This window comes from Lishizhenia sp. (genome assembly GCF_057456495.1).
Genome location: NZ_JBVCPV010000002.1, coordinates 1 through 54,172 on the forward strand (window position 1 = coordinate 1; position 54,172 = coordinate 54,172).

38 protein-coding genes and 1 tRNA gene are annotated in these 54,172 nt (G+C 36.4%); 20 read left to right on the top strand and 19 right to left on the bottom strand.

Going from position 1 to position 54,172, the window contains the following annotated elements:
- Together AC22ZQ_RS00260 and ispG are read left to right on the top strand one after the other, a co-directional pair.
- Positions 1–394: hypothetical protein (locus AC22ZQ_RS00260; protein WP_318956566.1), on the top strand; the 394-nt coding region annotated here is incomplete at its 5' end.
- 58 nt (positions 395–452) lie between these two features.
- A complete protein-coding gene (gene ispG / locus AC22ZQ_RS00265; protein ID WP_318956567.1) occupies positions 453–2,363 on the top strand; it encodes a (E)-4-hydroxy-3-methylbut-2-enyl-diphosphate synthase in 1,911 nt (636 codons plus the stop codon).
- 144 nt (positions 2,364–2,507) lie between these two features.
- On the opposite strand, the gene AC22ZQ_RS00270 is transcribed toward ispG, so the two are convergent.
- From AC22ZQ_RS00270 to AC22ZQ_RS00290, 5 genes are read right to left on the bottom strand one after another with little or no spacing between them, the layout of a single operon-like run.
- A complete protein-coding gene (locus AC22ZQ_RS00270; protein WP_318956568.1) occupies positions 2,508–3,380 on the bottom strand; it encodes a class I SAM-dependent methyltransferase in 873 nt (290 codons plus the stop codon).
- A gap of 21 nt (positions 3,381–3,401) precedes the next feature.
- Entirely contained in the window at positions 3,402–5,276 is a 1,875-nt protein-coding gene (mnmG, locus tag AC22ZQ_RS00275; protein WP_318956569.1) for a tRNA uridine-5-carboxymethylaminomethyl(34) synthesis enzyme MnmG, read from the bottom strand.
- 20 nt (positions 5,277–5,296) lie between these two features.
- Positions 5,297–5,710: an rRNA maturation RNase YbeY gene (ybeY, locus tag AC22ZQ_RS00280; protein ID WP_318956570.1), complete on the bottom strand. Its 414-nt coding sequence runs from the start codon at positions 5,708–5,710 to the stop codon at positions 5,297–5,299.
- Positions 5,711–5,712: 2 nt separating this feature from the next.
- On the bottom strand, positions 5,713–6,126 hold the full coding sequence (locus tag AC22ZQ_RS00285) for an ATP-binding protein (RefSeq protein WP_318956571.1): 414 nt from the start codon (positions 6,124–6,126) through the stop codon (positions 5,713–5,715).
- The gene (locus AC22ZQ_RS00290) at positions 6,126–9,452 is read right to left on the bottom strand and encodes a DUF4175 family protein (protein WP_318956572.1); all 3,327 of its coding nucleotides are present in this window, start codon (positions 9,450–9,452) and stop codon (positions 6,126–6,128) included. Before AC22ZQ_RS00290 ends, AC22ZQ_RS00285 begins: the two co-directional genes overlap by 1 nt.
- A gap of 128 nt (positions 9,453–9,580) precedes the next feature.
- Here AC22ZQ_RS00290 and gltX point away from each other — a divergent pair, with 128 nt between their 5' ends.
- The 3 genes from gltX to AC22ZQ_RS00305 all read left to right on the top strand — a co-directional run bounded on the left by gltX (position 9,581) and on the right by AC22ZQ_RS00305 (position 11,648).
- Positions 9,581–11,110, top strand: a complete 1,530-nt coding sequence (gene gltX, locus AC22ZQ_RS00295; protein WP_318956573.1) for a glutamate--tRNA ligase — start codon at positions 9,581–9,583, stop codon at positions 11,108–11,110.
- A 2-nt stretch (positions 11,111–11,112) separates the two neighbouring features.
- Positions 11,113–11,511, top strand: coding sequence for a dihydroneopterin aldolase (gene folB / locus AC22ZQ_RS00300; protein WP_318956574.1), 399 nt, complete (start codon positions 11,113–11,115; stop codon positions 11,509–11,511).
- A gap of 66 nt (positions 11,512–11,577) precedes the next feature.
- Positions 11,578–11,648, top strand: a tRNA-Cys gene (locus tag AC22ZQ_RS00305).
- Between the two features lie 290 nt (positions 11,649–11,938).
- On the opposite strand, the gene AC22ZQ_RS00310 is transcribed toward AC22ZQ_RS00305, so the two are convergent.
- The 3 genes from AC22ZQ_RS00310 to AC22ZQ_RS00320 form a co-directional block, all read right to left on the bottom strand.
- The gene (locus AC22ZQ_RS00310; RefSeq protein ID WP_318956575.1) at positions 11,939–14,278 is read right to left on the bottom strand and encodes a CotH kinase family protein; all 2,340 of its coding nucleotides are present in this window, start codon (positions 14,276–14,278) and stop codon (positions 11,939–11,941) included.
- Positions 14,279–14,381: 103 nt separating this feature from the next.
- Positions 14,382–15,440 (bottom strand): T9SS type B sorting domain-containing protein, encoded by a 1,059-nt coding sequence (locus AC22ZQ_RS00315; RefSeq protein WP_318956576.1) that lies wholly within the window; start codon positions 15,438–15,440, stop codon positions 14,382–14,384.
- Positions 15,430–15,966 (bottom strand): RNA polymerase sigma factor, encoded by a 537-nt coding sequence (locus tag AC22ZQ_RS00320; protein ID WP_318956577.1) that lies wholly within the window; start codon positions 15,964–15,966, stop codon positions 15,430–15,432. Before AC22ZQ_RS00320 ends, AC22ZQ_RS00315 begins: the two co-directional genes overlap by 11 nt.
- 102 nt (positions 15,967–16,068) lie before the next feature.
- Between AC22ZQ_RS00320 and AC22ZQ_RS00325 the strand changes: the two genes are divergently transcribed.
- Positions 16,069–17,295: a peroxiredoxin family protein gene (locus AC22ZQ_RS00325; protein WP_318956578.1), complete on the top strand. Its 1,227-nt coding sequence runs from the start codon at positions 16,069–16,071 to the stop codon at positions 17,293–17,295.
- On the opposite strand, the gene AC22ZQ_RS00330 is transcribed toward AC22ZQ_RS00325, so the two are convergent.
- Together AC22ZQ_RS00330 and rpiB are read right to left on the bottom strand one after the other, a co-directional pair.
- A complete protein-coding gene (locus AC22ZQ_RS00330) occupies positions 17,281–18,690 on the bottom strand; it encodes a M28 family peptidase (RefSeq protein ID WP_318956579.1) in 1,410 nt (469 codons plus the stop codon). The two genes, AC22ZQ_RS00325 and AC22ZQ_RS00330, sit on opposite strands and share 15 nt — an antisense overlap.
- Positions 18,684–19,127 (bottom strand): ribose 5-phosphate isomerase B, encoded by a 444-nt coding sequence (gene rpiB / locus AC22ZQ_RS00335; protein ID WP_318956580.1) that lies wholly within the window; start codon positions 19,125–19,127, stop codon positions 18,684–18,686. The genes AC22ZQ_RS00330 and rpiB overlap by 7 nt, the downstream gene beginning before the upstream one ends.
- Before the next feature lie 1,050 nt (positions 19,128–20,177).
- On the opposite strand from rpiB, the gene gcvP reads away from it, so the two are divergent.
- Together gcvP and AC22ZQ_RS00345 are read left to right on the top strand one after the other, a co-directional pair.
- On the top strand, positions 20,178–23,048 hold the full coding sequence (gcvP, locus tag AC22ZQ_RS00340) for an aminomethyl-transferring glycine dehydrogenase (protein WP_318956581.1): 2,871 nt from the start codon (positions 20,178–20,180) through the stop codon (positions 23,046–23,048).
- A 71-nt stretch (positions 23,049–23,119) separates the two neighbouring features.
- Entirely contained in the window at positions 23,120–23,491 is a 372-nt protein-coding gene (locus tag AC22ZQ_RS00345) for a hypothetical protein (protein WP_318956582.1), read from the top strand.
- Between the two features lie 48 nt (positions 23,492–23,539).
- On the opposite strand, the gene AC22ZQ_RS00350 is transcribed toward AC22ZQ_RS00345, so the two are convergent.
- Positions 23,540–24,364 carry a universal stress protein gene (locus tag AC22ZQ_RS00350; protein WP_318956583.1) on the bottom strand — a complete coding sequence of 275 codons (825 nt, stop codon included), beginning with the start codon at positions 24,362–24,364 and terminating at the stop codon, positions 23,540–23,542.
- 186 nt (positions 24,365–24,550) lie between these two features.
- Between AC22ZQ_RS00350 and AC22ZQ_RS00355 the strand changes: the two genes are divergently transcribed.
- A complete protein-coding gene (locus tag AC22ZQ_RS00355) occupies positions 24,551–26,071 on the top strand; it encodes a GH3 family acyl-acid amido synthetase (protein ID WP_318956584.1) in 1,521 nt (506 codons plus the stop codon).
- On the opposite strand, the gene AC22ZQ_RS00360 is transcribed toward AC22ZQ_RS00355, so the two are convergent.
- On the bottom strand, positions 26,026–26,955 hold the full coding sequence (locus AC22ZQ_RS00360; protein ID WP_318956585.1) for a DMT family transporter: 930 nt from the start codon (positions 26,953–26,955) through the stop codon (positions 26,026–26,028). The two genes, AC22ZQ_RS00355 and AC22ZQ_RS00360, sit on opposite strands and share 46 nt — an antisense overlap.
- A 141-nt stretch (positions 26,956–27,096) precedes the next feature.
- Between AC22ZQ_RS00360 and AC22ZQ_RS00365 the strand changes: the two genes are divergently transcribed.
- Positions 27,097–28,215 (top strand): DNA polymerase III subunit, encoded by a 1,119-nt coding sequence (locus AC22ZQ_RS00365; RefSeq protein ID WP_318956586.1) that lies wholly within the window; start codon positions 27,097–27,099, stop codon positions 28,213–28,215.
- 47 nt (positions 28,216–28,262) lie between these two features.
- Here the strand turns inward: AC22ZQ_RS00365 and AC22ZQ_RS00370 are convergent, their stop codons facing one another.
- Genes AC22ZQ_RS00370 through AC22ZQ_RS00380 form a run of 3 tightly spaced genes read right to left on the bottom strand, consistent with a single transcriptional unit; the run spans position 28,263 to position 32,500 of the window.
- Positions 28,263–28,970 (bottom strand): hypothetical protein, encoded by a 708-nt coding sequence (locus AC22ZQ_RS00370; RefSeq protein ID WP_318956587.1) that lies wholly within the window; start codon positions 28,968–28,970, stop codon positions 28,263–28,265.
- Positions 28,933–31,785, bottom strand: a complete 2,853-nt coding sequence (locus AC22ZQ_RS00375) for a T9SS type A sorting domain-containing protein (RefSeq protein ID WP_318956588.1) — start codon at positions 31,783–31,785, stop codon at positions 28,933–28,935. Before AC22ZQ_RS00375 ends, AC22ZQ_RS00370 begins: the two co-directional genes overlap by 38 nt.
- Before the next feature lie 7 nt (positions 31,786–31,792).
- Positions 31,793–32,500 (bottom strand): hypothetical protein, encoded by a 708-nt coding sequence (locus AC22ZQ_RS00380; protein ID WP_318956589.1) that lies wholly within the window; start codon positions 32,498–32,500, stop codon positions 31,793–31,795.
- 274 nt (positions 32,501–32,774) lie between these two features.
- Here AC22ZQ_RS00380 and AC22ZQ_RS00385 point away from each other — a divergent pair, with 274 nt between their 5' ends.
- The gene (locus AC22ZQ_RS00385) at positions 32,775–34,334 is read left to right on the top strand and encodes an ArnT family glycosyltransferase (protein ID WP_318956590.1); all 1,560 of its coding nucleotides are present in this window, start codon (positions 32,775–32,777) and stop codon (positions 34,332–34,334) included.
- Positions 34,335–34,507: 173 nt separating this feature from the next.
- On the opposite strand, the gene AC22ZQ_RS00390 is transcribed toward AC22ZQ_RS00385, so the two are convergent.
- On the bottom strand, positions 34,508–34,966 hold the full coding sequence (locus tag AC22ZQ_RS00390; RefSeq protein WP_318956591.1) for an Lrp/AsnC family transcriptional regulator: 459 nt from the start codon (positions 34,964–34,966) through the stop codon (positions 34,508–34,510).
- 151 nt (positions 34,967–35,117) lie between these two features.
- On the opposite strand from AC22ZQ_RS00390, the gene AC22ZQ_RS00395 reads away from it, so the two are divergent.
- Complete coding sequence (locus AC22ZQ_RS00395; RefSeq protein WP_318956592.1) at positions 35,118–36,317, top strand: aminotransferase class I/II-fold pyridoxal phosphate-dependent enzyme; 1,200 nt, start codon at positions 35,118–35,120, stop codon at positions 36,315–36,317.
- A 106-nt stretch (positions 36,318–36,423) separates the two neighbouring features.
- Positions 36,424–36,591, top strand: coding sequence for a hypothetical protein (locus tag AC22ZQ_RS00400; protein WP_318956593.1), 168 nt, complete (start codon positions 36,424–36,426; stop codon positions 36,589–36,591).
- Between the two features lie 55 nt (positions 36,592–36,646).
- Here the strand turns inward: AC22ZQ_RS00400 and rnr are convergent, their stop codons facing one another.
- Positions 36,647–38,797 carry a ribonuclease R gene (rnr, locus tag AC22ZQ_RS00405; protein ID WP_318956594.1) on the bottom strand — a complete coding sequence of 717 codons (2,151 nt, stop codon included), beginning with the start codon at positions 38,795–38,797 and terminating at the stop codon, positions 36,647–36,649.
- Positions 38,798–38,993: 196 nt separating this feature from the next.
- The gene (locus AC22ZQ_RS00410) at positions 38,994–43,652 is read right to left on the bottom strand and encodes an autotransporter outer membrane beta-barrel domain-containing protein (protein ID WP_318956595.1); all 4,659 of its coding nucleotides are present in this window, start codon (positions 43,650–43,652) and stop codon (positions 38,994–38,996) included.
- 196 nt (positions 43,653–43,848) lie between these two features.
- On the opposite strand from AC22ZQ_RS00410, the gene AC22ZQ_RS00415 reads away from it, so the two are divergent.
- Both AC22ZQ_RS00415 and AC22ZQ_RS00420 read left to right on the top strand, forming a co-directional pair.
- Entirely contained in the window at positions 43,849–45,093 is a 1,245-nt protein-coding gene (locus AC22ZQ_RS00415; protein ID WP_318956596.1) for a T9SS type B sorting domain-containing protein, read from the top strand.
- On the top strand, positions 45,093–46,022 hold the full coding sequence (locus tag AC22ZQ_RS00420; RefSeq protein WP_318956597.1) for a PorP/SprF family type IX secretion system membrane protein: 930 nt from the start codon (positions 45,093–45,095) through the stop codon (positions 46,020–46,022). Before AC22ZQ_RS00415 ends, AC22ZQ_RS00420 begins: the two co-directional genes overlap by 1 nt.
- Positions 46,023–46,092: 70 nt before the next feature.
- On the opposite strand, the gene metG is transcribed toward AC22ZQ_RS00420, so the two are convergent.
- Entirely contained in the window at positions 46,093–48,147 is a 2,055-nt protein-coding gene (gene metG / locus AC22ZQ_RS00425; RefSeq protein ID WP_318956598.1) for a methionine--tRNA ligase, read from the bottom strand.
- Between the two features lie 181 nt (positions 48,148–48,328).
- Between metG and AC22ZQ_RS00430 the strand changes: the two genes are divergently transcribed.
- From AC22ZQ_RS00430 to AC22ZQ_RS00450, 5 genes are all read left to right on the top strand, one after another.
- Complete coding sequence (locus AC22ZQ_RS00430; RefSeq protein WP_318956599.1) at positions 48,329–48,778, top strand: DUF1569 domain-containing protein; 450 nt, start codon at positions 48,329–48,331, stop codon at positions 48,776–48,778.
- Between the two features lie 80 nt (positions 48,779–48,858).
- Positions 48,859–49,440, top strand: coding sequence for a MiaE family protein (locus AC22ZQ_RS00435; protein ID WP_318956600.1), 582 nt, complete (start codon positions 48,859–48,861; stop codon positions 49,438–49,440).
- Positions 49,441–49,523: 83 nt separating this feature from the next.
- Entirely contained in the window at positions 49,524–51,848 is a 2,325-nt protein-coding gene (locus AC22ZQ_RS00440; RefSeq protein WP_318956601.1) for a TonB-dependent receptor, read from the top strand.
- Between the two features lie 70 nt (positions 51,849–51,918).
- Positions 51,919–53,169 carry a DEAD/DEAH box helicase gene (locus AC22ZQ_RS00445; RefSeq protein ID WP_318956602.1) on the top strand — a complete coding sequence of 417 codons (1,251 nt, stop codon included), beginning with the start codon at positions 51,919–51,921 and terminating at the stop codon, positions 53,167–53,169.
- 91 nt (positions 53,170–53,260) lie between these two features.
- Positions 53,261–53,890: a DsbA family protein gene (locus AC22ZQ_RS00450; RefSeq protein WP_318956603.1), complete on the top strand. Its 630-nt coding sequence runs from the start codon at positions 53,261–53,263 to the stop codon at positions 53,888–53,890.
- Positions 53,891–54,172 lie beyond the last annotated feature (282 nt).

Below are 54,172 nucleotides of genomic sequence, written 5' to 3' on the forward strand. Positions count from 1 at the left end.
AGAATTTTTAAAACTTTTGGAGGCACATCCACAAGTAGAAGTTAGCGTATCACCGTCTGACAAAGAATTGTACCAACTCATTGCAAAAGCAAAGGTCAATCTACTTATTACCTTTCAGGCCACAGGGATTAAACATAAACTCATCAATGCTTTGAGTAACGGTGGATATATTATCGCGAATAATGAGATGCTTGCTGGAACAAAAATGGAAGAGTTTTGTTGTATAGCCAATACGCCTGAAGAAATTAAAACAGCTCTTGAAAATTGTTTTTCAACGGCTATAGATCCTACTGCTATTTTAAAGCGTAGATCCTATATATCGGCACATTATGGATTGCAAGCTCACGCCCAACAAATTCATGAAGCCCTTACAAAGAAAAAGAAAGGAGAATAGACTAAATCTCCCTTTAAAACAAGATATTTGTAGCACACAAGAGATATAAGATTAACACATGAAATATTGTAATTCACTTACACAACGTACTCGATTTAAAACTAGAGAAGTTAAAATTGGAAATTTGACCTTAGGTGGCAACGCTCCTATTCGAATTCAAAGTATGACCACAGCTGATACTATGGATACGCAAGGTTCTGTAGAAGAATCTATCCGTATGATAGATGCTGGATGTGAATTAGTAAGATTAACTGCACCTTCTAAAAAGGAAGCCGAAAACTTAGGTGTTATTAAGGCTGAATTATTAGCCAAAGGATACGACACTCCCCTGGTGGCTGATATTCATTTTACACCCAATGCGGCAGAAATCGCAGCCACAAAAATTGAAAAGGTTAGAGTAAACCCAGGAAACTACGCCGATAAGAAGAAATTCGAGGAAATCGAATACAACGACGAAAGTTACCAGGCAGAGCTTGAACGTATAGAAAAGAAATTTACACCTCTAGTGCTCTTGTGTAAGAAAGAGGGAACGGCAATGCGTATTGGTACCAACCACGGTTCTTTATCCGATAGAATTTTGAGTCGTTACGGAGATACTCCCGAAGGCATGGTTGAGTCTGCCATGGAATTTTTACGCATTTGTAGAAAGAATGATTTCCATGAGATTGTAATTTCTATGAAAGCCAGTAACACCCTTGTAATGGTCCAAGCTTACCGTTTGCTTGTAGCTACTATGATCAAAGAAGGTATGAATTATCCGCTACATCTAGGTGTAACTGAAGCCGGTGATGGTGAAGACGGAAGAATCAAAAGTGCTGTAGGAATTGGTGCTTTACTAGCCGATGGATTAGGTGATACAATTCGTGTGAGCTTAACAGAAGCACCCGAATTTGAAATACCAGTAGCACAAAAACTCGTAAAGATTTACGAAGAAGAAAAAAGGAATGAGGTTGAACCAATTGAAACACTTCAATATGATCCCTTTCATTATACACGAAGAGATAGTTTCGAGGTTCACAACATTGGTCATAAACACGTACCTGTTGTAATTGGTGATTTACACACTACAGAAAATATTAAAGCTTCTCACCTATTTGGATTCGGCCATAATTACAACGTTGAATTAGACAAATGGAATCAAAAAGATTTAGCTGCAGATTACATCTACGTAGGTAATCAAAAGGTCGATTTTGAAACTCCTGGATACTTGGGTATTATTTGTGATTTTGAAAATTTTAAGGAAAACTACAGTGAAAAAGATCACTTTTTCCCTTTACATACAACAGTAAACACCTTAGCCGAAAGTAAGGCTAAAATCAACTTTTTAAAGATAAACGTAAACGATTACAATATAGACTTAAGTCAATTACCAGAAAACACGGTGCTTATTGCTGAAGCAGCGGGAAGTTTTACCCAATCATTTAGAAAATTCTTTAATCATCTATCACTTGGAAACATTGAAGTACCCGTGATACTCAATTTAAAGCTAAATACAGCCGATTTAGAGCACTATCAGCTTGAAACTGGAGCAATGGCTGGTTCAATACTCATAGACGGCTTTGGAGACGGTTTATTTATCCAAAATGAACAACACCTACCCTATCTAGCAACTACAAGTACAGCTTTTGGTATTCTACAAGCAACGCGAACACGCATTTCGAGAACAGAATACATTTCTTGCCCTTCTTGTGGTAGAACTTTGTTCGACCTGCAAGAAACAACTGCAAAAATTCGAAAAAGCACATCTCACCTTAAGGGAGTCAAAATTGGGATCATGGGATGTATTGTAAACGGTCCAGGAGAAATGGCTGATGCAGATTATGGTTATGTGGGAACAGGACCAGGTAAAATTAATTTGTACAAAGAAAAAGAGGTTATCAAAAGAAATGTACCTGAAGACGAAGCTGTAGATGCTCTCATTGACCTTATCAAAAGCTACGGCGACTGGAATGAAGTTTCTTCACAATAATTTCATATTTTAACAAAAACTGGGTCTCGAAGCAAAAATTACGCTTCGTATACTCGTAGAACTCGAAACAGCTAAGGTATTTCCCTTTCAGACATAAAAAAAGGCCCTAAATGGGCCTTTATACGTTAAAATAAGTGTCTAATCTTAATCATCATGTCTTAAAACATATACCTGACTACTAAATCCACCTTTTTTAGAATTCAAATTTGAAAGGAAGCCAATGAAGGCGGCTTTCAAAATATTTCCTCCTTTATATTTTTCTGAAAGCATTGAAACGTAAAAAGAATCAAACTTCATAGGGAGCACTTTACACATTTTAATATCATTTAAACAAAAGAGCTTATCAATGTCTTTCTTCTTGAAATGATATAAATGTCGTGGAACATCATAGGCCGCCCAGAACTCTTTGTAGTATTCTGCATCATAACTCGCCATATTTGGAACAGCTACAAACAAAACACCTCCTGGTTTTAGTATACGTCGAATCTCTTTGATGTCTTTTTGTAAATCATAAACATGTTCTAACACATGCCACATGGTAATAACATCTGCACTATTATCTTCTAATTTATAAAGATCAGTTTGTGGTTGTAATTCTATTCCATGCTCCTTTTTACAAAAAGCTCTAGCGTCCTCGTCAGGCTCTAAACCAGTTACGGTGAAACCTTGATTTTGCGCAACTTTCACAAAATGACCTGTCCCCGCACCTATATCCAGCAATTGCTTTCCACTGGTTTCACTTTCTATCCAACGTAATTTTTGGCGTAGCGTTTTCACCCTAACCTTGTTGTAGAGAAAGTTTATAACCCCTTTATTAGAACTTGAATGAGAGATATACTCTTCAGACTTATAGTAAGGGCCAATTTTATCCTTGCTTGGAACAGGGTTGGTAAAATGAAATTTACAATCATCACACTCTACAATCACAAAGTCTTCCTTCGTAATCATGTGATCTTTCACATCCATGAAATGCGTAAATTCTGTTTTACCACAAACTGGACATTCTTCTCTATGCATCAAATCTTGTTTCACGTGAAACTATCTTCCTAAATAAATTAACAATACAGATATATCACTTGGTGATACACCACTAATTCTACTGGCTTGACCAATTGTAGAAGGCCTAATATCGTTTAATTTCTCGACTGCCTCTGCACTTAACGATCCCATTTTGGAAAAATCTACATCCTCCGGAATTTTAAGATTATCCAAACGACCTAACTTCTTCACAGTATCTTCTTCCCTTTGAATATATCCCTCATACTTCATTTGGATTTCTGTTTGTTCCAAAATATCCTCATGACCTTCTAACAATGTATCCACTTCTGTTTTAAGACTAGAATTCAAATCAATTAATTCAGACAATTTCAATTGAGGTCTTGCTACTAAAGAATCAATTTTCACCTGTTGTTTTAAGATGCTGCTCCCCTTCTCTTCCAATAATGGATTTATATCCTCAGGGGTAACACTCGTTTTGTTCAACAAGGTCTTCAATTTCGCCGTACCCGAATTTTTGGCATTTACTCTATGTAAAGCCTCGTCAGACGCTAAACCGATAGCATGACCTAACGGAGTCAAACGTATATCTGCATTATCCTGACGAAGTAAAATTCTATACTCCGCTCTTGAAGTAAACATACGGTAGGGTTCTTTTGTACCTTTTGTGATCAAATCATCTATCAATACACCGATATATGCATCAGACCTACTCAAGATAAAATCTCCTTTACCCAGGGCATGATTAGCAGCATTAATCCCTGCCATCAAACCTTGACAAGCCGCCTCTTCGTATCCCGTAGTACCATTAATTTGACCTGCAAAGAATAATCCTTCCACTAACTTAGTTTCCAACGTATGTTTCAACTGTGTAGGCGGGAAATAATCGTATTCAATCGCATAACCAGGACGGAACATTTTCACATTTTCAAAACCTGGAATAGTAGTCATTGCCTGATATTGTATTTCCTCTGGTAAGGACGTACTAAAACCATTTACATAAATCTCTACTGTGTTCCAACCTTCCGGTTCAACAAAAATTTGATGACGATCACGTTCGGCAAAACGGTTAATCTTATCCTCTATAGAAGGACAGTATCTTGGTCCAGAACTTTTAATGGCTCCATTAAACATTGGTGAACGATCAAAACCTGAACGCAACAATTCATGAGTATCTGGATTTGTATAGGTAATATGGCAAGGACGTTGTGTTAACAAAGCCTTACTTCTTGGATCAAAACTAAACTTACCTCTGATCTCATCTCCCGGTTGAACTTCCATTTTAGAATAATCCAAAGAACGACCATCCACACGTGGAGGAGTTCCAGTTTTCATTCTTCCCGCTTCAAAACCAAGATTAATTAAACATTCAGTCATACCAGTAGCCGCTCTTTCACCAGCTCTACCACCACCGAATTGTTTTTCACCTAAATGAATCAAACCATTTAAAAAAGTACCATTGGTTAAAACGACCTTTTTTGCCTTTACTTCGACACCTATATTCGTTTTAACTCCCGTAACCTTTCCATTTTTCACAACTAATTCAGTTGCCATATCCTGCCAAAAATCCACGTTTGGATTTCTTTCTAACAACAACCTCCACTCTTCTGCAAAACGCATTCTGTCATTTTGCGTACGCGGTGACCACATAGCTGGACCTTTAGATCTATTCAACATTCGGAACTGAATTGCACTTGCATCAGAAACCAAACCTGAACCACCACCTAAAGCATCAATCTCTCTCACAATTTGCCCTTTTGCAACACCTCCCATAGCAGGGTTACAACTCATTTGAGCAATCGTATTCATATTCATAGTAATCAAAAGCACACTCGCACCGATTTTACCAGCGGCATTCGCCGCTTCACAACCTGCGTGACCCGCACCAACTACTACAACATCGTATTCTTTTATCATAACAAATGTTTCACGTGAAACTATTTCAGCATACAAAGGTACGCATCTTCTTTTTCACGCATAAGCTTTTCTTCGGTTTCTGACTTGTCACCATAACCACATAAATGCAAAACACCATGTACAACAACTCTGTTTAACTCTGTTTCACGTGAAACATTCTGAGTAATTGCATTATCCTGCACTCTATCCCAACTGATAAACAAATCACCGGTAATTGCGTTATCCACACAATAATCGAAGGTGATTATATCCGTATAATAATCATGGTCTAAAAACTCTTTATTCTTTTCAAGCAACCAATCGTCACTACCAAAAACCAAGTTCACCTCATCCAAAACTTTACCCTCCGTTTCACAAACTTTAGAAAGCCATGAAACAAAAAATTCCGAATTTAAATTCGGAATTTCAACATCTTCAAAAAATATATTAACCATTATTAAAGTTTAAAACTTAAAATAACGAGTGCACCTTTCTCTTCAAACTCAACTTCATCCGCCAAGCTTTTCATTAAGAACACACCTCTACCATTTTCCTTTTCTAGGTTTTCTGGAGCTGTCGGATCAGGTAGATTATCATAATCAAACCCATCTCCTTCATCCTTTACAGATAATTTAATAAACCCTGTGTCCTCATAAGCTTTTACTACCACCTTACAAGTAGACTTACCTTGATTACCATGTTGAACAGCATTGTTAAATGCTTCTGTTACGGCAATTAATACGTTACCATAACTTTCATCGCGTACATCCATTTCTAAACATACATCATCTACAAAAGCTTCTACTTTCGTTAAATTATCTATCGTTGAATCAACCTCGATTGATTTTACAAATTCTCTTACGTCCGCCATTAATTAACTCTATTAAAGTATTCACTCGCTCTGTCTTTGTAATACCTCTCTAAGGTGGGATTTAAAGACCTTAATAGCTCAAGTTGTTTTTCTTTCAACTTCTTATACTCTAAAAAATCAATAGGGTTACCTTTTTCTGTATTTTTTCCTTCTTCACTTTCTCTTTGTTCATCGAACCCTCTCTCTTTTAGTGCTTTTTCGCTTTCAAACATACGCGTTAAAATATCTTGTTGTCGGTTCACAAGCTCTTGATTCCACTGTTTGTTTATTAACTCTTCTTGTTGCTTTTCTAGTTCTTCTAACAAAGGATTCAATATATCACCTTCACGTTTACCGCCTTTGTTTAACTCGTTCTTCATCTGTTCCAAACGTCTTCTAATTTCACTTTGCTGCGCTGCCATTCGTGCAGCTTGTTGAGCACCCATCGGAATTGGCGAGGAACCTTGCTTATCCCCAGGTTTATTTCCTCCAGGAGACATACCCTTCTTCATGCTCTCTAATTGTTTTTTAAGCATCTCTTTCATACTCTCCATGGAACTATTACCCGAACTACCTTTTCCTTGTCCTCCCGGATTATTACAACTTCCATTACCTCCCTCTTGACTTTGCATTTCTTGCTGCATCTGTTCCAAACTTTCATTAAAAAGCAAGGCCAAATTATTGTAACTCGTCATAACATATTGCTGCTTCACTACCAATGAAGTCAACTTACGTTCATCTATATCCTCCAATAAATTCGCATAATTTCTTTCGATAGCTCTTAACTCTTGATCAATAAACTTTGCAATCTTCGGGTTCCTCACCGCTAAGGCTTCAAGACTATCTTTAACAGGTTCTGCATCATCCATTATTTTTCGTTGTTGTCTACCAACATTGATGTAATCTGGATCTGAACTGTCCAAATTTGCAAACACATCCATGTTCGCCTCTTGGCTTAAACTTAGATTTACCAAAGATTCTAAACACGCTCTTAAAAACTCATAATCTTCTTGGTTTTGCTCTTGCTGACTTTGCATTTGCATCCCATTAATTTTAGCTGCCATTTCTTTCATTTTCTCAGCAGCATTTTTCTGATTCTCTTTCGATTTTGACTCTTTGCTCTTTGACAAATTCTCTTCCGATTCAGAAAACTCTTCCTTAACATCCTCTTTATCCTCATCAAGGTCTTCCATATCAAGAGGACGTTTCAATTCTTCATTTTCCTTTAAAGTCTCTTCATAGTCCTTCATCAATTTATCAAACTCATTTTCTAAAGATTTTTGATCATCTAACTTCTCCTCTGCATTTTTATCTGATTCAGACAACTCTTTCATCTCATCTGCAAGTTCTTCTAAAGACTCTTCTATATCGTTAAGTTTTTCATTGACCTGTAACTGCTTAAGTTGTTCTAAAGCCCTATCCAATTCTTTGTTTAATTCCTCAGCACTTTTTTCAACCTCTTCAGTTACTTCCTTTTGACCATTCTCCTGCTGTCGTTCTAACAATTCCTCTAACTCCTCTAATAAGTCCTTCAATTCATCATCCATCAATTCATTCAACAACTCATCCAACAACTCCTGTTTTTCTAACAGTTCTAATTCCTCTTCTGAAAATTTATCTTTCTTCTCCCATGAATCCTCTAAATCCTTTTTCAGATCTTCTAGCATTTTTTCAAGACTCTGTTGCTGCTTTTTAACATCTTCTAAGCGTTGTTTTTTATTCCAATCACTTGCTTTATTATTAAGTAAATTCTTTTTCAAATCATTTACACTTTTCTGGAAGTCTTCAGCTTTCTTCATAGCTTCTTCCATAGCACTATTCGCTTTATTTAAATCTTCTTGTCTCTCTTTCTTTAATTCTTCTTTTGAAGGAATAGCCAAGGTATACATGGCACTCTTTGTTCTTTTTGAACCATTGACCTTATCATTATCTAACACTTCGAAATAATAACTCACCCGATCTTCTGGCAGAAGACTTAACTGCGAAAAGTTAAAGGACATATCTATGAGTCCTTCGGTTTGACCAATACCCGGTAACACCGTACGTTCCTTTCTCTTTGTTCCTTCTTTACCCTCAACCGTATAAACAAAAGCAACTTCTAAAATCCCTATATCATCCTTTGCGGCTCCATTAAAGCGTACTTTATTGATATCCGTACTGTCAACTTCCCGAACAACACTAAGTGTAGGATAAGCATCCTTAATAACCTCAATTACATAAGAAACCTCTTCTTTATTTTCCAGATCTTGACTCACTAAGGCAAAAGAAATCTGTTCATCGTGCTGTACTTTTGTCGAAAAATTAACACCTTTTTCTTCGAACATCTGAATACTGTCCCCAACTCCAATCTCCAGGCGCTTTGCATTCTTAGTTAACATATCGTACTTCACCACTGTACCTTCAGGCACCAACAAATCAGCTACATTTTCAACCACTTCATTTTTAAGTCCTAAATAGGCAGGATACATTAACTCTGCATTGAACTTTACAAAACTTGCCTTTCCTACTACATCAATTAAATAGCTTTCACTTTCGAAACCATTGGCTGAAAAATAAACGGACATATCCTTGGTTACTTTAGGGAAAGTATATAACCGTTTATCTTTCGTTGACTGTTCCATTAAAAAAACACCTTGATCCGAATGCACAAAAACCTTGTCTGGAAGGGGTTCGTTTTTGGTTGCTTTTAGACGTAGTGATAAATCCACAGCTTCCCCTTGTTCAACCTTTAAAACATCATTTTCTAAAACAAAATCAAAAGGTGCTGGTATCGCGTAATGTGTATTATAATTCACCAAGCGTTCTGTACCCTCTTTATAAAATGAAGGAGCAAAAACTGCTATCGCTAAAACAGTCAGTACAACAGGTAAGACATATTTTAGATATTTTCTATTCTCTCTAATATCTATAGCCGATGCAAAAGGAACTGCACTCAGTTGATTGGATTTTTGTTCGACACTCGCCAACAACAAATCATATTGTTTTTGATCTCTAGAAGCAGCCTCTAACTGAAGGGTGTTTAGCAGTGAATCTTTCACATTTGGGAAAAAATCACCAATTATAATTGAAGCTTGTTCACGGTTGATTCGCTTACCAAAAGAGGTGAGTTTGGCAAGTGGAATAATGAAATAGTAAACGAAGAGATAAAGAATAAAAGCCAATGCACTAAAAAAGAGCACTGCTCGAACAGTAGAATTAAATCTACCGAAATACTCTAAAAGATTCACCAACAAAAAACACGTCAAGGCAAAAGCAGAAAACAAGAGTATCCCTTTCACAAGCTGATTCTTGTAATACTTGCGTATAAACGCATCTATTTGCTCTATTAACCGATCAAATGCTCCCATATATTCCCTTCAATTTAGCTTAACTTACTAAGTTATATTATCTAACGTAGAAAATTGTAACAAGAATGTCCTCCCTTAACAATTTAACAGTTCAGCTAATCCATTATCTTTGCACAAAATTTTAGAAAATGTCTGATAAAGCTGTACGCGTAAGATTTGCCCCTTCTCCAACTGGACCCTTGCACATGGGTGGGGTAAGAACTGCATTATACAATTACTTATTTGCGAAGAAAAACAATGGAACATTTATCCTGCGTTTAGAAGACACGGATCAAACTCGTTTTGTTCCTGGTGCTTTTGAATACATCATGGATGCTTTAGCTTGGTGTGGAATTTCTCCAGACGAAGGTCCTGGTGTTGGTGGTGACTTTGGTCCTTACATTCAATCTGAACGTAAAGCCATGTACCTACCTTACGCAGAACAATTGGTTGCAGAAGGTAAAGCGTACTATGCTTTCGATACTTCTGAAAGTTTAACTGAGATGCGTGAGCGTGCGAAAACAATGAAAATGCCAAACTGGCAATACAATGCTGTTACACGTAACTCTATGCAAAACTCTTTAACGCTTCCAGCTGATGAAGTAGAAAAGAGAATTGCAAACGGAGATCCTTATGTCATCCGTTTCAAAATGCCACGTAATGTAGATGTACGTTTCGAAGATATCGTTCGTGGATGGGTGGTTGTGAATACTAACAACTTAGATGATAAAGTTTTGTTTAAGTCAGACGGTATGCCAACCTACCACTTAGCAAACATTGTAGATGATCACACCATGGAAATCTCACACGTAATTCGTGGAGAAGAATGGTTGCCCTCTGCTCCCTTACACGTTTTATTATATGAAGCGTTTGGATGGGATGCTCCACAATTTGCTCACTTACCATTATTGTTAAGACCTGATGGAAACGGAAAGTTATCTAAACGTGATGGAGATCGTTTAGGATTCCCTGTATTCCCAACGAACTGGACAACTGCAGAAGGAGAATTATACTCTGGATATAGAGAACAAGGTTACTTACCAGAAGCGTTCATTAACATGTTGGCTTTCTTAGGATGGAACCCAGGTACACCGCAAGAGTTGTTTAAACTAGACGAATTAGTTGAGGCCTTCACTTTAGAAAGAGTGGGAAAAGCAGGAGCTAAATTCGATGCTGACAAAACAAAGTGGTACCAACAACAATATTTAAGAGCTACAGACAAAGCTGTATTAGCGAAAGAATTACAAACGCTTTTAGATAAAGAATACGACGCTTCTTTCTTAGAAGAGATCGTAGAAATGATGAAAGAACGTGCTACTTTCTTAAAAGATATGTTGGTAGAAGGAGATTACTTCTTCAATGCACCAACTTCTTACGACGAGAAAACTGTACGTAAAAAATGGAAAGAGCACACTACTCCAATTATGGAAGAGTGGTTAGAGCGATTCAAAAACATCTCAGATTTCAACGCAGAGAATATTGAAAAAGAATTCAAAGCATTCTTAGCTGAGAAAGAATTAGGTATAGGTGCTGTACTTCCTAACTTCCGTCTTGTGTTAACAGGAAAAGGAATGGGACCAAGCATGTTCGAAATTGCTAACTTGTTGGGAAAAGAAGAATGTGTTGCCCGTATGGAAGCAGGTATAAAAAATATTGCAGCTCTTAAAGCTGAAGCGTAAGCATGAAACATACTATAGAAGTAAACGGAATTAAGTTGTATGCCTTTCACGGTTGTTTAACCGAAGAAGGTAAGGTGGGCGGACACTACATTGTAGATGTTTCTGTTACCACAGACTTTTCCGATGCTGCCAAAGAAGATGATTTAAGCAAAACTGTTGATTATGTACAAATCAACAAAATTGTAAAATCTGAAATGGGTATTCGTTCTAAATTAATAGAACAAGTAGGACAGCGCATCGTTGATAAAATGAAAAATGAAATCAATGATCTACATTCCATCAAGGTGAAAATCACTAAGTTGACCCCTCCTATTAACGGAGATGTGAACAATGTGGCGATTATCATCGAAGAGGATGTTTTCCAACAAAACCCTATTGGAGGTTATCGAAAAGACAACTAGTTCAATAAAAATTAAAAATATTGGGCGACAACTAAAGAAATTTTATTATTTTTGTCGCCCGATAATGGTCCTGTGGCCGAGTGGCTAGGCAGAGGTCTGCAAAACCTTGTACGGCGGTTCGAATCCGTTCGGGACCTCAACAGAAACGCTTGATTCTTATAGAATTAAGCGTTTTTTTATGCCCATAACTTTTTGGAGAAACCCCTACCTACACTTGGGAGTCGGGTCAACTTAGATTATCGACCGGAGTCTTGATATAGATTTTTCATTTCACCTACTTTTTGTAATACTGTAAAATAAGTTTCTGAGGGTACTTTTTCTGCGGCACAAAAAAACGGCTCACTTCAAAAAGCTAGCCGCTTATCCCCTTTTTTGTGAATTACAATTCAAGGTTCTATAATTCGAAAAATAGAATCCCTCTACATTCTTAATTCTTACTTCTTAATTTAAGTTTACGTTTTCTTCTTACTAAAACAAAAATCAAAGTTCCCAAAACAACTGCACTACTTACTGCGTAAAAAAAAAGTTGACGATAAAAAGCTTTACGTTTTTCTTCTTCTTCAAAAAGTAATTGCGCCTTACTCTTTGCCCCTGGATTTGGAGCTTCTAATAAATAACCACTTTCCTCCTTCTTTCTATAAGTGAAGCGTTCTAAAACTAAATTACTTGTATCATTTTCTGCAACACCCAATTTTTTCAAAGTAATCGAAACAATCCTGTTCGTATCAGCGTCATAGAGCCTTATTTTATCATGTTCCGCTTTAAAACCAAATCCTACATCACCAATTACATAATCTGCATCAGGATAACGCTTTAAATAAGCCTTTTTGTTCTCTGCAAGTATTAGGAATGCATGCGGCATCAACTTTGTTCCTTGTGGAACTACAAAATGATGTATATCCTCTTTATCTTTTAAAATCCATCCGCTAATATCAATGAGCGTATCTGTTAGATTATAAAGTTCTACAAAATCTTCACTCAAATCTGCCTTAGCTTGGGCTGCATTAATTTCAGAAATTATAATCTGCTTTCTCCATTCAGACTTCGGACGCTTTTCAAAAATGGGTTCAAATACTGTGTTTTCATTTACTGCCACATAAATTTCTGGAGAAACTTCACTTCTCCCCTTCCAGCCTTTGAATACATAATCAAAGCGCGGTGTAGCTTTCACTTTTAGTTTTACCCCTGGAAAATATTTTCCAGAATAGTTTTCTTGGAGTAATAGCGTGTTAAAATCAACACTTCCCGCCTTTTTATCTACGTTCACTTCTACACGAACAGGAGCTTCTAGTGCAAAACGTTCCTGAATATATTGATACAAATACCTCGGACGAGCTTGCGCAAAATCTTTAATATACTGCCAGCTCCTATCATAACGCGATCTGTAAATTCCCCATCTTTTTAAATGAGCATCTATTTCATTCTGTTGTTCTGCTTTGAGTTGATCCGCTAAAGACATGGCTCTCGTAGAATCAAAAGTGGTACTTAACAAATCACAAAACTGATTGATGTACAACATTTTCAAAGAATCGTTCTCCAGTATTTTTCGTATTATCAAAGTTGACCATGCAGGATTTGGCCACTTTTCGGTACTATAGGTTGTGAAATCCTCTACTGTATTTTTAGCTACTTCATGTTTTCCTGTTGTATTTAAACCAAGATCTAAATCAAAGAAAATCCATTTCCATTTTGTTTCTGGTGATGTCGATTTATAGTAGCGAATATTCCCACCTGCATCACCATTAGCGGTATAGGTTTCTAATATGTTATACAAGATATAGTTGTCGATATCTATTTCCTTACTTACAAAGTTTAAAGCTGCAGTATCCGTTAAACTGTTGTTCTGAATATATCTCAAGGTTCTTCTGTAATCATACGGAGAACCATGTTGCCTCTCGTAAATATGACGCATAATAATTACAGAATCTTTGTCGTACCCGTAATGTGCTTTTAAGTAATGTTCGTTAATTTTTTCTCGAATATTATACAATCCCCAATAACGACCGTTAATATACACAGCGCAAGGTCTATACTCTTGGTAATCAATACCTGTTTCCTTTACCAATTGGGTTGCAAAAACATCGCGTGCATGAGCTGCTAACATATCTCCTCCCCCATTTCTCAGGACAAAGTTCTTGTATTTATCAATTTCTAGTTGCGGAAAAATCGGGTACTCAAATTTCTTATTACCATACCTCGATCGAGCATAAATAGCCAATGATTTTTGCGGCATGGACTTGCTGTAACCTCCAAATATCTTTACACCTGCTTTTTGATTAAAACCAATTACGCCATTGGTATCAAAGAATTCAACATTTATTACTTTCTCCCAATCTTTCCAAAAATTAGCACCTATGTAAGGATCTATTGTATCCGCACAACAACCCTTTTCAAAAATTCCTATAGCTGAATCAAAAAAATTAGCAGGATTAGAAACAATACTTATGATAGGAATATCATGTTTAAAGTCTGTGATATAAGAAAGAATGGTGTCGCTTCGTTTTCCTTCTTCATTGTAAATAGCAATAGAAAAACTAGTATTCCCAACTATCTTTTCCACTGAAGATAAACGAGAACTGTAATAAGAAGGCCTTGTTCCATCTGTAGTAAAATAGGCCTTACTCCCTTCAGGTATAGAAAAATTAACTTCTTGTAAGTCAGGATAATTACCAGGGATTGGTTGTGCCTTAAAAGTAGACTGACCAAAACTTACTAGACATAACAACATGCCTAATCCTACACTTAGCGATTTCGTTAACCTTTTCATTCTGAATCAAAAATAGTTTGAAATAGAGCGCAAATAAAAAACGGTTAACAAAAGAATTAACACTTTTATTAACCGTTCTAAGTATTAGGTTTTCATCTTTTCCTTACCTAAATATCGTAATCGTTCTATGAAGATTAATAGGATAACCATTTACATCCTCTGCAATAATGATTAAATGATAAGTTCCTTCCTTTACCACGCTACCATCCATACCTACACCATTCCAAACAAAATTCACATCATTACTTTCAAAAACAACTTGTTGCTGTTGATCTACAATACGAATATTGGCTGATTCTATACCTTCTGATTCAAGGAAGTAGGTATCATTACTACCATCATTTGAAGGAGTAAAGGTATTTGGTACACGGATAAATTTACCGGCAACCTCTACATTTAAGGTTATCGATTCTTCTATCGTTTCATCACCTTTTACTATAATGGCTTTCACAGTTTTCCTTCCTGGTGTTTCAAAGAAGTAATCCGCTTTTTCCTTTAAACTGTAATCATTATTTCCAAAATCCCACTCAATTGCATCGAAATCTCCTCCTTCTATGCTGAAGGTATATATGTTCCTATCAATTTCGTAGTTAATCGAATACGTAGGAATTACTACCGGTTCATCTTCTTCAACTTCATTTTCATCAGTTGTAGGTTGCTCTTTATTTATTAGAGTCTCTCTATTCGAAACTTCTGTATCTTCTTTATTGGATTGAACACTTTCTAAAGGATCTAAGCTCTCTATTTCCTCAGTATTATCAACTTCTTGGATAACTTCATCCTGATCTTTCAATATAGGTTTTTCTTCAATTTCTGCTTCAGTAGTTACTTCTTTTACCGTTTTATCTACTATAACAGAAACACCTTCTTTGATCTCTTCTGTGTCTTGAATATTTTGCTCGTCAGCTTGACTTTGCTCAATTCGTTCTGCTTTTTCCTCTCCTCTATCAGCGATAAAGTAAGTAGCAGTACCTAAGGTAGCAACTGCCGCTACCCCAAGAATAATTTTCCCTCCTAAACCTAAAGCCGACCCTGTACCCGCCGCTGAAGCACTTGCTCCAACTTGACTAGATATAGAAGACCACAATTGCGGATTCACATCCACACTATGTTCTTTAAGTTTTTCGGAAAATACTTCCTTAAATATGTCTTTATCTTTCAATGCCGTTTTCTTCTAATAATTTTCTAATAAATCCCTTCGCTCTCGAATATTGGGATTTTGAAGTGTTCTCAGATACTCCTAATTGCTCTGCTATTTCTTTATGACTATAACCTTCAATGGCAAATAAGTTGAACACTGTTCTATAACCTTCTGGTAAAGTTTGGATGAGTTTCATCAAATCCTCTGCCATTAAGTTTTCAAGAATGAAATCGTTTTGCGGACTCAAATATTCACTTTCTGTGATATCAACATTATTCTGTCTCTTCTTATTCTTTCGAATTTCATCCAACGCAGTGTTCACCACTATTCGTCTTATCCAGCCTTCCAAAGAGCCACGGTTATCAAAGTTCTTGAGGTTACCAAACACCTTAATAAAACCGTTTTGCAAAACATCTTCAGCACTTGCAACATCGCGCATATACCTTAAACTAACTCCCATCATTTTAGGAGCATAGGTATCAAACAATGTCTTTTGCGCCTTAGCGTTACCTGAAACACATTTTTTTACAAGTGTTTCTTCATCCATTCGTTCTATTCATTTACAAAGACAATAATACTAGGAAAAAGGTTGCACAACTTTCCCCTCGATACAATAATTAACATACTTTTGGCTCAGATTGCTAAAAACATGAAGAAAATATTTACAGTATTACTGCTAACTATCACCACCATAAATTTTGCAAAAGCCAATACACCACCTGCTCTTGGATATTGGAAAAGCGAATTAAGTATTAACGATAGTACAGTAATTCCCTTTACACTAATTACAGAAAGAAAAGATAATAATCAACTAAGTATTAAAGTAAAAAATGCTTCAGAAGTTATCTCTTTAAAACCGTTAGAACTATCTAACGACACTTTAATATATGCATTTAAAGACTTTAATAGTAGGTTGTACATCACTGCAAATGATGAAAATAATTTAAAAGGTTATTGGCAAAATTTACACCGTTCAATAGATTATATCCTTCCTTTTAAAGCCACATATATTGGTAAAACCGTAGAAGTTTCTACAGCCAATATTACCTCTATAGAAGGAAAATGGAAAACAGTATTTAATTATACTTCTACTACTCCATATCCTGCTTTAGGTGTTTTTAATCACATGGCGGGTTCTGCTAATGTAGCCGGTACCTTTTTAACAGAAACTGGAGATTATAGGTTTTTAGATGGATTATCAACCGGAGGTAAAGTTCAACTTTCTTGTTTTGATGGAAGTCATGCATTTTTATTTGAAGCTGATTTAGTAAAGGATACTTTATGGGGGACTTTTTACTCTGGAAATCACTGGAAAACAAAGTGGTATGCTGTAAAAGACAATTCTTTTACTTTAGCTGATCCTGATTCTTTAACCTATGTGAATAATGCATTGGATACTTTTGATTTCACCTTTAAAGACTTGGATGGAAATGACTTTACCTACTCTAAGGAAAACTTAGAAGGTAAGGTGGTACTGATTCAAATTATGGGAACCTGGTGCCCGAACTGCTTAGATGAAACGAAATACTACAAAGAATTACAAGCTAAATACAAAGATCAAGGCTTAGAAATCATAGCTGTTTGTTATGAAGCTAGCACAAGTTTTGAGTCACAAACTAAAAGTGTAAAACGCCTCATAGACAACTACGATTTGGATTACACTTTTTTAATTGGTGGAAATGCATCTAAAACTTTAGCTTCAGAGCAATTTTACTTCTTAAATGAAATCATCTCCTTCCCTACTTCAATTTACATCAATAAGCAAGGAGAGATAGTTAAAGTTCATACTGGATTCAATGGTCCTGGAACTGGACAAGTTTATATCGATTACAAAAAGGAAACAGAAGCTTTAATCGAAGAATTATTGGCTGATTAATTCTGGTCTGTTTTCTGCATTTAATAATATCCAAGCCGTGTGGTAAACCAGACGGCTTACTTTTTCAACCTTCTCAAAATCTATTTTATCTACAGTGTCTGTAGCCTGGTGATAGTCCTCGTGAATTCCACTGAAATAAAAAATACTTGGCACATCATACTTCGCAAAATTGTAATGATCTGAACGATAATAAAAACGGTTCGGATCATCTAAACTGTTGTAAGCATAGTCCAATTCAATATTTATATATGTATTGTTCGCTTTTTCATTCGCCAAGTGTAAATCCTCACTCAACATGTTACTACCAATGATATAAACATAATCTGGATCTCCTGCATGCGCTTCATCTACCCTACCTATCATATCAATATTTAAATTGGTAATGGTATTTTCCATAGCATAAATTGGATGTTCTGCGTAATATGCAGATCCTAAAAGTCCCTTCTCCTCACCGGCTACTGGCATGATAAGTAAACTTCTTTTTGGCCCATAGCCATCATCCTTAGCACGCTGAAAGGCCTCTGCTATTTCAAGTAATGCCACAGTACCTGTTCCATCATCATCTGCTCCATTGAAAATTAACCCATCGTGAGTACCTATGTGATCATAGTGCGCAGTAAGTACTAAAACTTCATTTTTTAATATAGAGTCCGACCCTTCTATAAATGCAACAACATTCTCTGTGTTCAGTATTTTAGATGCTGTACTGATGGCGAAAGAAAAGTTTAATTTTTTCAAACGCTTACTAACTTTATTAACATCAACAAAAAGTAAAGGAACTTGTGCTTTATTTTCCTCATTCAATAAAGTCATTTTAGAACTTGTGACATGATGTTCTAAAATTTCGAAGTGCTTGTTGTAGTTATGAACAATACAAGTTACACTCGCTGCACCGTTTTTCTTCAACGCTCTATACTCTGCTATAACTTCAAAACTCGTAAGCGTATCATTGGCGTAATAAATTACATCGGTCCCTTTAATATTCTTTTCTGTGCTTTGCTTTACATCCTTTATTAAGGTGTAATTTCCGGTTCTTTGAATTTTCTCATTCGCAAACAAGTAGAAAAAATCCTCTTGTAAGTGCAATTGTTTTTTGTGAATGCTTAATTCTCCAGAAAATACCGTTTCTAAAACTTGAAAGGGAAATTTATAATCAGGATGGGTAGCTGGTGCTTGAAGTCCATCTTCCTTAAAAGACGCGATAAGATAATCGGCTGCTAATTTTTGACCTTCATAGCCTGTTTCTCTACCCGCAAAAGAATCGGAAGCAATTACATGAAGATGTTCTGATAATTCTTCCTTATTAATATAGTGTGCATAATCTTCGGCTTTACCCTGTGATAAAACCGAAGTGCTTAAGAAAATTATAGGTAGATAGATTAGATTTTTTAACATGCGCAAGCTATTTTATCTACTCTTCTTTGGTGACGACCACCTTCGAATTCAGTTGTTAAAAAAGTTTCTACCATTTCTAAAGCAGCTTCTTCTGTAACAAAACGAGCAGGTAAAGAAATAATATTCGCGTTGTTGTGTTCTCTCGCTAATTGAGCAATTTCATTTTCCCAACATAAAGCACATCTAATTTCTTGATGTTTGTTCGCCGTCATGCTTATTCCATTTCCAGAACCACAGATTAAAATTCCCAAAGTTCCTTCATTAGCAGCTACTTTATCCGCTACCGGGTGTGCATAATCAGGGTAATCAATGCTATCTTCAGAATGACAACCGAAATCTTCAAACTCGTATCCTTTTGCACTAAATACTTCTTTGATTTTCTCTTTTAAAGCGTAACCTGCATGATCACAACCAATTGGAATAACTCTTTTACTCATTTTACTTCTTTTATTTTCTACAAAAATAAGGCTTAATAGGTGTAATTAACAATTTTCCACCTTTCATTGCATCTTTTATACCCTTATTAACATTCATCCATAGTTATTAACAATTGCACAAAAACCACTTTCATAATTCCTTTGTTTTAAAGGAGTTTAAGGAATTGACTTTTGCACAAGAAATGGGAATAAATTGTTAATACTTGTCAAGGAAAAATGAAAAGAAAAGCTAGGATTATTAAAATATAATTCCAAGCCAAAATGAAAATGAAAAAAGCAATAGAGAGTTATTATTTTTTCCGTTTTGTTATTCACATAGTTTTGGAGGGGTGAAATCTGTTTTTAACTAAAAAAGTTTTACATGTTCATCTAAACGCACTAATTGTTAATAACCTAGCTAAACCTTTTAAAATCAACAGAACTAAAACTATTCATTTCGTTAATAACCCTAGACCTAAATGTGTATTACTTAAAAAGCAACTGAAATCTCTTTTTCTTTTACACAGTATTAACACCTTAATAAGTAATAGTAAAACCTTTTTAAAAAATTCTCTTTTCTTTTTTTCTTATTCTTTAGGTTAAATGTGCGAAGCTTGGATTATTGAAAAAAAATCGCTATCTCTAATTTCATCACCTCTTAATATCATGTAAACACCAGTAAACAAAGGACTTTAAGAGTTTTTAAAGTTTTAGTTAAACACTTAAATACTCTCCGTAAAAGTAGTTTTAAGATCTTCCTGAGTAGGTCTTTACTTTTTAGACTTTTAAACACCCTTTTCACACGACCTATATAAAGGAGAAAAAAGAGCTGTAAAAAAACGATGTAAAAACAGAATTCGGTGTGAAATAAAAAGAGATGCGTGAAATGCTTAGATAGCCGTATAAAATTAATGGAATAACGAGGCCTTTTAACACTATTTAATGACATATGTTAAAAACTCTCCAAAACCCTTAAAAACTGTCACTTAAGTACTATTTAGATAAAGTAGATTGAATTGTTTTTCCATCTGAAAAGGTTAACGTATATTTGCAGCCTCAAAATATATGTAAATGAGCGCTTTTTCTAATAGACACATTGGTCCAAATTCAGCAGAGAAAACTGCTATGTTGGAGAAAATAGGTGTTAAATCTGTTGAAGAGTTGGTAGACAAGACAATACCAGCTCATATCCGTTTGAAGGGAGAATTAAATATTGACGCTGCTTTAACTGAGGAGGAGTACTTAGCTCACGCTCAAGAATTGGCTGCGAAAAACGAAGTATTTAAGTCTTTCATCGGTTTAGGATACAACGAAACTATTATTCCTCCAGTAATTCAACGTAACGTTCTAGAGAATCCAGGATGGTATACAGCATACACGCCGTATCAAGCTGAAATTTCTCAAGGTAGATTAGAAGCCTTGTTGAATTTCCAGACGATGGTAATGGAGCTTTCTGGAATGGAGTTGGCCAATGCATCTTTATTAGATGAGTCGACTGCCGTTGCTGAAGCTATGATCATGTTCTACAATGCTAGAAAAAGATCTGATGTAAAAGCAGGTAAGAACAAGTGTTTCGTTTCTGAGTTCTCTTTCCCTCAAACTATCGACGTAGTTAAAGGTAGAGCAGAAAACTTAGGAATTGAATTAGTTATAGGTAACCCAGAAACTTTCGAAGGAGATGATACTTTCTTCGGAGCTTTGGTACAGTACCCAGATGCTTTAGGTAGAGTAAAGAAAAACTTGGAAGGATTTATTTCAAGAATGCACGACAAAAACATCAAAGTTTCTGTAGCTGCTGATTTACTTTCTTTAGTATTGTTAAAATCTCCAGGTTCAATGGGAGCTGATGTTGTTTGTGGTTCAACACAACGTTTCGGTGTTCCTATGGGATACGGTGGACCTCACGCTGCTTACTTTGCAACAAGAGAAGAGTACAAAAGACACGTACCGGGAAGAATCATCGGAGTATCTAAAGATGTTGACGATAATGTAGCATTGCGTATGGCATTGCAAACACGTGAGCAACACATTAAAAGAGATAAGGCTACATCTAACATTTGTACAGCACAGGCTTTATTAGCAGTTATGGCGAGTATGTATGCAGTTTACCACGGACCACAAGGTATGCGTGAGATTGCTACATCTGTTCACAACAAGGCTAAAAAAGTAGCCGAAGGTGCAGTAGCTTTAGGATACGAATTAGGATACGATCAGTACTTCGACACAATTTGGTTGAAAACACCAGTTGGAGTAATGACAAATGATATTAAAAAATTAGCTGAAGCAAACAAATACAACTTCCGTTACATCAGTGGATCTGAAATGACTTTAAGTTTTGGAGAACGTGTAACAGAAGCGGATATCAACGGTGTTTTAGCTGTATTAGCAGCAGCTGTTAAGAAAAATGCAACAGCTACAACTTTAGATGCAACTATCGCTTTAGAAGATGAGTTCATGAGAGCTGACGCTGTGTTTACACACGAGGTTTTCAACAAGTACCACTCAGAGTCTAAAATGATGCGTTACTTGAAGCGTTTAGAGAACAAAGATTTATCATTAGTACACTCTATGATTCCATTAGGATCTTGTACAATGAAATTGAATGCTGCATCTGAATTAATGCCAATTACTTTCCCAGGATTTGCACACATGCACCCATTTGCGCCATTGGAGCAAGCTCAAGGGTACCATGAGATGTTTGAACAGTTAGAGAAAGATTTATGTGAAGCTACAGGTTTTGCAGCAATGTCTTTACAACCTAACTCTGGAGCACAAGGTGAATACGCAGGATTAATGGTGATTAAAGCGTACCACGAAGCAAACGGAGATACAGACAGAAAAGTTTGTTTAATTCCTTCTTCAGCGCATGGTACAAACCCAGCATCAGCAGTAATGGCAGGATTTGAAATCGTTGTTACGAAGTGTGATGAAATGGGTAACATCGACGTAGAAGATTTAAGAGCGAAAGCAGAAGAGCATAAAGATAGATTAGGTGCATTGATGGTAACTTATCCATCTACGCACGGAGTTTACGAAGAGGCAATTCAAGAAGTAACTTCTATCATTCACGAGAATGGTGGACAAGTTTACATGGATGGAGCTAACATGAATGCTCAGGTTGGTTTAACGAATCCAGGTAACATTGGAGCAGACGTTTGTCACTTGAACTTACACAAAACATTTGCAATTCCTCACGGTGGTGGTGGACCAGGAATGGGACCTATCGGAGTAGCAGCTCACTTGGCAGAATTCTTACCAGGATCTGTTATGATGGAAAAAGCAGGTGGTTCTAAAGCAATTAATGCAGTTTCTGCAGCGCCTTACGGATCAGCGTTAATCTTAATGATTTCTTACGCTTACATCAAAATGTTAGGAGCTAAAGGATTGAGACACTCAACGGAGATGGCAATTGTTAATGCGAATTACATCAAAGCAAGATTGAGCGAGCACTACGGTATTCTTTACACAGGTAAAAACAATACAGTAGCACACGAAATGATCTTGGATTGTAGAGAATTTAAACAAAACTCTGGTGTTACAGTAGCAGATATCGCTAAGCGTTTGATCGACTACGGATTCCACTCTCCAACAGTATCTTTCCCAGTAGCAGAAACATTAATGATTGAGCCTACTGAATCAGAAGATAAAGAAGAGTTAGACAGATTCTGTGATGCTTTAATTAGCATTAGAAAAGAGATCAAAGAGATTGAAAATGGTCATGCAGATAGAGAAAATAACTTGTTGAAAAATGCACCGCACACAGCAGATTGTATCATCAACAAAGATTGGAACTATCCTTACTCTCCACAAGAGGCAGCTTACCCAATTGAATACTTGAAAGATTACAAGTTCTGGGTAACAGTAAGAAGAATTGACGATGCATACGGGGATAGAAACTTAATGTGTTCTTGTCCGAGTGTAGAAAGCTACGAAATGGCTTAATACAATCGAAACTATAGATTTTAAAGCTCTTCCTTGTATAGGGAAGAGCTTTTTTTATATTACTGCCACATATGCAAAACACAAAATACATCTGGAACAGGTTTATATTCCCCTTTGTGCTCTTGGGATATTATTTTTATTTCTTTTACTTACTGTATAGTTTAATAAGTAATGTAGAATTCAATTTTACGCCTGTATTTGGGCTGTTACTCTTCTTAATTATACTCTATGTGTTTAGTATGCGTTACGTGGAGAAAAACGCCCTTTATATTAGTCGTAAACAAAAGTCAAGGTTAAACTGGTCTGTTTTATTTCTTCCCCTACTGGTGTTGTATGTTTATCACTCCATAGATCCTATAGCGATACATACGTGGTATATACTCATACTACCTATTCTAGCAGATTTGTTGATCAACAGATTTAAGCACAATGCTAAGGCATAAAAAAACCGCTACTCGAAAAAGCAGCGGTTTTTATACGTGTTGTATATTTTATGTAAACAATACACTTCCTCCGTATTGAGAAGAATCCACTGGATTCACAACCAATACTGGGATTTGTGCATCATTGGTAATCATGTATTGTTCGTAGTTGTTACTGAAAGCTCCGAATATACTGTTCTTGTGTATGTTCATAATAGCAATTAAATCAGCATCTACGTGAATAGCGTGTTTCACAATTTCCTTATCAAAACCAGAAGAAGGTGCTAAAGTTGCTGTAATTTCAATATCTCTTTCACTAAAGAACTTCTTAGCAAACTGAATATTTGCCTGTACTTTGTGCTTTAAGAATTCATCATTCTCATCTGGAGTAATTACGTGAACTCTAGATTTAAAATAACGAGCCATAGAAGCTACAACAGCTAATTTTTGTTTCGTTTCTTTATGTAAATCTAAAGGAACCACAATATCATCGTAACCTGAATCTTTCACAGGTTTTAATTGCGTTACAACAAATGGTACAGATGAGTAAGAAACAACTTTTAAGGCATGAGATCCTGTAATTTTTTGAACTCCTGAAGCACCATGTGTACCCATGAAAATTAATTCAGCGTCGTGTTCTGCAGCAAACTCTCCTATGTCGTCGAAAATATTTCCTACACGCACAGATGGAACAATTTCTACTTCTTCGTCAGAGAATTTTTCTAATTGTTTCGCTAATTCTTTACGTGCATCATCCAAATGCTTTTCTTTAGCTACAACATGTAGCGCATATATTTTTGCTTTCACAAATTTTGCAGTAACAATAGCATTTCTCATGGCGTTATCTGCTAATTCTGTAAAATCGTGAGGAACAATAAATGTTTTATCAGACATATTCTAGTTTTTGGTTTTATAGTCTATTACAAAATTAAACAATCTTTTATTAAGTAAGACTCGTATTTCTATACTTTAATATTAGTAATAATCTCTTAATATTTCAATCTAAATCATAAATAAAGCTTAATATTCTATATACCCTACCTTTCCTTTGATGCTTTAAAATTGTAGCAAATTATTGCTATGTCTATAACCGGAAATTTGTTAAAAGAAACTGCGCGACTCAGTTACGAATTTTTACCCAGAACAATCAGGAATCAGGCGCAAGACTTTACCTTGGAAAAATTACTTCAAAAGGCGAGGAAAACCGAATTCGGTTTACATTACGATTTCGATGCTATCTTAAACCATACTGATTCTACCGGTGAATTTACGCGAAGAGTACCCCTGTTTACCTATGCTGATTTTCACAAAGAGTGGTTACATAAACCCTTAAATGGTGAGAAAAATGTAATATGGCCTGGTAAAATAAATTACTTCGCTTTGTCTTCTGGAACCACAGTAGATACTAGTAAGAAGATACCTGTATCCGATAAGATGATACGTCAGTTTCAACGGACCAGTTTTCAACAATTGGCCGAGCTTTATGAATTTGATTTACACCCTAAATTTTACAACTCTTCTGTTCTCACCGTAGGGGGATCTACCCAATTAGAACGCACAAAAGATTATTTACAAGGCGACTTATCCGGCATACTTCAAAAAAATAAAAGTTTCGTTTTTAAACCTTTTACCAAACCCAACAATGGCATCGCTAAATTGACGGATTGGAATGAAAAAATGGAACAAATAATCGCCAAGGCACCCACTTGGGATATAGGTGTTATTGCTGGTGTTCCAACTTGGGTATTGATGTTGATTAACGGAATTGTAAAAACCTATAAATTAAAAAGTATACATGACATTTGGCCTAATTTTTCACTGTATTTGCACGGTGGGGTTTTTCTCGATGGTTATCGCGAGAAAATTGAAGCACTATGCGGTAAGGAAATCTTCTTCCAAAACACTTTACTAGCCTCTGAAGGTTATTTTGCCTACCAGAAAAATGTTTATCAAAAAGGATTGAATTTATTGCTCAATCATGGTGTATTTTATGAGTTTTTAGAAGAGAAATACTTTTCACTTGTCAATGATCACCGCAGTGTAAAAGATTTACCAACCTTAAATTTGAGTCAGGTAGAAGAAGGTAAAAATTATGGATTGATTATATCTACTTGTTCTGGATTATGGCGTTATCTTATTGGTGATGTTGTGCGTTTTCAAGATCTCAAAGAATTCAGGTTTGATTTGGTGGGAAGAGTATCACAAACATTGAATAGTGCGGGTGAGCACCTTTCTGTAGAGAATTTGAACGATGCTATCAATAGAACAGCAACAAATCTAGGTATGAATATTCAGGAATTCTGTGTATATCCGTCTAAAAATGGGAATAGACACAACTGGTATATAGGTGTAAATGCTAAGGTAGATACACGCCGTTTTGAAGTTGAACTTAACAGTAATTTATGTGCCTTAAATGACGATTATAGAACCTTGCGGAAGTACATGTTGAAAAGTCCAAAAGTAATTGCTCTACCCGTGGAGAAATTCTACGAATTTTTGGAGAGTAGAAATAAATTAGGCGGTCAACATAAATTTGCCCGAGTGATGAATAAAAATCAGGCTTTGGCTTGGGAAGCTTTCTTAACGCGTCTTGATTTATAGTACTTTACAATAGCATTAAAGAAAACGGCAAACACAATTAAAAAGGCACCGAGGTAAAAATACTCACCTACTTTTTCATTTTCATTTAAGAAAAGTGCCGCAATAATCATGGTATAAATAGGTTCCATATTAATACTCAAAGACACGGTAAACGCTCCTAAAAGCTTAGTAGTTTCTACCGAAGCCAAGAAGGCAACAGAAGTACAAATTATACCAAGAAATAATAGCCATGCAACATCTTCCCCATTGATTTTGGCGAGGTTGGATTGTAACTCTTCAAAACCAAAACTTGGCGCGAGTATTAAACAAATAGATAGTAAAATAAACCCACTAAACATTTCGTAAAGTGTTATAGTTGCGGCGGTAGTTTTGTTCACTAAATATCCATTAAACGTAGCAAAACAGGCTGCAAATAATCCAGCTAATAGTCCGAATACTATTCCTAAAACATTGGTTTCTACGGTAGAATCAAAGGTGATGATGAGTATACCAGCAACTACCAACAAGCTTAAAATAAATTCAGAAGCTTGGAATTTTCTTTTCATTACCAACGGTTCTAACCAGGAAACATGCATGGTTGCCGTGGCTGCACACACAATGGCTAAAGAGGCCGTTGAAACTTGTACACTTAAGAAGAAAAACAACCAATGCAAAGCCACCAGAAAACCTACACCTATGGTTTTAATAGCGGTTGCTTTGTCTTTAATCAAAATCTTTTTCTTTAAGATAAGCATGAAGACAAGGAGAGAAAGAAATGCAATTCCCATTCTATACCACACAATTCCAAGTGCATCAAGGTTGATCCATTTTCCTAAAATTGCTGTGTATCCCCATAAGAAGATAACTACGTGAAGTAGAATTTGATATTTAAAGACTTTACTCATGTCGTTTTAAAAATGTAGCGGCAAAGGTCGGTAGAAACTTTTATATTTTTCGTTTTTAGGAAAGGAATTAAACATTCATAAAATGACATTAACTTGTATTGTTAAGGAATGATTTCCCATCATTTTGGCTATTTTAGCCCCATGCAATTTAAGGATGTTGTAGGACACAAAGCATTAAAAGAACACATCATCAATGAGGTGAAGGAAGACAGGGTGAGTCATGCTCAACTCTTCTTTGGTAAAGCGGGGTATGGACCACTACCTATGGTCTTGGCTTTCGTACAATATATGTTTTGTCAGAACCCTACAGCAGATGATAGTTGTGGAATTTGTCCTTCATGTAGAAAAGTAGGGAAATTGGAACACCCAGATTTACACTTTTCTTTTCCTACAGTTCAAACCTTGTCGAAAACCTCGGATGGAATGCTTAAAGAGTGGAGACAACAGGTGATTGAACAACCTTATTTTAATCTCTACAATTGGATAGAACGTATCGACGATAAAAAGCGTAAACCCATTATTGGAGTTTCGGAAAGTGTAGAGATATTGCGTAAACTTACCTTGAAATCTTTTGAAGGAGGTAAAAAAGTAATGGTTATTTGGATGGCCGATGAAATGCATGTTTCTTGCTCCAATAAATTGTTGAAAATCATAGAAGAGCCACCAAAGGATACGGTGTTCTTTTTAATCAGTGAGAGTGTAGAGAACATCTTGCCGACCATAAATTCCCGAACGCAAAATGTTCATATTCCGCGTATAGATGAAGATGATTTGATGCGCTATTTGTTGCAGAACAGATTGACAACCGAGGCGTCTGTGAGTAGTATAGGTTTACGTGCCGAAGGAAACTTAATTGAAGCGGTAGATTTATCTGGAGCTCACGAACAAAAGGATGTAAACAGAGAATACTTTGTTTCGCTCATGCGTGTGTGTTACAAGAAAGATGTAAAGAGCATGTTGGGTTGGGCTGAGGAATTGGCACAGTTGGGTAGAGAAAGGCAAAAGAACTTCTTGAAATACGGACTCTACATGATACGCCAAAGTATGATGAAGAATTATACCGATGATTTACTCATGCGTTGTTCAGATGAAGAAGCAGATTTCTTGGCCAAATTTGCACGCTTTATTACCGGGAATAACGTTATGGACTTCTGCGAATTATTCAACGATGCCCACTACAATGTAGAGCGTAATGCCAATCCCAAAATATTGTTTACCAATATTACTTTTGAGATCATGCGTTATATACATAGGGCATAAAAAAACGGAAGCCTTTCGACTCCCGTTGTTTACTTTACTGCATTCGTTTAATAATAGAGTTGTAAAGTATCAATACCCTTTTCTCCGGTTATTCTTAAAGTATCTTCAATGATGTAAGTACTGTCATTTTTAGTGACTTCTAGTTGAGATAAAAAGGTGCGTTGATTATCTACTCGTGTGGCTGTTAAATGATCGGTGCATCCTTCAAAGTAACCATTTGAAAATTCTGGTATTACATCAAAAGGAAACCAATATGACCAATTGACGTCATTTCCTAATGTTATATCAGAATATCGCCACCTTGCTTTATCGTTATTGTCATAACAGTTCACATTTTTAAAGTGGTGAATCCACTGAATTTTTCTAACCACACAATATTCAAGGGTATTGTTTTGATCTTTGAATATTGCAGAATAAGGAGAGGGTTGCAAAATCAATTCCATGCCTTTTGTAAAACTTTTATCTACCGCAGGGATATATTCGTATTTACCTTTATCTGCTGCATTGAACACATAAGAAGCTTTTCCATCGACATCCGTGTATCCTTCCCATTCTAACTCTGCTTTAGAATCTGCAGGAAGCTTGTAACTTTTCATGCGATAAATTTTCACATGGACTCCTTCGAATTTTTCTTGGGTTACTGGGTTATACAGATGAAAATGAACTTGCGTCTCTTTCTTTGATTTTTTAATGCATCCTGCTCCTATTAAAAGTAGGCTACAGTACAATAATACGTTGCGTACTTGATTTTTCATGATTGTTTATTTTTATGATGTAAACTCCTTTTGGAAGCTTCAGTTCTTGCTTATTTCTATAGAGATTATTTTGTTGAATTAACTGTCCACTTAAATTGTATACAGCGTAATTGTATTCGTGATTAAATTCTTCCAAAATGTTCAAATAAACGCTTCCATTTGAAGGATTGGGGTAAACATTAAACCAGTTTTCTTCCTTATCTTTTTTAGAAAGAATAGATACTGTTGTTGCTTCAGGATTTGAAGATGGACTGGAATGAGTTAAACTTTTAGATTCAAAACATTCTATACCTTCTATTTTGAAAAGAGAATGCGTTCCAGCGAGCACTTCCGTCCCTGGTTTGATGATGATTTCATTTCCAGCTTTAACATCAACGGCTGAATTAGCACTGAAACGAGCGATTTTAAAATCTGTTCTATCCGTTACTTTTTGTCCAAGAAAAACCTTTTTGGGTGCATGAATTTTCGCGTGATAGGTATAATTGGGTCTACAAAAACCGCCATAATTTTCATTTTGAATATAGGCATTTTCATAGTCTACTTCGTTCAAACAAAAGTCCAAGCAAGGATGAATGTAAGAATTAGCAACACGTTCATAAGGTTCGTCATAATCATTATAATCATCTCTTTCAACGCGGTTACAGTACAAGTGTTCTTCATTAATACTAGAAGAAAATACTGCATCAAAAGGAGTTAAATGCATATAGTGGGTGGCAGGTTTTGTTAAATGAGGGTACCCATAAAAATCTGATTTATTATTAGATGCAACATCTGAAAATTTAGTAAACATAAGATTGTTGTTTCCCATATTATAATCTAATCTATAACCAGTACTCACAGGGTCAAAATTGCGAATATCATGTACAAATACGGTTGGAGTAAAGCAGAATTGGGTATATTTCTTTTTTATATCTGCCGATCCAGCAAGGAAAGCATAATCCATCAACATAACAATAGCATCTAAAGGGTTGTCTTTTACAAATACAGTTCCCCCTGGGGCATTATCAATTACTAAACATTCGTTATTGGTATTGAAATCAGTATTTATCGACCAATTTCCATTTAAAATTTCTTCATAAGTAAAAACAGTATTTCCACCTTGAATATTAAATTGACTACGTCTGTATTTACCGAGGTGATTTTTTTCATAGGGTATTAAGCCTTCGGTGAATGGGTAAGGATATTGCTGGTTGGTACCGTTAGCATAGTTTCCTTTATTAGCTCCTTGAGCAATGGATATATTTCTTGTAAAAGAAGGATACCCAGGAATATGGCTATTTTTACTGTGGTTATAATCGTTAAATAATTCCATCATAGATGTGCGCATAAAATGAGGTCCTTGATGCGGAATTTCATTGTTTGCAATATCACCCGTCTCCGTATAATAATAGTGGAGTAATTCTTTGGTTAATGGCGCCTCGAGAATTTGGTTTAATCCATCTATGTGTAATCCTAAATTAGGCCAGTTGGATTCGGTATACATATGTTTAACCATATGTTGGGCGGCCAATGGAATGTTTGCACCTCTATGTTCTCCATCAAAGGATATATATAGTTTGGTTTGGTGATGTTCAGCATTTTCATTGAGGTGTTGATATTCCATTTTTAATAATGCCAAACGTGTGGCAATAGAACCAGCACTGTATCCCATAATCACATTTTCCTCCCTAGAGCCATTTACGTTTTTAACTTGATTGATATATTTTATCAGTTTGATAAGTGCATTCGCATTCATTTCAACGCGTTCATTGGGAGGAAAAAATTTACAGATGATAATATCAAACCCCTGAGCCCTCATGTTTTCTATCATTTCGAAATTATTGAATTGCGTATACAAATCATCGAAAGTTGCAGGCCATTTAGCTTTAAAAAAGTTAAGGTTATTAAATAATTGATTATCTGAGTATGGTCCCCATCCAGCTACTACTATCAAAGGTTTTTCAATGTAGTTTCTTCCACAAGCATATTGAACTTTAAAATGAAGTTCAGTGCTACTTTCAGATCCTTCTATTTTCCCAGATATGTCTGAATAGAAAATTTCGCTTTTTGCAGATAAAGGTTCTGTTTTGTGAATTTTCAATTGAAATGTATTGGAAAAACTCGTGTTATCGTCATAAATGATTTTAATATCTAGTTCATTTAATTCATGCTCAACATAATCGAATAGTTGTATGGTTTCATTTTCGAAAAGGGAAATATTTTCTCCATCTAATGTTAATTCTACACGCTTAATGGACTTATCTTTATTTGTGAAGAATAACTCATTGTTCCAATAGAATCTAACATTTGGATTGATGAGGTGCTTGATAAAAGGTCCAGCGATTTGAATATTCATACGGTAAGCATCATTTTTAGAGAACATAGGATAAGGTTTATCGCTGTTCCATTCTTTAATGAGTGTTTCTTTATCCAGTTTTAGTCGTTGGAAATCCATGTCAAATATCATGATTGGAATATCCATATAAGATTCTGGAGAAACCCTGTAAAATTCCTCATAAATAGGAGTGGTTATTGCTGATTTGTTAAACTCGCGTTGAACATCACAGTTTTCCATGATATGTAACATTTGAGATAATTTATCTCCATTAACCTTATTGGAATTTCCCAGTTCTGTTAGGTAATTGTTCAGGCTAAATTCATCTGACATACTCTTGTAGTCCAAGTTGAGTAGGTAGCCAGAATTAAAGTTGTTTAGGTTAGTGTTGGAGAAGGCATATTCTGCATACTCCTTCGTTGAACCAAAGGTTCTGGTTTCTGTTTGTGCGGCTAGCATCCCGCTAGCACACACAATGATTATGTAGATTAGGTTTTTCATGACTCAATTATTTTAGGTTAGCACAGATTTGTTGAATTATTAAGGTTTGTTGTACCAATAATTCTTGTTGAGTTTTTAACAACTTTTGTTGTTCCTCTAAAGTAGCTTTGAGTTGTTCTTGTTCTTTGTTTTGTGCGATTAAGTACAAGGTTAACTCTTCCACTTTTTCCATGAGAAGTTTATTACTTGTACCCAAGTCTAATCCTTCAGATACTACTGAGTCAGCCGCTGGTATATTGGGTAAGTGACCGTTTTTGTCTATATAACTTTCAAGGCTGTCTAGACTCATTAAACTGTATTCTTTTTCAAATACATAATCAGGCCATGTATCTAAATTTACTCTAATTTCTCGCGCATAAAGTACTCCTTCATTAGAGAGCTTTAGTACTTTTTCGTGGTTATTTTCTACCAGTAATATCGTACTGTTTGCAGTTTTAGATAAACCCGAATTTATATGAAGGTTAGCTTCGGGATTCATTACTTGTATTCCTACCTTAGCGTTTGTAGGACATTGAGAAACGGTAACTATTTTTCCAGGGTAACTTGCCCATGAAGGTGTTCCATTAATGGTGTTCCCAAACTTGTCTTTACAGTTGATTTCTAAATCTCCATTTTGTAATTCATCATCAGGTACAGATTGTGCAATGCTAAAAGAGCTGGTTAATACTACACTTGCAATTGCAATAATTCGAGTTGTTAAATTTAAATTTTTCATCGTGTTAGGTTTTTAGATTTGTAACAAATGTATAACCTTGTTTAAACTCAATCCAAATGAAAACCAGTGATTTACGAGAATCCACAGGGTAAGGATTCTCGCAGGTTACAGCATGTTAAATATGGTATATAACTGTATTTCAGTGTGTTATTTTGACGTGATTAGGAAATAGTTAAATAATGATCAAATTGTAGATATTCAATATTCGAATGGATTGAAGTGAATAATTGAACTATTTCTTATCTGAAATATTTCCTACTTTTAAAAAAAAAAATTGTTCACGACTTATTTTACAGGGTTACAAGTAATCTTCTTCTGTATTACTTTTCTATTTTTCGTTTTAAGTCTTATTACCTATCAGAAAGGGAATAAAACATGGGCGGTTTTCTTTTTGTTTATGGGAGCCTTGAGTATATATACTTGTGCTACTTTGTTAGATCCTTTTTTGAATGTATGGGATGAACGCTTTCATGCCTTGGTGGCCAAGAATTTGATTAACCATCCTTTAAAACCAACGCTTTACGACAGTTTACCCATTACGGCAGATTATTCGGGTTGGGATAAAGCACACATTTGGTTACATAAACAACCCCTGTTTTTATGGCAAATGGCTTTAAGTATGAAGCTTTTTGGAGCAAATGAAGTTGCTTTGCGTTTACCCAGCGCCATAATGTGCGCGTTGTTGGTGCCTATGGCATACAGAATGGGAAAATGCTTGGTGAACGATAGGGTAGGATACATTACTGCACTGCTTTTCTTTTCCTCTTTTTACCTCATAGAATTGGTTTCGGGGAGAGGAATGCTAGAGCACAATGACGTTGCTTTTTTGTTTTATGTAACCGCTAGTTTTTGGGCTTGGATAGAGTTTATTCGTTCAAAAAAGAAGTATTGGATAATAGCGATTGGAGTAGCTGTGGGAGCAGCTATATTGTGTAAATGGCTGGTTGGTTTAAGTGTTTTTATGGGATGGGGTATGTACATACTGCTTAAAGAAAGCAAACAATTTTCGGCGTATTTGTACTTGTTTTCAGCCCTAGTTATTGCCTTAATTATAGCTTTACCCTGGCAGTTTTTAACCTTTGCGTGGTATCCCCAAGAAGCGGCCCACGAAATGGCGTATAACAGCAAACATTTTTTTGAAGTGATAGAAGGTCATGATGGAGAATTCCTATATCACATCTATAGAATGAAAGAGATGTTTATCAACCATGCCTTGTACTTGGTGATTCCCGGATTTTTCTTTTTGTACAGAAAAATGGAGAACAAAGCTTTGTTTTTTGGGTTGCTAACTATATGTCTGGGAGTTGAATTATTTTTTGCTTTTGCCCAAACAAAGATGCCTTCTTTTACGCTGATATTAGCGTTTCCATTTTTCGTGGCAATAGCTAGTTTTTTTAACGGTGTATTAGATGTTGTAGAAAGAATAGTAAATTCCAAAATCATCTTCGTAAGTATATTTTCAGTGGGCTTATCTTTTCTGGTATTTTTTAGGATAGACCTAGATGAATTACAAGCAAAACACACCTTGTGGAAATCGGAGAATGTTTATACCAAATATATGATGGAAAACAGAGCCATCTATTTTGATTTGAGAGATAGCTTAGACGAACAGACGGTCATCTTTAACGTGGGAGGTAGACATTATGTAGAGTGTATGTTTTATACCCAAAACATAGCCTATTCTTTTGTGCCGTCTAAAGAACAATATTTAGAATTGAAAGCAAAGGGCTTAAAGGTAGCGTTGATGTTAACCCCTGGTTTAGAAATACCTACTTACCTGAAAGAGGATCAAAACACTGTGTATATAACGCAAAGATTACAAGGCTTGTATTAAAAGTACAGTAGTATTCAATATCAAATAGGGACAGCAACGGCAGCGCCCGGGACTAAATATTTAGGTATACTTGGTGAAAAATTACGACCAACGGAAGTGATTTTGAACCCTAGTTAACCTTACTATTTAGGGTAGGGACTACAGTGTATGGCCCGGCTATTTGCCTTCTCATTTTATACAGGTAAAGCAGTAGAATTTTTTACTTCTCCTATGGTGAAAATGCTATGTGTACTTCCAATATGTTTAAGCGCGGTGAGTTTGGTGATCATAAAATCGCGGTAAGATTGCATGTCTTTTACATAGATTTTTAAGATGTAATCATAGTCACCCGAAACATGAAAACACTCTACTACTTCCTCTAATTTTTTTACTTCTTTTTCGAAGTAAGTAACGTATTCTTTAGAGTGTTGCGAAAGCCTGACGTGACAAATAACCAAGAAAGGTTTTTCAATTTTGTTTTTATCTACCAAGGCAACATAGTCCTTAATAACACCTTCTTTTTCTAATTTCTTAATACGTTCGTAAACCGCAGTAACGGATAAGTTAAGTAGTGCAGCTAATTGCTTGTTGGTGCGTTTGCTATCTTCTTGGAGTAGGTTGATTAACTTTTTATCTGTAGCGTCTAATTTCATGCTGAAAATTTTTCTATTGACTAGGGGATTATGTTTTAGTTTATTGAAAATAAAACTACAAAATAGTGATTATATAGTTTAATAAACTGTATTAGTGTTGAATGATTGATTATTTATCAGTAAATCACGAACTTTAGTAAAAACTATAAGCATGAAATTTAAACCCGCAAATAACATTCAAGACCTACAATATTTTGGTGAGTTTGGAGGAGTTAACCCTTCAATTTCTGATTCTACAACCTATACTTTTTTATCGGCAAAATCTATGTTCGATACTTTTGAAGGAAACACAGAGGGTTGTTATTTGTATTCGCGACATACTTCGCCAAGTAATTTGTATTTATCTGAAGCTTTGGCGCAGATGGAAGGTACAGAAACAGCTAATGTTGCTTCTACAGGAATGGGAGCCATAACACCGGTTATTTTGCAATTGTGTGGTGCTGGAGATCATATTGTATCGAGTAGAACCATCTATGGTGGGACCTATGCCTTTCTAAAGAATTTTACGCCGCGTTTGGGAATAGAGACTTCTTTTGTGGATATCACAAAGTTAGATGTTGTGGAAGCAGCCATTACGCCGAAAACAAAGATTTTGTATTGTGAAACAGTATCTAATCCCTTGTTGGAAGTAGCGGATGTACCTGCACTTTCTAAATTGGCTAAAAAGCACGGGTTAACACTTATTGTTGACAACACTTTTTCACCTTTGTGTATTTCTCCAGCGCAATTAGGAGCAGATATCGTTGTACACAGTTTAACTAAGTTTATCAACGGAGCTTCTGATACAATGGGAGGAGTAATTTGTGCGAGTAGAGAATTTATTGATGCTACCAAAAGTGTAAACGACGGAGCAAGTATGTTGTTGGGAGCAGCGATGGATAGTCAACAGTCTTCCTCAATTTTAAAGAATTTAAGAACCTTACATATTCGAATGAAGCAACACAGTTATAACGCTGCTTATTTGGCCGAACGTTTTGAAAAAGATGGTTTGAAAACAGTTTACCCAGGTTTGAAATCGCACCCTTCGCATGAAGTATTTACATCTATGATGAATGAAGAGTATGGTTATGGTGGAATGTTAACTGTTGATGCTGGATCTTTGGAAAAAGCGAATGCTTTGATGGAGTTGATGCAAGAACGCAACTTGGGATATTTGGCTGTGAGTTTAGGTTTCTATAAAACCTTATTCTCAGCACCAGGTACTTCTACCTCATCAGAAATACCGGAAGAAGAGCAAAAAGAAATGGGCTTGTCGGATGGAATTATTCGTTTTTCTATCGGTTTAGATAACGATATAGAAAGAACTTATGATATGATGAAGGCATGCATGAAAGACGTTGGAGTACTTTAAATTGAATAGTTGAAATTAAAAATTTCGGAAGGTCTGGCATTGATGCTGGACCTTTTTTATTATGTGCGGTAATGCAAAAACTAACTGACCAATTAAATTTGCGACTATGAAAATAGCCAAACACCTAAGTAGTATACTTTTCTTTGTGATGTTAATCATTTTTGCGGCAAGTAAAATTACCGCACAATTCGATTTCTTATTGATAACCTCTTTAATCGTTTTAACGAGTCTAGTTGCTTACAAAGTATACCAATTGAAGGAAGTATTGAAATAAAAAAAGGAAACGACATTAGTCGTTTCCTAAACAATAAATATTCTAGGTATCGAACTTAAAATCCTTGATAGATTTCTAAGTCAATTTGTCTCTTCCTTGGGTCTACACCAATAATTTGAACTTTTACTTTATCACCAAAATTGTATTCTTTGGTTGTATTTCTACCCACGATGCTAAAAACATCCTGATCGAAGTAAAAATTGTCATCAGGTAAACTTTGTAAACTCACCATTCCTTCACATTGGTTTTCGTCCATTTTCACGAACATTCCAAAATCGGCTAACCCAGAAACAGTTCCTTCGAAAACTTCTCCAACTTTATCTTTCACAAATTTCACCTGGAAGTATTTGTTAGAATCTCTTTCCGCTTCTGTTGCTTTCTTCTCTTGGCGAGAAATACGCTTACAAATATCATCCAATACACCACTGTAAGGGTGCGTTTTACCATTCAATTCATCAAAGAGTATTCTATGTACCATTAAATCGGCGTAACGACGAATAGGAGAAGTGAAGTGGGTATAGTATTCAAACGCTAAACCGTAGTGACCTATGTTTTTAGTTTCGTAGGTTGCTTTCGACATCGATCTTATAGCCATCAACTGAATGAGTCCATATTCATTCTTCAATTTAATATCGCTCAACAAGGCATTGATAGCAGCAGAAATTTCATCTTCATTTGAGAAGTGAATTTCATACCCAAACTTGTCTATAAAAGTTTTGAAGGTTTCAATTTTACCGATATCAGGCTTATCGTGAACCCTGTAAACAAAAGGAACATTTCCAGCCTTATCTTTTTTCTTCCCTACAAATTCTGCCACTTTTTTATTGGCAAGCAGCATGAATTCTTCGATCAGTTTATTGGCATCTTTCGAAACTTTGTAAACAACCTCTATAGGTTCACCGTCTTCATCCAATTTAAATTTCACCTCTTCAGACTCTATGTTCAAGGCGCCATTTTTCAGACGTTTTTTACGGTAGATTTTGGCAATTTTATCCAAGGCAAGGATTTCCTCTTTCATATCTCCTTCAGCACCTTCAATAATTTCTTGCGCTTCTTCGTAGGTAAAACGTCTGTCACTATGAATCACCGTTTTTCCAAACCACTGGTTAAAGATTTTTCCTTTTTCATCCATTTCGAAAATGGCAGAGAAAGTGTATTTATCTTCATTTGGTCGTAAAGAGCACGCTAAGTTAGAAAGCTGTTCCGGAAGCATAGGAATTACTCTATCTACCAAGTAAACAGAGTTACTTCTTTTCAACGCTTCAACGTCCATTGCGCTATCTGGGGTAACATAATGACTCACATCGGCAATGTGAATACCTACCTCAATATTTCCGTTTTCAAGGACTTGGTAAGAAAGTGCATCATCGAAATCTTTTGCATCAAATGGATCTATGGTAAAGGTCGTTACTTTACGCATATCCCTGCGCTTTTTAATCTCTTCAGGATCCAATTCCATACTCACCTTCTCGGCTTGTTGTACGACGGCTTGTGGGAAGCTTGTTTCGAAATCATTGCTGATTAGAATAGCTTTCATTTCCGTGTCGTTGTCTCCAGGTTTCCCCAAAACTTCAACAATTTCTCCGAAGGGATTCTGCATGGCTTTAGGCCAAGAAACTAATTTACAGACTACCTTATCGCCATCCTTAGCTCCATTGAGTCGCTCAGGTGTAACGTAAAGGTCCATGTTTAAACGTTGGTTGTCTGTTGCAACAAAAGCAAATTTAGGATGCATTTCAACCGTCCCCACAAACTGTGTTCGCTTGCGTTCTGTTACTTCTATTACTTTTCCTTCTATACGACGTTTACCGTATTTGATTACCATTACCTTCACTTTATCTCCATGAAGTGCTTGGTTGGTGTTTTCAGGTTGGATAAAAATATCTTTTTCTAGACCTTCAATTATTACGAAACCGGCACCACGTTGTGTGATTTCAATTTCACCTTCGAAATATTCAGTTTTAGCTTCGTTGATACAGAAGTTACCGCGAGAATATTCGTTGAGGATTTCATCATCTTTAAGCTCGTACATGGCTGTTAATACCAGTTTACGAGTAGCACCATCTTTAACTCCTAAAGCGGCACTGATTTGTTTATAATTGAGTTGGGCGTCTGGGTTTTGTTCAAATACCTTACGGATATTCGTTTTTAATCTTTGTTTAAGTTTGTTGGATTTTTTTCCGCCTTTTTTCTTTTTTCTTGACATATATTGTATTGTAAGATAAGCGAATATTAGTGCTTACCTAATGGGTACAAAGGTAAGTAAATTCGCGACGTAGCTCATCGCCATAATTTTAAGAAATGGTTACCGAATAAGCAAAGGGTCATTTGATAAAAATAGTGATAAGAAGCTATTTTTGGAATTAAAAAACCGCTCTGTGGTGAGAGCGGTTTTAATTGAATTATCTGCGTCTTTGAATATTGGTCGGTCGTGTTGTACCTTCACCTCCATTCAGTTCTATTGTTTTGCTTTGTTGCAAGGTAATCACTTGTGTTGCAGAGCTACTTCCTCCTGTATTTGTTGCAATAATTTGAAGGTTTACATTCGCGTTACTAGTGGTCATAGAAACTGTAGCGTTAATTGTTAAAACTCCGTTATTCAATTCAGCTTGGTAGTTAGAATACAATTTTCCATTCATGTATACTTTGACCTGTGAAGCTTTCGTAATGTTCGTCACATTTGCTTGGAACAAAACTCTACCTTCTTTAGAAAGGATAGCTGGCGTTGCATCTGGATTTGTAATGGTTATTACGGGTTTTGCTTCTTGTGGTTTTTCCTTGTAATTCATTTCAAGGTTTAAAGTTGCGCTCCCACTTACATTAACCGCAGACACTACAATTTTATTGATTCCAGCTTTTAAGGTAGTATTGAAACTAATCATTTGTGAAGGAACGTGAAACTTGAAACGCGTATTCACACCATTTATTTTCACCTGAATATCTGAAGCCGCTGTTACATTAGAAGCTTTTACTTTAACCGTATGATTTGCTTGTTCCGTAGCAAATTTTGTAGTTTTTGGATAAACTAAAGTTAAGGTTGGTTTGGCAACTACGGGTTGTGGCATGTAGTTAAAACTGAATGATTTTTGGGCACTTCCACATTCATTCTTGGCCTTTACTATAATTAAGTTTTTACCAATTTTTAAGTTCTGTCTAAAACTAAAAGCACCATTGTTCGGAGAAAAGTTAAATGTTGTAGCTCTTCCATTGAAGATTACCTCTACATCTGCTCTATTTTTCACATCACTAATGTTACCTGAAATTGTAATCATATCATCAGCGATTGTTTTTTGTCTGTCATTTTGAGATGATCTCAAGTTTAATACAGGCTTTTCACAGTCTTCTCTTACTATAGAATAGTTTACATCTATACCTCCGCATTCATTGTTGGCCATTATTTTAATGGTATTATTCCCCATTTGTAAAGGATTAATAGCAATACGCAGTTGTTTGCTCGCAGGATCATAAGTAAAAGGATGGTTTTTACCATTCACCATAACTTTGATCATGTTTGAAGCTTTTACTCCATTTACTTGAGCTATGAAAGCTGTTGTACTATTCTTGGTTTTTATTGTACTTGCTTGTCTGCTTGTGATCGTTGGTTTATCACAAGGTTTTTGTGGCGCTTTGTAAGTGATAGTTACCGCTTCTTTGGTCTGACCACATTCGTTTGCAGCGATAATTTGAACGCTGTTACTTCCTTCCGTCAGGTAAATTTTAGTTTTCAAAACTCCATTAACAAAACTGAAGTTCTTTGGTTTTCCGTTTACTTTGAGTTGAATTTGATTTGCTGCTCCTACATGAGCAATGTTCATTTGTACATTGAAACTGTTTTGATCTGTTCTAATAGCTGTAGTTGCCGGAGCCACTAATCGAATTATAGGTTCATCACATTTCACCACTACTTTTCTGTAAACAATAGCAATGTCTTCTTCAGCACTTCCAGCTGAGTTGGTAGCAATGATTTTGTACATATTGTTACCAGGAACCAAACTATGGTTAAAGACTACTTCCTTGTTCGCTGTATTAAAGCTGTAAAGCGATTGGTTTACGGTTTGACCATTGTGTTTCAAAACAATTTGAGATTTTGTGTCAACATGTAATACTTTTGCTTTCAAGGCATAGTTAGGAGTGTTCACGGTAATATTACTACTCGGTTGTAAGTAATATACCTCTGGTAATTTTTGATCTTCTTCTGGTTGGTAATTGATGTTTACATTATCACTTGCTGTACCAGCCGCATTACTAGCAACAATTTGAACGGTGTATATACCTGCATTGTTAAAGTTGAGCGTGTATGTTAACTCTAAAGTATTGGCATTGTAAGTAAAATTGTTAATTCCATTTCCATTTATTACTAAGTCAATATCATTTTCATTATTGATGTTTTGTACCAGAGCGGTAATCTGATAATTACTCGTACCAACCGTTACATTAGTTGCAGGTTGCGTAATGTGAACCACCGGAGGAGTTGCTACTTGCTGTCTTTTGTAAATAATTGTTGTACTCTCACTATCCTGACCTGCATTGTTACTTGCTAAGATTTGGATGGTATTCGCACCTTCATTTAACCCAGCATTTACACTTACTTGATTGTTAGAAGCAACATAGCTAAAGTTTTGTGTAGCAATACCATTTATTTTTACGGTTATATCCTGACTACCATTAACGTGTTGAACCGTTGCCTGAACTAAGTAATTGTTGTTGTACACTGTAAGCGGACTCTGAACGGGATCTACAATATTTACAATAGGAGCAGCCTGAGTTACTGGTTTTCTGTAGATGATAGTTTGTGAATCATTATCAGAACCTGCGCTATTTGTTGCACTGATTGTAATGATGTTTGCCCCTTCAATTAAGTTAACATTGAAGTTCACTTGATGTGTGTTAGCGTTGTAAGTAAAGTTGTTGAAATTACTTCCATTCACACTAACATTTATAGCATTGGCACTGCTTACATTGTATACTGCAGCAGTAATATATTGTTGTTGCGTGTTTGTAGTAAATGGAGAATAGTTAGGTTGCGTAAACTCTACCGTTGGAGCTTGAACAGTTACTGGTTTTCTGTAAACAATAGTACATTGCTTGCTATCTGTTCCATCTCCATTTGTTGCACTAATTGTAACAATGTTATTCCCTTCCACCAAATTTACATTTGCTGTAAGTGTGTTGTTATTATTGTTGTAACTAAAGTTTTGTGTAGTACTTCCATTTACAGTCATAGTAATTTGGTTTGCACTACTAATGTTTAGAATGTTTGCAACAACGGTGTGGTTACTATTATTGGTAACATATGTTGGGTTCTGAGGATTTGTAATCGCAACTACCGGTGGGGTAGGAGCTGGTTCTCTATAGTTAATAAAAACAATGTCTTGGTCAGTACCAGCACTGTTGCTTCCAATTATTTCAAAAACGTTCTGACCTCCCATCAACACAACATTCGCTGTAAAAATACCGGTGTTAGCATTAAAACTAAAGTTCTGGTTTTGACTACCATTTACTTTAAAAATGATGTTGTTGATGTCGGTAACATTTAAAACATTAGCCACCAAGTTAAAGGTGTTGGCGTTGTGGGTGTACGGACTAATTGAAGGATTTGTAAACTGTACATCTGGTTGTTGAATACTCACTTCTCTTTTGTAGATCAAAAGTGTTTCATCGCTGGCGCTTCCATCTTCGTTTGTAGCTGCAATATGAACTGTATTGGTACCTGAGATTAAGTTTAAGTTGGCACTCAACACACCATTTTGAGTATTGAAATTAAAATTGTTCAATACTTGGTTATTGAAAGTAAAAGTAATGTTTTGCTTACTTGTAACATTCAACACATTCGCATTCAGGCTATACACGTTTTTATACACTGTATGTGGTGTATTATTAGGTCTTGTTATTTCTACAACGGGAGGAGTTTTAACTTCCCTTTCGTAGTTGATAATAATTGTTTCTTGGTCGGCACCTTCTTCATTTGTTCCTTGTAAGGTGAAAGTGTTTTGACCAGGAATTAATGTAACGTTTGCTGTAAATACATCTGTATTTGCATTGTAAGTAAATGTTCTGCTGTTTTGACCATTCTGACTAAACTGAACATTGTCTTTACCCGCTACATATTGAACCTTTGCTTTTAATGTATAGTTCGGGTTTGCAACTTTTGTAGGAGTACTAGAGGGTTGTGTAAAATCTACTATCGGTAAATACACTTTATTTACATCCTCCACCAATTCTTCAGGTTCAGGTTGTGGTTCCTCTTGTACATAATCATCTTCTTCTCTATGTCTGTCTTTAATGTACCATTTTAAATAGAGGTTTGAGTAGTGGTACAAATCATTGTAGTTATCAGCAAAACCAGATTCATCTACAACAGTTCCGTCGTAATAATCTGTTAGCGTAAAGGTTGTTCTGTGTTCGAAACCGAAAGAAATGCGCGGTGCAAAATAGTAACCTATCCCAAAACCTAAACTAGGTGTTGTTCTCCAAACAAAGTTGTTGTAAGTAAGTGTTCCGCTGTTTGCCTCTAAAGGAGTTCTGTAAACTCCCTCTAACTGTTCACCAGCAGCAAAATCGTAAGGCACTTGGTTGAAATCACCGTCATAGGTGTAAATATCACCATAACTTTGGTGCGCTGTAAAACCTATGGCTCCGAAAAGATAAGGATCCCATCCTGTACGTTCTCTAAGTCTATTAAAGTGAAGGGCCAATTCAATATCTCCGGCGTGTTGTTCACTTAAAAAGTTTTGTTGAAAGGCTCCTAAATTATTGTATACATTGTATACAGGGGCATTAGCAGAGATGTTAGTCGTTTGAAAATCATCCACTCCTTCCCAATAACCATAAAGGTATCTTACACCTAAATCGAAAGAAAGAAGTCTTCCTCTGTCCATGTTAAACGATTTCCCAAATACAAAACCTGATCCTAATCTAAGTTTAGTATTAACATCTGTAGTTTGCCAAGTAGCTCCAGCATTTAAGCCAAAGTACCATCTACTATTATAGTCGTAATCTACTTTTTGAGCAGCAGCTGTAAAGAGGGTTAAAATTGCGAGTAGTGTAAAAATTCTTTTCATATCCCTGGTGTTATTTGACAAGGTAAAATCAGTTACTATGCCAAGAAGTGTTAAAGATGTTAATTTTCACAAAACTAGTGACTAGAGGTTAGAAAATGTTATCGCTATTGGGATGTGTATAAAATGGAATCAAGATCGCTGTATTCACTGCAATGTCTCACTTTATTTTTCGTTTATAAACTGTAACTTAGTCGTAATGAAAATAATTAGCAGCATACTCTTTCTTTTTGGAAGCATTGGATTTTTAGGGGCTCAGCAGGCTTATGATGTCTGTGATCAGGCCTTGGAAATTTGTCCAAACTCACCCCTTAACGTTAACACCATAGGAGCGAGCTCTTGTACATCTTGTGCAGATGATGCAAGCTCTTGCTTTGTAACACAAAATTCTATTTGGTTGAAGTTTACGAGTGATGCAAATGGAGGTGATGCAAGTATAGATTTGAGCAATTTTAATTTTCAAAATGGTGCTGCTTTCCAAGCCGTATTGTTTGAAACAGCTAATGGTTGTGATGCGAATGGATTAACAGTGGTCAGCACATGTGAGTCGAACATAACAACTAACTTTACCTTAAACGCCTTTGGTTTAGGGGCCAATCAAAATTATTTGTTGTTGATTAATGGTAGTGGAGGTGCTGAAGGAAGTTTAGATGTAAATCTTTCAGGAACTGCAGTAGAACCTGATCCAGCTCAATTACAAATAACCTATGAGAATACTATTATTTGTGCAGGAGATGAGGTAAGTATCAATGCGTCAATAAGTGATTGTGATACCAATGAAGTGAATTGGTACATCAACGGAAACTTCATAGAAAGCAATACCCAAGGTGTTTTTACAACTTCCGATTTACAAGATGGCGACGTGGTAACTGCGGATATACATTGTTTTGCACCATGTGATCAAGTTTTTGCAAGCAATGCCATAGCGTTTACGGTAAATGGATATAGCGTTTATGCGGGAGTAGATAGAACCATAGAACTTGGTGAGGATACAAAATTGAATGCCAGTACAAATGCACCAACGTTTACTTGGTTTCCCACGATAGGTATGAAATATCCTGATAATATTCAACCTTTTGTAGAACCTAAACAAACGACAACTTATACCTTAACGGTAACAGATGGAAATTGCACGAGTAGTGATGAAGTAGTGGTTACTGTAGACTCACCACTCGATATAAAAAATACCTTTACGCCGAACAATGATGGGAATAATGACACTTGGGAAATTGAAGGGATAGAAAAATACCCAGATTGTAAGGTGGAAATTTTTAACCGTTGGGGACAAGTTGTATTTCAAAAAACGGGATACAATAAGGAAGAAGAATGGGATGGTATGCACAAGGGGCAGAACTTGCCTGCTGGGGTATACTATTATGTGATATATTTGACCCAAGAAGAAGATGAAAAACCCTTGAAAGGACACATCAACCTAATTAGATAATGAGATACATCTTTTATCTTTTCATATGTTTTAGTAGCTCTCTTTTGTTTGCACAACAATTGGGAAGCTTTAGTATGTGGTCAGAAAATTCTTTTGCGTATAACCCCTCTTTTGCAGGAATAACAAAGAAGTTTGAATTTAAGACAGGATATAAAGAACAGTGGGCTGGTTTTGATGGCGCACCCAATATTGGGTTGCTCACCTTCAATGCCCCTATGGTATTCAAAAGAGGGAATTACCTAAAACCCTATCATGGTGTAGGGCTCAATGTGCAACGTGACCAAGCCGGAGAGTTTACGCACATGATGGTAGGTTTGAACTATGCCTTTCACATCCCTTTAGACAGAACCCAAATGTTGAGTTTTGGAACCAGTTTGGGGCTTCAACAATTAGCTTTTGATCAAATTAATGCAACTACCGTAGATCCAGACCTTACGGTGGGGAGCAATGTTACCAATATCTACTTTCCACGCGTAACGCTAGGAGCACTTTACAACAACAATGACTTTTATTTAGGCTTGAGTGGAGAAGAGATTTTACGCAATAAATGGACGGCACCAGGAACTGAAAGTCGTTTCCGCATGCATTATTCGTTGCAAGGGGGATATAAGTTTGATAACAAATATGGATTTTGTTTTTTACCACGCGCCAAAATAGACTATGTAAGAGGAGCAAATCCGCAAGCCAGTTTAATGTTGATTTTTGATTATTTCGACAAGTTCGCTTTTGGCTTAGGATACAGAACTGAAGATGCTATAACGGGTATGCTACGTCTACGCATAAAAGAAATGTATACGATTGCTTATAGTTATGATTTCACAACGAGTTCATTGCAGAGTAATACCTTCGGAACCCACGAAATTATGTTCTCTTTTAAAGCGGGTAAACTCTACCACGAGTATGATAAAGGAGTTCCAGTATTTGATTAGTGATAATCTTCATAAAACAAAAAAGGAGTCACATCGCTGCAACTCCTTTTTCCTATAATAAAATAATTACTTATCTAATTTCTCCTCCGGCTTCGAAAGCTTTTTCTGGTGAAACAAAGCTCAATTCTCCGGCTTCATTTTCTGCCATCAAAATCATCCCTTGAGATTCAACACCTCTAATTTTACGCGGCGCTAAATTCATCAAAACACTTACTTTTTTACCCACAACTTCTTCTGCGTCATAGTGCTCTGCTATTCCAGAAACAACGGTTCTTTTATCAATACCAGTATCTACCAATAATTTCAATAGTTTATCAGCTTTTGGCACTTTTTCAGCTTCTAAAATAGTTCCGATTCTGATATCCATTTTCGTGAAATCATCAAAAGAAATGTTCTCTTTTTGTGGCGGTAAACTTGGGTTACTTTGTTGCGAAGCTTTTAAAATTTCTTGTTCTGCTTCTACTAAGCTATCTTCTATTTTTTGGAATAAAATACTAGGCTTGTTTGTTACGGATCCCTCTGGTAAAAGATCCATGCTACCTGCTTTGGTCCAATCCATTTTCTCCAAGTTCATGAAGCTTCTTAACTTATCAGCGGTGTCTGGTAAGAAAGGCTCAAATACGATGCTCAAGTTTGCTGTAATTTGCAAGGCAATATTCATGATTGTTTTTACACGCTCAGGATCCGTTTTTGCCAATTTCCAAGGCTCAGTATCTGCTAAATATTTGTTACCGATACGCGCCAAGTTCATGGCTTCTTGTTGGGCTTCTCTAATTTTGTATTTGTACAATAATTCAGCAATACGCGTAGGAATGTTTTCTACAGCTGCAATCACTTCTTTATCGTAAGCGTCTAATTCTCCTCTAACGGGAACTTCTCCTTTGTAGTATTTTTGGTTCAACACCAAAGCACGGTTCACAAAGTTACCCATTACATCGGCCAACTCATTGTTTACTCTTGCTTGGAATTCATTCCATGTAAACTCACTGTCTTTACTTTCAGGAGCAATAGCAGTAAGTGTATATTTCAATTCGTCAATCTTGTCTGGGTGTCTTTCCAAGTACTCGTGTAACCAAACGGCCCAGTTACGAGAAGTTGAAAATTTGTCTCCTTCTAAGTTCAAGAATTCAGAGGCTGGAACGTTATCTGGTAAAATCAATCCACCGTGTTCTTTCAATAAAATTGGGAAAATAATAGCGTGGAATACGATGTTATCTTTTCCGATGAAATGCACTAATTTTCTATCACCTGTCCAGTAATCTTTCCAGTTTTTACCATTGTCAGCCGCCCATTGTTTGGTCGCTGAAATGTAACCGATAGGAGCATCTAGCCAAACGTACAATACTTTTCCATCCGCTCCTTCAACAGGAACAGGAACTCCCCAGTCTAAATCTCTGGTCATTGCACGTGGCTTTAAACCACCATCTATCCAACTCATACACTGCCCAATAACTTGCTTACGCCATTCGCTTGGGTTGTGCTGTTGCTCTCCGTTTAATTTACCTTCTTTGATCCACTCCTTTAACCATTCTTCTGCTTGGTCCATCGGTAAAAACCAGTGAGATGTTTCTCTCAATACTGGAGTTTTTCCACTTAAAGTAGATTTTGGATCTATTAATTCTGTCGGACTCAAAGCCGAACCACATTTCTCACATTGGTCACCGTAAGCACCTTCGTTTTTACAGCTTGGACAAGTTCCGGTAATGTACCTATCGGCTAAGAATTGATTGTATTCTTCGTCGTAATATTGCTCACTTGTCTTTTGAATGAATTTTCCTTCATTATTCAGTTTCTTAAAGAAAGCTTGTGCCGTTTCTTTGTGAATTTCAGTTGATGTTCTGTGGAAAATGTCAAAATTAATATTGAAATCAGAGAATGACTTTGCGATAATACCGTTGTATTTATCTACAATTTCTTGGGGTGTGATCCCTTCTTTTTTTGCTCTTAACGTAATGGCAGCACCGTGTTCATCACTTCCACAAATGAAAGCCACATCATGACCATTTAAACGTAAGAACCTAGAAAAGATATCTCCTGGTAAATAAACACCCGCAACGTGACCTAAATGAAGGGGACCGTTTGCATACGGAAGGGCTGCGGTAATTGTATATTTTGCTTTGCTCATCATCCTAATTTTATGGCAGCAAAGATAATTGTTTTAATTGGATGAACAGGGGAGGACGAAGAAGAGTTTTTACCGGTCAGAATAGTAGTGAAATCAAGGGAAAAATGACGAATATAAATTTTGTAATCAAGCATGAGCTAGAAGTGAACTATCCCTCTATTTTTGTAAGAAAATAAAGTACATGAAAATTTATAACGAAGCCTATTTAACAAGCGTACAAGAGCGCCTGGATAAGCTAGATACAAATACGCAACCTTTATGGGGAAAAATGAACGCACCACAGATGTTGGCGCATTTGAACGCAACGTATACCAACAGTTTTTCTACAGAGCAAAAGAAGAAGGGTTTTTTGATGAATTTCATGTTAAAGAAGTTTGTTAAACCTTTGGTTGTGGGAGATAAACCTTACAAGAAAAACATACGTACTTCTCCGGCATTTTACATCGTTGATGAAAGAGAATTTGAAAAGGAAAAAACGGAGCTTTTGGCGAATATTGAAAAAGTAATTCAAGAAGGAGAAGCGAGTTTTGAAGGGAAAAAGAGTCCAAACTTTGGTCCGTTAACAGCTGCTGAATGGAATACTTTGTTTGACAAACATTTGCAACACCACTTTGAACAATTTGGAATATAAAGTCCTTAAATCTTAAATAAATAGCGGAGGAGACCGAAGAAAACTTTCAAATTCCTTTTCTTTGCAAAAAATTTTATCAGATGCTTAGATTAAAGTTACCTACAGATCCAAGATGGGCTAAACTTGTGGAAACGAACATACAAGAAGTGTTAACTGATCACGCTTGGTGTGAACAAAAAGCGGCGAGTAATGCAATTTCTATTGTTGTTCAAAACTCTGAGTACCCAGATTTGGTAACGGAAATGTTGAAGTTGGCGCAAGAAGAATTGGAGCACTTCGAAATGGTACACGAAAAAATCAAAGCGAGAGGATTTAAACTTGGTTTAGAGCGTAAAGACAGCTACGTAAATGAGTTGTACAAATTCATGATTAGCGGAGGTTCTAGAAATCAACGTTTGATTGACCGTTTACTTTTCTCAGCCATGATAGAAGCGAGAAGCTGTGAACGTTTTAAAGTTTTATCGGATAATATAGATGACGAGGAGTTGGCAGAATTCTATAGAGAATTGATGATTTCAGAAGCTGGACACTATACCTTATTCTTACGCTTGGCCAAAGAGTTAACCGAAGGAACAGACGTTGATCAACGTTGGAAAGAATGGTTAGAATACGAAGCGGATGTGATAAAAAATTACGGAAAAGAAGAAACAATTCACGGATAAGTGAACAATTGATTTGAAGTGTTGTTATCCTTGCATAATTTTGTAGCATGCGAGGAATAACAACACTTTTTTTATGTCTTATAATGGGCATCTTTGCCTTTGGTCAGGAAGGTATTTTAAGAGGTACAGTAACAGATGGTAAAACAGGTGAAGGACTTTTTGGAATAAAAGTGAAAATAGTAGGGGAGGACAAAGGTGCCGTAACCGATTTTGATGGAAAGTACGAAATCACTGGATTGCCCCCAAAAACCTATGCCTTAGAAGCGACAGGAACGGGGTATAAACCCGAGATAAAATATAACATTGTAGTTCGTTCTGGAGGTAACCCAGATGTTGATTTTGTATTGCAAGAAGAAGCAACAGACTTGGAAGGAGTTGAAATTGTTGCCAATCCATTTAAGAAGGATAAAGAAACTCCTCTATCTTCTAATAAATTGAGTCAAGAAGAAATTGCAACCTACCCTGGAGGTAATAACGATATTGCCAAAGTAGTACAATCTTTACCGGGGGTTTCAGGTTCTGTAGGTGGTTTTAGAAATGATGTCATCATACGTGGTGGAGCGCCGAATGAGAATGTGTATTACTTAGACGGAATTGAAATTCCAAACATCAACCACTTCTCTACGCAAGGTTCTGCAGGTGGACCTGTAGGTTTATTGAATGTCTCTTTTTTCGAAGGAGTAACGCTTTCAACTTCGTCTTTTGGCGCACAGTATGATAATGTGCTTTCTGGAGTACTGCAATTTGAACAACGTACAGGAAATGCTCGAGAAATGAAAACCAACTTCAGGCTAAGTAGTAGTGAGGCGGCATTGACGCTAGAAGGACCACTTTTCAAGAAAGATAAAGAAGAAGCCAAAACAACGTATATCGTATCTGCTAGAAGATCATACTTACAATTTTTGTTTCAAGCCCTAGACCTTCCATTTTTGCCAGATTACTGGGATTATCAGTACAAAATCAACCATAAAATCAACAAATACAACGAGTTGAACTTTACCGGTGTAGGATCTTTAGATGATTTTGCCATTAATGTACCCGATGAATTTGATGAGGAGCAGCAAGCCACATTGGAGCAAATTCCAGTCATTAAACAATGGTCAACAACCAGTGGTTTAAGTTGGAAAAAGCGTTTTAAAGATGTGAATGGGTATATGCTTACGGCTGTGAGTACCAATATATTGAACAACAACTTTAAGCGTTATCAAGACAACATCAACCTTACAGGTTTATACTTAAATAATGTATCGCAAGAGCAAGAAACCAAGGCTAGATATTACTACAAACGTTTCTACGAAAAGTGGGAGTTAGCTTTTGGTGGAGTAGTTCAAAATGCTGACTATTCGAATAATACAACCAATACGGTGAGCGGATTTAATTACGAAAACGCTATAAATTTTTGGAAATACGGTGCTTTCGTTCAGGCCTCTACTAAAGTGTTGAAAGATAAATTGAGTATTTCTGGAGGTTTGCGTTTTGATGGAAATGACTTTACTAATAATGGAAATGACATTTACAAAACCTTGAGTCCGAGAGCAGCATTCTCTTATCAATTGGATAAAAAACAACGCTGGAGTTTAAATGCCTCTATCGGACGTTACTTCAAATTACCGAGTTATACCATTTTAGGGTTTACCAACAACCAGGGTAATTTTGCCAACAGAGATGCTGATTACATTCAATCAGACCACCTGGTAGCAGGAGTAGAGTTCTTGTTGAATTCATCTACTAAGTTTACCGTAGAAGGGTTTTATAAAAAGTACAGTAACTATCCAGTTTCTTTAACAGATTCTGTGAGTTTGGCCAATTTAGGAGGAGACTTCTCTGTATTAGGAAACGAACCTGTAACCAGCATAGGATTGGGTAGAACTTACGGTATAGAGTTGTTGGCACAAAAGAAATTCACCAAGCACTTTTATGGAGTAGCTTCGGTTACTTTCTACAAGAGTGAATTCACAAGTTTTGACGAAGACGTGTATTTACCATCGGCGTGGGATAACAAAGTATTGATCAGTTTAACAGGAGGGTATAAATTTGGAAACAACTGGGAGATTAGTGCCAGAACGCGTTTCTTAGGAAAAACACCTTATGCTCCTGTAGATGTAGAAGCAAGTGAACAAACTTACCCTGCATTGGTGAAAGATTACAACCGATTAGGAGAAGAGTTTTTGGCTTCCTTCAACCAAACAGACATACGTATCGATAAGAAATGGAATTTTGAAAAATGGACTTTAGACATCTACTTTGAAGTACAAAATGTATTTGGACAAGCAACGCCATCAGAGCCTTCATACGGATTAGTACAAGATGAAAACGGAGTACCGGTTCAACCTATTGAGTTAAAACAATTTCCTTCTGTAGCCACAGGAACTATACTTCCATCCTTAGGAATTGTTGTAGATTTCTAATCCAATAGAATAGACTATCTTTGTACCAAATAAAAGGGACGGCATCTGTTCGTCCCTTTCAAGTATATATATGACATTCGAATCATTAGGATTAAAAAGTGAATTGTTAGAAGCAGTTCAAGCAAAAGGGTACACGCAGCCTTCACCCATACAAGAAAAGGCAATTCCAGAGATATTAAAAGGGAGAGACATATTAGCCTCAGCCCAAACAGGAACCGGGAAAACGGCAGGATTTACCTTGCCATTATTACATAAATTAAGCGAACAAAAGGTAGACGGAAAAAGAGCCATTCGCGCACTTATTCTTACACCAACGAGAGAATTAGCCAGTCAAGTTTACGATTCTGTAAGAGACTATGGCGCTAATTTAAATTTAAAATCTACCGTAATCTTTGGGGGAGTTAATCAGAACCCACAAGTACGTACCCTTAAACAAGGTGTAGATATTTTGGTAGCAACTCCAGGTAGGTTATTAGACCTCCACAACCAAAAACATATCAAACTTAACAAAGTTGAAGTATTGGTGCTCGATGAGGCCGATCGTATGTTAGACATGGGGTTCTTGCGCGATATAGAGCGCATCATGAAGCTTATGCCGAAGCAACGTCAAAATTTGATGTTTTCTGCAACCTTTAGCAAGGAGATTAAGAAATTAGCAGGAGGGATTTTAAACAATGCGGCGCAAGTAGAAGCTGCTCCAGAAAATACAACAGCTGAACGTGTAGACCAATTGGCCTATAGGGTGGATAAAGCAGAAAAAACAGCCTTGTTAATCAAAATCATTTTTGATGCAGAAATGGAGCAAGTTTTGATTTTTACACGTACAAAATACGGAGCCAATCGTTTATGTCAGAAACTCGATAAAAGAGGAATAAAGGCATCTGCTATACATGGTAACAAGAGTCAAAACCAAAGAACGGCAGCGCTAAAAGATTTTAAAGCAGGTAAAATAAAAGCTCTGGTAGCTACAGATATTGCCGCTAGAGGATTGGATATTCCATTGTTACCGCACGTAATTAATTATGAGTTACCAAATGTTCCAGAAGACTACGTTCACCGTATTGGTAGAACAGGTAGAGCAGGAGCTGCAGGCTTGGCGATTTCTTTGGTAGGAGCTGACGAGTTAGGATACTTAAAGGATATAGAGAAGTTGTTGAAAACACAAATTCCATCTAAAATCGAAGAAGGTTTTGAACCGCAAGATGAACCTACTCCAAAAGCGAAGAATAGTAAGCAAAAACCCAATCGCAATAAAAAGCGTAAGCCAGACCCAAATTCTAAAAAGCAAAGAAGAAAGCAAGTACTCGGTCAGAAAAAATAGAACGACAGTCTTTGTCGCCAAATAATACTAAAGAAGGATATAAACCCAAAGCGTTTGTATCCTCTTTTTTTACCCCTACTTTTGTGCCCGTATGAAAAAAGGAACAATATTTTACTTCTACGACGCCCTTTGTGGATGGTGTTACGGTTTTTCACCGGTAATGATGGAAGTGTATGAGAAATACAAAGACGAATACGATTTCCAGGTAATTTCTGGAGGTATGATGACAGGAGAGAGAGCTGGACCCATTGGAGAAGTAGCACCTTTTATTAAAGACGGTTACAAACAAGTAGAAGAGCGTTCAGGCGTAAAATTCAGCGAAGCCTTTTTAAAAGACATTTTAGAAGAAGGAAGTACAGAATTCACTTCTATTCCAACGGCAGTTGCATTGAGTGTATTTAAACAACACAAGCCCCAAGAGCAAGTAGCCTTTGCTTCACGTTTGCAAAAGGCAATCTACTTTGATGCTATTCAACCTATGGATACGGAGGCTTACGGTAAAATGGCCGAAGAATTTGGATTAAACGGTGAGGAATTCATCGCGCAAATGCAAGACAAGAAGATTGTTGAGCAAAGCTTCGAAGAATTTAGTGTTTGTCAGCAAATAGGTGTAAACGGTTTCCCAACGTTAGCTGTAGACAAAGGAGAAGGAAAACTCTACGCCATCGCCAGAGGTTATGTGCCTTTAGAAATGGTAGAAGAGAACTTGAAGAATTTGTAAAAGTTTTGAAATATAGAATTACTGAAGGGCCCGAAAGGGCCTTTTTTGTGCTTTAATCAATAGGTTTAAACTAGGTTCCCGAGCGGAGTCGAGGGACAAATTTAATATGGGGCTTTAAACAGGCTATCCGCTATAGTCCTTTGTTGCTTTTGTTTTGCGCTATAGCCTAAACCAAGCTTCTAAAGTCGCTTATTATAGGCCAAGCTCCAATACAAAAGCACCGTCAGGCGCTGCCGCTGCTATCCCTAAGCCAAATCAGTTTGGAGAGTGGGTAGGGAGTAT

What these genes read in the sequence shown, in the direction of transcription:
- AC22ZQ_RS00435 (WP_318956600.1), top strand. Translation starts at nt 48,859, where the DNA reads ATGCTTAGATTAAAGTTACCTACAGATCCAAGATGGGCTAAACTTGTG.
- AC22ZQ_RS00450 (WP_318956603.1), top strand. Translation starts at nt 53,261, where the DNA reads ATGAAAAAAGGAACAATATTTTACTTCTACGACGCCCTTTGTGGATGG.
- AC22ZQ_RS00320 (WP_318956577.1), bottom strand. Translation starts at nt 15,966, where the DNA reads ATGGATGAAGAAACACTTGTAAAAAAATGTGTTTCAGGTAACGCTAAG.
- rpiB (WP_318956580.1), bottom strand. Translation starts at nt 19,127, where the DNA reads ATGAGTAAAAGAGTTATTCCAATTGGTTGTGATCATGCAGGTTACGCT.
- ispG (WP_318956567.1), top strand. Translation starts at nt 453, where the DNA reads ATGAAATATTGTAATTCACTTACACAACGTACTCGATTTAAAACTAGA.
- AC22ZQ_RS00440 (WP_318956601.1), top strand. Translation starts at nt 49,524, where the DNA reads ATGGGCATCTTTGCCTTTGGTCAGGAAGGTATTTTAAGAGGTACAGTA.
- AC22ZQ_RS00400 (WP_318956593.1), top strand. Translation starts at nt 36,424, where the DNA reads ATGAAAATAGCCAAACACCTAAGTAGTATACTTTTCTTTGTGATGTTA.
- AC22ZQ_RS00370 (WP_318956587.1), bottom strand. Translation starts at nt 28,970, where the DNA reads ATGAAAAATCAAGTACGCAACGTATTATTGTACTGTAGCCTACTTTTA.
- folB (WP_318956574.1), top strand. Translation starts at nt 11,113, where the DNA reads ATGAAACATACTATAGAAGTAAACGGAATTAAGTTGTATGCCTTTCAC.
- gltX (WP_318956573.1), top strand. Translation starts at nt 9,581, where the DNA reads ATGTCTGATAAAGCTGTACGCGTAAGATTTGCCCCTTCTCCAACTGGA.
- AC22ZQ_RS00350 (WP_318956583.1), bottom strand. Translation starts at nt 24,364, where the DNA reads ATGTCTGATAAAACATTTATTGTTCCTCACGATTTTACAGAATTAGCA.
- AC22ZQ_RS00365 (WP_318956586.1), top strand. Translation starts at nt 27,097, where the DNA reads ATGCAATTTAAGGATGTTGTAGGACACAAAGCATTAAAAGAACACATC.
- AC22ZQ_RS00325 (WP_318956578.1), top strand. Translation starts at nt 16,069, where the DNA reads ATGAAGAAAATATTTACAGTATTACTGCTAACTATCACCACCATAAAT.
- metG (WP_318956598.1), bottom strand. Translation starts at nt 48,147, where the DNA reads ATGAGCAAAGCAAAATATACAATTACCGCAGCCCTTCCGTATGCAAAC.
- gcvP (WP_318956581.1), top strand. Translation starts at nt 20,178, where the DNA reads ATGAGCGCTTTTTCTAATAGACACATTGGTCCAAATTCAGCAGAGAAA.
- AC22ZQ_RS00355 (WP_318956584.1), top strand. Translation starts at nt 24,551, where the DNA reads ATGTCTATAACCGGAAATTTGTTAAAAGAAACTGCGCGACTCAGTTAC.
- AC22ZQ_RS00415 (WP_318956596.1), top strand. Translation starts at nt 43,849, where the DNA reads ATGAAAATAATTAGCAGCATACTCTTTCTTTTTGGAAGCATTGGATTT.
- AC22ZQ_RS00390 (WP_318956591.1), bottom strand. Translation starts at nt 34,966, where the DNA reads ATGAAATTAGACGCTACAGATAAAAAGTTAATCAACCTACTCCAAGAA.
- AC22ZQ_RS00290 (WP_318956572.1), bottom strand. Translation starts at nt 9,452, where the DNA reads ATGGGAGCATTTGATCGGTTAATAGAGCAAATAGATGCGTTTATACGC.
- AC22ZQ_RS00360 (WP_318956585.1), bottom strand. Translation starts at nt 26,955, where the DNA reads ATGAGTAAAGTCTTTAAATATCAAATTCTACTTCACGTAGTTATCTTC.
- mnmG (WP_318956569.1), bottom strand. Translation starts at nt 5,276, where the DNA reads ATGATAAAAGAATACGATGTTGTAGTAGTTGGTGCGGGTCACGCAGGT.
- AC22ZQ_RS00285 (WP_318956571.1), bottom strand. Translation starts at nt 6,126, where the DNA reads ATGGCGGACGTAAGAGAATTTGTAAAATCAATCGAGGTTGATTCAACG.
- AC22ZQ_RS00345 (WP_318956582.1), top strand. Translation starts at nt 23,120, where the DNA reads ATGCAAAACACAAAATACATCTGGAACAGGTTTATATTCCCCTTTGTG.
- AC22ZQ_RS00375 (WP_318956588.1), bottom strand. Translation starts at nt 31,785, where the DNA reads ATGAAAAACCTAATCTACATAATCATTGTGTGTGCTAGCGGGATGCTA.
- AC22ZQ_RS00420 (WP_318956597.1), top strand. Translation starts at nt 45,093, where the DNA reads ATGAGATACATCTTTTATCTTTTCATATGTTTTAGTAGCTCTCTTTTG.
- AC22ZQ_RS00310 (WP_318956575.1), bottom strand. Translation starts at nt 14,278, where the DNA reads ATGAAAAGGTTAACGAAATCGCTAAGTGTAGGATTAGGCATGTTGTTA.
- AC22ZQ_RS00330 (WP_318956579.1), bottom strand. Translation starts at nt 18,690, where the DNA reads ATGTTAAAAAATCTAATCTATCTACCTATAATTTTCTTAAGCACTTCG.
- AC22ZQ_RS00445 (WP_318956602.1), top strand. Translation starts at nt 51,919, where the DNA reads ATGACATTCGAATCATTAGGATTAAAAAGTGAATTGTTAGAAGCAGTT.
- AC22ZQ_RS00270 (WP_318956568.1), bottom strand. Translation starts at nt 3,380, where the DNA reads ATGCATAGAGAAGAATGTCCAGTTTGTGGTAAAACAGAATTTACGCAT.
- AC22ZQ_RS00410 (WP_318956595.1), bottom strand. Translation starts at nt 43,652, where the DNA reads ATGAAAAGAATTTTTACACTACTCGCAATTTTAACCCTCTTTACAGCT.
- AC22ZQ_RS00380 (WP_318956589.1), bottom strand. Translation starts at nt 32,500, where the DNA reads ATGAAAAATTTAAATTTAACAACTCGAATTATTGCAATTGCAAGTGTA.
- AC22ZQ_RS00430 (WP_318956599.1), top strand. Translation starts at nt 48,329, where the DNA reads ATGAAAATTTATAACGAAGCCTATTTAACAAGCGTACAAGAGCGCCTG.
- AC22ZQ_RS00395 (WP_318956592.1), top strand. Translation starts at nt 35,118, where the DNA reads ATGAAATTTAAACCCGCAAATAACATTCAAGACCTACAATATTTTGGT.
- ybeY (WP_318956570.1), bottom strand. Translation starts at nt 5,710, where the DNA reads ATGGTTAATATATTTTTTGAAGATGTTGAAATTCCGAATTTAAATTCG.
- rnr (WP_318956594.1), bottom strand. Translation starts at nt 38,797, where the DNA reads ATGTCAAGAAAAAAGAAAAAAGGCGGAAAAAAATCCAACAAACTTAAA.